Raw genomic sequence first — 57,671 nt, 5'->3', positions numbered from 1 at the left:
ATCCACATATTTACCGCCGAAGTCAAAAACGGCGAATTAGTAGACAACGAGCAAATGCTCACCCTAGACGTTGATCCAGACAACGAACTGAACTGGAACGACAACGCCCTGCAACAGGTTTATCGTAAATTTGACGAATTAGTAGAAAGCTACAACTCAGAAGACTTGACCGAATATAATATGCGCCGCATCGGTTCAGATTTAGAGCACTTTGTGCGAACCCTCTTGCAAACCGGCCAAATAAGCTACAACCTCAATAGCCGAGTCCTAAACTACAGCTTAGGAGTCCCCCAAGTAGTCACAGAGCAAAGCTAAACCTGTAGTTGGCCGGCCTCCCAACCCCAAAACAGGCCGGCTAAACCTGCTTACGCTGCATAAACTGCTTATGAGCAACTTGGCGGTTTGCCATAAACCGGCTCCAAAAACCAGGCAAAAACTCATCCATCGTTTCCGAAAGCACCCAAGTGCTCAACCGCATCATCTCAGAATTCATTTTTCCAGACTGCCTAAGAGCCGCAATCATTTTCGCCATCTCCTCAGTTTCGGCCCACTCCGGCACATCAAAACAATCCCATTCAGAATCTGCCATAACTGCCCCAACTCCTGCTTTTTAAGCTTTCATCCAAAAACTGCTACACATAAAATTATAAAATAACCACTCTATAAGACTTTGAAAAAACCCCATATAAACTATAAAAACTAAAAACTCATCAAATGAGCCCTTTTGCCCAACCAAGTAGCAATCAAAAGTCGCATTAAAATTACAATTAATGGGCTGAGTCCTTGAGACAGCCAGCAAAACCAAGCCGGCTGAGTAGCAAACAACTATATATAGACTAACTTTATTTTTAAAAAAAGCTCAACAAACAACCAGAAATTCAACTCCTCGCTCCCAACAAAGAGATCAAACCCCCATGCAACCACCCGCTGCAACAATATACTGCCCCAACCCCGCTTGTGAGACAGCCAACTCTGAAACGCAAAAATTTTGTCAAAAATGCGGAAACCCCTTACCCAAACGCTACCTGTGGGCAATAGGCTCTCCTATAAACCACATCAAACCAGCCGAATTAATAGCAGATCGCTACCTTTTCAAAACCGAGCAGATTTTACTCGATACCAAACCAGGATTGCTACCAAACATTAGCGAAAACATTCCCCAAGAAATCACACCCTACCTGAGACTATTTCCATACCGGCTCCACATCCCCCAACTCTACGGCCAACTACCCACCAGAGAAAACACAAAAAACCCAATCTGGCTACTCGAACAAGCCCCCATCGACAACAAAAAAATTAATATCATAGCCAGTGAGACGCAGCAACCAACCGGCCACAAACACCCAAAAACAATATTACACCCTCCCCTCAGTCGCGCTTGGAAACACGGCAGCCCCATGCGCCAACTTAACTGGCTGTGGCAAATCGCCCAACTGTGGGAACCCCTGAACAAAGAAGGAGCAGCCTCAAGCTTATTCAACCCACACCTACTAAGAGCCGAAGGGCAACTTGTCCGCTTATTGCAACTCCAACTACAACCAACAACATCGCCCCTATCTCAACTCGGAGAACTATGGTTGCAATGGGTAAGCGAAAGCCAACCCCAAATCGCCCCCTTTTTAGAAAAACTCAGCCATAGCCTCATCCAAGCCGAAATACAAACAAGCAGTCACCTGGTCAACATACTCGACCGCGCCTTACAGCGAGCAGCCATAAGCCAAGAACGCAGCTATCAACTAGCAACCCGCACAGACACCGGCCCCACCCGTAGACGCAACGAAGACGCCTGTTATCCCAACCCCGGACACGATCAAAAATCCCCCACAGACCCCCTGGTGATCGTATGCGATGGAATTGGCGGCCATGAAGGCGGCAACGTCGCCAGCCGGTGCGCCATCGATACCATCCGCCACCGCCTAGCCAGCCTGAAATCAAATTTAGCCTCCCTCAGTGCCCCCAGCCTGATCGGCGAACTTGAAAGAGCCACCTGTATCGCCAACGACGAAATCAGCGACCGCAACAACGACGAACAGCGTCTAGGCCGGCAGCGGATGGGAACCACCCTCGTTATGGCCCTCGCCAAAAACCACGAAGTTTATATCACCCACGTTGGCGACAGTCGCGCCTACTGGATCTCTCCAACCGGCTGCTATCAAGTCACCCTCGACGATGATATGGCAACCCGCGAAGTGCGGCTGGGTTACGCCTTCTACCGTGATGCCGTCGAACAACCCGCCGCCGGCTCATTAGTACAAGCCTTGGGAATGGCCAGTTCAGGACTGCTCCATCCCAGCGTCAGCCGATTTATTATCGACGAAAATGCGATTTTTTTACTTTGCTCTGACGGATTAAGCGATAATGACCGCGTTGATCAATGTTGGGAAAGCGAACTCGCACCGGTTTTAAAAGGCAACACCGATCTCGCCACCGCAGCCTCCCGATTAATTGAAGTTGCCAATAAAGAAAACGGTCACGATAATGTTACCGTTGGCTTGCTTTACTGTCGTGTCAAAGATAATCCCAATGCCGGTGTTTTCTCCAACCTGCTACTTTCCGACTTAGAAACTGCTGTCCAAAACCCAGAAAATCTGTCCCATCCGGCAGGACATCACAGCCAACACACTGCCAACACCGTTTTATCCACAGCCACCACCCAACTTATACCCCGTTCTCCCTCTCCAACGTCGGGCGGAGGCTTTAAAAGTCCCCTTCCTTGGTTATTAGCAATTGCTGCACTGTTGGGGATTCCTGTTTTAGCCTACTTTACCTTGCCCGAATTACAAGAAAAAATTAATCCCTTAATTGGGCGTCCAGCCACTTCTACCACTGCTGCTTCGCCCGTCGCACCAAATACTGAGGTTTCTCCAACATCTTTAGAAGCCGGTGCAATTATCCGAACACAACTGCCTTCCCCAGAGGCCGGTTCTACCCAAACTGAAATTGAGCCAAGTCAAATTGAGCGAAGTCGAAATTTACAAGTATTTGCCAAAGCCGGCGGAACCGAAACTTTAGGAACTCTCTCCACCGGCAGCATTTTAAAAATTCTCGAAAAACAGCCTCTTAATGGCATCAACTGGTTAAACGTACAAGTCTGCTGGCTGCATCCCCATCAAAAAAACTTCAACGCCAAAATTCAACCAACCCCAGAAAACAAACCGGCATCTATAAGTAAAAAACTTTCCCCAACCCGGACAAATGCCCAAATAGCAGCAACCCCTAAACCAGAACTGCCAATACCCTCTCCCGGCTTAAATGTCGGTGAGACAGGATGGGTGCGAGAAGACGAACTTTTACCCCTCGTCGTTAACGACAATCTCAACCCACAAGATTTATCCCCCGAAATTCAAGCTCAATGCGCCACCACACCCTAATCCCCCCAAACCGACATCCCCCTTAAAGCCCCACCAATAAACAAAGCAAAAGCGCTTCTGTCCACTCCACCACAGCCCCATAAGTATCGCCCGTGTGACCGCCTAACTTATAGTTAAACCAAGCGCCGGTGAGAATAGCAATAGCACCCCCCCCTAACGCCATCCCCACCGCCACCAACCACTGACTCGGATAGAAAAAAATTTGTACAGCACTTAAAAGCAAAAGTAATACAAGTCCGGGTAACAAATCAAAAGGACTAGCCCCATCTTTATGAAAAGCCCCTTTACCCGTCGGTTTAAGATAAGGATAACGGTTAATCGCCACCAATTGTCCCCACCGGCCCCACCCAGCCGCCGCCATCAAAGCCAAAACCCGACTGCCATCAAGATCATGCAAAGCCGAAGTTTTCAGCAACAACAAAGCAATTGCAGCCATCGCCCCATAAGCGCCGGTGACACTATCTGCCATCGCTTGTAAACGCTTTTGGGGGTCTGGCACCGCAAGCCCATCGGCGCTATCCATGACACCATCTAAATGTAGCCCCCCGGTGATGGCAATCCAAAGCACCACCACCAAGGCAGACCGAGTCAGCACCGGCATTCCAAGCTGTTGCAAACCCATATCCACTAGCCCTAAAATTCCCCCCAGCAGTATCCCAATCATCGGCGCAAAACGCGCAATACCTCGAAATTCCAAAGTCACTGCGGGCGGCAGCGGTAAACAGGTATAAAATGCTATAGCTGCTGCGAAAATTTGGGTGCAGCGGTGGAAAAATTCAACAACTATGCCAACTGCTCTGTCAATCTCTGCCATATCAAAAAATCCTTTTTTTCCGTAGGAATACGGGGCTCTAATACCTTGACCTGTGCCAGAATTGTACCCATAACACCTGTCCGTTGCCCGTTGCTCTCGTGTGGCAAAAGTGCTTGAACTGTTTCCCCTACTAGGGCGATCATACGAATACCACTGATTACAACGGCTGTTGGATCTGACCCCAGAGGCTTTTTTACCATGAATTGCGATCCATCAAATATAATGATGCCTGCTCCCTGTATTGTCGAAACCGGCATTTTAGTTAACAAACAAGATATCCGCCGCTTGCTTGCTGATTTAGGCCGTGTCCGCTACATCCATATTCAGGATGGAAAATGCCACCGCCAAGGAGAAGGTTTTATCCTTGAGGTATTTGCCGATAGAGACCAATCCACGATCATCGCTAATCACGCTTTGTATCTCAATGTTTACAGTTTTGATTATTTAGAGCTTAAAGTTTCTCCTACCAAGGAGACTTATTTCGATTTAATTCAAGAAAATCGCCAGTTGCGATTAATTCCTTTGTCTAATCCTCTCCAAGAACGCGACAATAACCATTTGAGTGCATCGGCTATTTCAGCGGTTTTGACTGAAGTTCTCACCGCTAAGTTAGATGCGGAAATGGATGATGAAGGCACTTTGCCGTTTTGAGTTTAATACTAAGAATTTTGATAAATTTAGGTTGAAGCACGATGGCGGGAGCCTTTGAATTTGAATGTTTGGCTCAATGCAGTCAAACAAATGCACGCGTCGGTGTTTTTTCGACGCCACACGGGCCAGTTGAAACGCCTTGTTTTATGCCGGTGGGTACACTGGCAACGGTTAAAGCGGTGACTCCTGACCAGCTTGTGGCTGCCGGTGCGGGGATGATTTTAGGCAATACTTATCATTTACACCTCCAACCAGGTGAAAATCTTGTCGCGGCTGCGGGGGGTTTACATCAATTTATGAGTTGGAAGGGCCCGATTTTGACCGATTCGGGGGGCTTTCAGGTGTTTAGTTTAAGCGCATTACGCACAATTACGGAGGAGGGTGTGAAGTTTCGCTCTCCCCGCGATGGTCGTATGATTGACATTACGCCAGAAAAGTCTATCCAAATTCAAAATCAATTGGGCGCGGATGTGATTATGGCCTTTGATGAGTGTCCGCCTTATCCCGCGACGCGAGAACAAGTGGAACTGGCAACGGAACGGACTTACCGCTGGTTAAAGCGATGTATAAGCGCTCACAATCGATCTGATCAAGCATTGTTTGGCATTGTTCAGGGGGGTATATATCCCGATTTGCGGGCAAAAGCTGCTGTTGAACTCACTAAGTTAGATTTGCCTGGCTATGCAATTGGGGGGGTAAGTGTGGGAGAACCGGCAGAGTTTATCCCGCATATTGTTAATGCAACAGCACCGTTATTGCCAAAGTCAAAACCGCGTTATTTGATGGGGGTGGGAACTTATCGGGAAATGGCGCGGGCTGTGGCAGCCGGTGTTGATATGTTTGATTGCGTGATTCCGACTCGTTTAGCCCGTCACGGCGCAGTTATGGTGCAGGGGGAACGCTGGAATATCAAAAACGCCAAATTTCGGGACGATTTTCAACCGCTTGATGAAACTTGCCCTTGCTATACTTGCCAAAATTTTAGTCGGGCATACCTTTCTCATCTTGTGCGAAGTGGAGAAATTTTAGCTCACGTTTTATTATCTATTCATAATCTAACGGAGTTGATACACTTTAACAAGCGGATGCGGAAGGCGATTCAAGAAGACCGGTTTGCCAGCGAATTTTCCCGATGGTTAAGGGATGATGCGATGGTGGAAAGCGAGCGGTGAAGATGAACCGGCAGCCGTCAAGCGGGCAAAACCACACAGAGTATAAAAGGGGAAATCTAAAACAGTAGGCCGGTGCAGAGCGTTTCGGCTCATGTTAAGATCCATGTCGATTATTAATAAAACTGTGTTGGAGAGCAATCAATGCAAGCAGCGATGTTATTGGCAAAATTGCCCGAAGCTTACTCGATTTTTGATCCGCTGGTAGATGTTCTGCCAATTATCCCCGTATTTTTCTTGCTGCTGGCCTTTGTGTGGCAAGCAGCCGTTGGTTTCCGCTAAAAAGCTGTGGGTGGGGGTTGAAAGCGGGGGGTATCTTGAAAGCAGGTACTGCTCGCCCCTAAGACATTTGGGGCACCCAGCAGGGACTCCCATAAAATCTCCCCCCGTCCCCTTGTCCTCAAAGATGCCTACTTACTACGGGCACCGATAGCTTTTTGGAAACCAGGACGCTCAGAGATGCGCTGGATATAATTAACGACAGCCGGATAGGCACTGAGGTCAAGTTTGAGCATCATGGGGATATAAGCCAAAATAGAGCCAACGGCGACATCCGCCACACTAAACTCATTCCCCAACACAAAAGCTTGTTGCTCAAAAAGTTGATTGAGAGGAGTTAAAAGTTGGCGCTGTTCGCGGTCTCGGCTGGCTTCAACAAAAATACCTGGCCCCAGAGTAGCATTAGCAAAAAGTACCCATTGAGTGATTTCAGCCCGTCCTTCTAAAGAGTCGGGCATTTTGCCGTATTTTTCCGCAAGATAAATGAGGATGGCGCCCGATTCCCAGAGTTTAAAATTTTCATCGACAATGGCCGGTACCTTGCCCATAGGATTGATAGCCAAGAATGCCGGTTCAAGATGTTCACCGGCCCCCATATCAAGCAAGACAAATTCGTAAGGGACGGAGATTTCTTCTAAATACCATTGGACAATAGAAGCCCGACTGCGTGCGCCGCCATAAAGTTTTAACACAAATTTAAACCTTCTCCTTAAATACACCGATTATGATGGTAAAGCAATTGGGGCAATACCGCCGAGTGTCAGGAGAGCTTTTGTGCGTGGCGTTCTCAAACTAACAGCGCAATTGAGCGAAAAAATTAAAAACAAAAAATAATCGTAGAGAAAATACTGATGCCCTAGACAACAGAGCCGGTGTAATCTGAATGAAGCCTGTTCTCAGTTGCGCCTGCGGCATAAGTTGCCGGTGTGCCAGTAGACGATAGTCCTCTTGGCATCTTCAACCGAGCCGCGCTTTAAAAAGAGACCAAAGGATTGTTTTTTCAATAAGCTTGACGCTCCTGTTACATATACTACTTGTCATGGGAACTCTTAAAAGGAGAGTAGTTTTGAGACTCAGAGGAAATTGAAAACCTCTATCAGAAAACTATCCTTTGAGCTTCAATGACCGATAAGTTTTGTGGAGCATCGACCTCAAAGCGTTGCGGTTGCCTTTACTAGCTCACGCTTTGCCAAAAAGTCTCTTGCATTCCCGGCAACCGAAAAAAACAAGAGTCCTTGACATAACAAGCCTTTGTTGTTAGAAAGGCAACGCTAATGGCAAACAGAGGTGCTGGGCAAAATGACATTGGATAAACAGCCAATGACACAAGCCTTGACTCCTAGAGCCAGACTACCACCCGATGGAAACCTTGGCTATGCAGGCACATACCGTGCAACTGACGGAGCTACCGACCCCTAATGATAAGCTGGGGCAACAAATTGCTCAGACGATCCAGACCAGTGCTGATCGGTCGAGTTTGCTGAGCGAAATAGCTTGTGCTATTGGGGAAGCATTTGGCTTAGACGGCTGCCTGATTGTAGTGAGAGACAGCCGACTGGTGGAAGATAGCTCAGTTAGCGTCTTAGAGCACTCCTGTGGCAGTCAACTGGGCTTGACGTTTCAAATGCTCGACGGCCACCCCAGCCAACTGATCGGCCTAGTGTCTTCACGGGCGACGCTGAAAGATGAAACAAGGGCGATAGTGACTCTGCTGGAAGAGAACGACTTTGTAGCGATTGACGATCTCGGCGTGAACGGATGCAATGTTGCTCTGAGACATTTTTGGGAAACCTTAGAAGCGCAAGCGGTTTTGGCGATAAAAACAGAAATGCAAGGTTTTGTGAATGGAGGGATTGCGCTGATGCGTCACACGCCTTATTGTTGGACAGATTCAGACAAGGAATTACTTAAAACTGTGTCAGATCAAGTGGCGGTTGCTATCTCTCAAGTGGTCGATAAAAGAGCAATTGGGACATTACAACAACAGGTGGGCGCTTTTACCGAACACCGCAACCTGATCGAACGGTTAACTATGGCCATCCACAACGCCCTCGACCTCAATCAAATCTTGCAATTGGCTATCGACGGGATAGCAGAAACTTTTCGGGTTAATCAAGGTTTGGTGCTGCTTTTAAAATATATCGATCCGCTGTTTGCAACTCGAATGGCCTGCGGTGATGGGAAATTAACGACACCCCAGGCGAAACGTTTGCCAAAAGCAAAGGTGACGGTGGCTTCGGTTTCGCCTGTAGTTCAGCTTAATTCTCAGGGAGAATCGCTTTTAAATCAGTCGTTTTGGGTGTCGGATTGTGCTTTGTGTTCGATGGCGTTTACGGATGGCCCATTACCGCTGGTGATTGCTGACAAAAGGGAGTTGTTAAGCTCTTATTCTGGGGTAGAGGTGGCGTCAATTTTTAGCCCACAGGTTTTTCCGGCGCTTTTGTTGGTGCCGCTGATGGGGATGTCTACCGGCTCTTCTGGTGGGGGTACGGTGTTGGGGTTTTTGGCTTTGCAACATGATTCTCCGCGTTTTTGGGCGCCGGAGGAGTTAGAGTTGGTGGAGTTGATTGCGGCTCAGCTAAGTACGGCGATTATCCAAACTCAAACGATGCAGCACGTTCAAGCTTTGGTGGAGGAACGCACGGCGCAGTTACAGCGTTCTTTGGAGGTGCAGGCAAAACTTTATGAAAAAACTCGTCAGCAAATTGACCAATTACGTCGCTTAAATCAGCTAAAAGATGAGTTCTTGGCGACGATGAGCCATGAGTTGCGAACTCCTCTAACGAGTATGCGGATGGCAATTCAGATGTTGCGTCAGCCTGGTTTGCCGGAAGACCGGCGCGGTAAGTATTTGGATATTCTTGAACAACAGTGCCTTCAGGAAACTTCTCTGATTAATGATTTGCTGACGCTGCAAAAGCTGGAATCTAATTCGGAAAAGCTGCAATTGCAAAAGGTCAACTTGATTGATTTAATTGCGGAGCTTAGCGAGTCTTTTGAGCGAAACTGGGGGTCGAAAAAGTTAAAATTATCGGTCAATTTGCCTAAACGCTCTGTGAAGTTGGAAACTGATCGCGATAGTTTGTATCGCATTCTCGAAGAATTGCTGACCAATGCTGGCAAGTATTCTGATCCGGGGACGACGGTGGTTTTACGGGCTAAGTCTTGTGTCTGTGATGGTAATGCTGTTGTTGTTCTGAGTTTGTCTAATACGGGCCGGGGAATTTCTGCTTCTGAGTTGCCTTATATTTTTGATAAGTTCCGTCGGGGTCAAGGGGTGACTCAGCAGGCTATTGCTGGGACGGGTTTGGGTTTGGCTTTGGTTAAGTCTCTTGTTCAGCATTTGAATGGTTCGATTAATGTGTCTAGTGAACCTTCTGCTGAGGGTGTGGCTTGGGAAACTTGTTTTACTCTGACTTTGCCGCAGGTGTTTGATTGCAGTAAGGTGTAGGATGAGCGGCTTTGTGAATGCCGGTGGTGGTCTGGAGTATGTTTGTTTTTCACTATCGATGAATACAGATAAACACCGATCAAGGTTGATCGTTCTTGCGGGTTAATGTAGTTGGTGCATAGGGATGAGTAGAAATCTGGGAAGAAGGCCGTTACAATTTGTTGCAAGGTTTTTTTTTGGTGATTGGGTAAGCGGCTTTTTCTATGCTTAAAACGAATGCAGCGCCAAAACGGTTACGCTGGCAACGCTCTAAATATTCGCCTCTGGCCCGTCAAAAGGATGTTTTTGTGGCGGCTGGTAGGTTTATGTTTTATTTGTGGTGGGATGGGTTTGTTCAAAATAAGTCGCCGAAGATAAAACGCCGTCGCGCTCGCTGGTTGGTTAAAACGATTTTGGATTTGGGGCCGACTTTTATTAAAATCGGTCAGGCGCTTTCAACTCGTGCTGATATTTTGCCTTTGGAATATGTGGAAGAGTTATCCACTTTACAGGATAGTGTGCCGCCTTTTAGTCCTGATGAAGCAATTCGGTTGATTGAGTTGGAGTTGGGTAAGCCTGTTTATGTTTTATACCGCGATTTTGACCCGATTCCTCTGGCGGCGGCTTCTTTGGGTCAGGTTCATAAGGCTCGTTTGCACACCGGCGAGGATGTGGTGGTGAAGGTTCAGCGTCCGGGTTTGCAACGTTTGTTTGATGTGGATGTTAAGGCGGTTCATAAGGTTTTGCGTTTTGTTGAAGGTTATTTTCCGGGTTCTCGCAAGTATGATTTAGAGGCGATTTATCAGGAGTTTTTTAAGATTTTATATCAAGAAATTGATTATATCCAAGAAGGTAAAAATGCTGATCGTTTTCGGGAAAATTTTAAGGCATATCCGGGGATTGTTGTTCCTAAAGTTTACTGGGAATATACTTCTACAAAAATTTTGACGGTGGAGTATAAACCGGGTATTAAGGTGGATGACCGGCAAAGTTTGCTGGCTTTGGGTTTGGATACTAAGCGGTTAAATCAAATTGGAATTTGTTGTTATTTAAAACAGTTGTTGCTGGATGGTTTTTTTCAGGCTGATCCTCATCCGGGGAATATGGCGGTTTCTGGTGATGGCCGGTTGATTTTTTATGATTTTGGGATGATGGGGGAGGTGAAGTCTCTGGCAAAAGACCAAATGGTGCGGGCTTTTTTTGCGGTTCTTAAAAAGGATACGGATGAGGTTTTGGATACTTTGATGAAAATGGGTTTGCTTGAGCCGGTTACGGATCAAATGCCGGTGCGGCGGTTGATAAGTTTTTTGCTGGATAAGTTTACGGAAAAGCCGATAGATTTTCAGGCGTTTAATGAAATTAAAACTGAGTTATATTTGATGTTTGAACAGCAGCCTTTTCGGTTGCCGGCTCAGATGACTTTTATTTTAAAGTCTTTGACTACTTTGGATGGTATTGCTCGCTCTCTTGATCCTGAATATAATTTAGTGGCTGCGGCTCAACCTTTTGTAAGGAGTATTACGGTTTCTCAAAAAGGACGTGCCGGTGCGGTTGGGGAGTTGGCTCGTCAAGCTAAAGAGTTAATTGTTTATCGTTTAAATAAACCGAGTCGTACGGAGGTTTGGTTAAGGAGTTTTGAGCGCCGGTTGGAGGAGGGAGAGTTAAAGGTGCGGGTGCGTGCTGTGGAAAGTGAACGCACTTTGAAGCGGATTAATTTGGCGATTAAGAGTTTAATTTATGCTTGTTTGGCGGGGTTTGCTTTTTTGGCCGGTGCGGTTTTATTGGTAGGGAAATATAATACTTTGGCGATGGGAGTTTTTGTTTTTGCGGGGGTGGTTTTTGTGATTTTAATTCATTCTTTGTTTGTTTTGAAGGTTAAGGAGAACCTGGATAATTTGGCAGAAAAGTAAGCCTTGGAAAGCTGTAAAAAAAATAGGGCCGGCTATTCGCCAACCCTACTTTTTTGCTGGATATAGCCCAGCCTACTGTTTGAAGTACCCCCAGGGGAATTCGAATCCCCGTCGCATCCGTGAAAGGGATGTGTCCTAGGCCTCTAGACGATGGGGGCTTGTCCCTTGCAGTTTTATTACTATAACAAAGTGGTTCTTAAATTACAAGTAGTTGCTAAAAATTTTTTTGGGAATTTTTTCAGGCTAAAAAAAATTGTAGGGACACAACCATGCTGTATCCCTACAATTTTTTAATACCCCCAGGGGAATTCGAATCCCCGTCGCATCCGTGAAAGGGATGTGTCCTAGGCCTCTAGACGATGGGGGCGCATTTCTTTCACCTTTAATAACTTAACTTTTTTGTTTGGGGATGTCAAGGGTTTTGGAAAAATTTTTTTTATCTTTTTTCGGGCTGTTGGCAGTAGGCTTGGAGGATGTGGGTACAGTTGGCGATGGCTGCGAGATGGGCGATTTCGTAGCCGTGTGTGTTTTGGGTGGGGAAGCTGAGACAGGCGGCGCGGGCGACGTGACCAAATTTCATGGCGATGGAGGCGTCGCTGCCAAAGCCGCTGATGGTGGCAAGTTGCACCGGCACTTGGGCGGTTTTGGCGGCTTGTCGCAGTTCAGCGTTTAAGCCTTCATCATATATTCCGTAGCCGTCTTGGGAAAGTAACACTGGCGAAGTGCCTTCTAAAATCGGGTACTCCGAGGAGAGGGGGCATATTTCGAGGGCGATGAGGGCGTCGAGGGGTTGCCGGTTTGTGAAGTAAAGAGCACCGATGGCACCGACTTCTTCTTTGGCGGAGGCGACAAGGTAAATGTCTTTGGGCGGGTTTTTTACGGTTTCGGCGAGGCTGAGGAGGATGGCGAGGGAGGCTTTATTGTCGAGGGTGTAGCTGGCGATGTAGTCTTTGAGTCGGAAGGGTTTTTTACGGTGTTTGCTGATCACCATGCGTGTGCCTGGGCGGATGCCGGCTGTTTCTAGTTCTTCGGCTGTGCATTTTGTTTCTATCCAGGCATCTTCCCAATGCACCGGCTTGTTTTCTTGTTGGGCTTTTTGGGGCGATTCGTGGGAGATGTGGCGGGAACCAAAGCTGAGGATGCCGGTGATGGTTTGGTTGTCTCCTAAGAGATCGACGGTGCCTTCTCCATAGATCCAGGGAAAGGAACCGCCTAATTTTCGGACTTCAATTTTTCCGTTTTGGCTGATTGTTTTAACGATGGCGCCGATTTCGTCTTTGTGGGCGGTGATGGCGATGGCGCTGTTGCCGGTACCCTTGATTTTGGCGATGATGTTGTCGGCGCTATCTTGCCACACTTCTACGCCTAAATTGGCAAATTTTTGTAGTAATAATTGATTGATTTCTGTTTCGGCTCCACTGGGGGAGTGGTGCAGCACTAATTCTTCTATGGTGTTAAATAATTCGCTATATTTTATTATCATAATTTTGGGGAATTAGCAAGGTTTAAGGATGGTTTTTTGGGCGTTGTTTATGGGTTGATTTCGGGTGGTTGTAATCGGGGGTTGAAGGTGGCGCCGGTGCGACCGGTGATTACCCAGAGAATTGAGCGAAAACAATCACGGATGGTGCGCCAGCGCGACTCTGGTTGTTCTTTATGAATAGAGACGGCAAGGGGTGTGATGATGATAGCGCGACTGCCGAGGACGATGGTTGCAATGACGCGGGAACGGCGGAGATGGGAAGTTGATGTTATTAAATATAGGTGTTTTAGGTGGCGATTTGTCAAGTCATTAATGATGCCGGTGAAGTTGGTAACGGTGTCGGTGGCGTTGCTATAGTAAATTTTGTTTTTGGGGATGCCGGCGCGCTGCAAAATGCCGGTGTTAAACTTAGTAAGTTCGGGATAGTCTGATATCCAAATGTCTAATTTTGGGTCAGAGTACCAAAATTGGGATGCAAATTGGATGCGTCTTGGATCGCCGCCAAGCACTAAGATGGCTTGGGGTTGGGGGACAAGTATTTGGGTGATGGCTATTCGCAAAGAAAGCGTTAAAATGCCGGCGGCGATGAGGGAGGTGATGAGTAATAAGGTTAGTTTGATGAGCTTGAGTTTTGGGCGTTTTCCTTTTCTGTTGGTTTGGGGAATAAACACAAGGGTTTAGATGGAATTAGGGTTTGGGTTTATTATAAATCTGTTTTACAAACCCGGTTTTTTTGAAAAGGTTAATTTTTGAAGTTTTAGTTGTTTGGGGATGGGGTGGGTTTTGGGGTTGTGGTTTCTAATGCGTCTTTGGCGGATAAGCCTTCTCCTTTAATTCCAAAATACCAGAGGGCTGCACCGGCTTCGGCGCGGGTTACGGGTTTTTTGGGTTGGAATAGGGTGGTATAACCAAAGGCGCGGCGAATGTTTGATAAGTCGCCGTTTTGATAGTCTGCTGAGATGGCTTTGAGGGCGTCTGGGTCGATTTTTGGGGTGTCTTGAAAGCCCCAAGTTTTTTGAACGGTATCGATGGAGGTTGTGGGGATCACTTGTCTGGTGTCGAGGGGGACTTTCCATAGGACAAGGGTTTCGCGGGTGAGGGGGGCGTCTGGGCGAAATTGTATGTCGTTGTTGTTGCCGGTTAGGGTACTGGGAATAATGCCGGCTTCTGCGAGTCCTTGAATGATGGTAAAGTCGGGATCTTTTGAGGTGATGTCGGTAAAGATCGGTTGGGAGGTTTCGATGGCGAGGCGAATTTGGCGGGCGGGTTGGTTGGCATATATTTTGTTGTTTGCTGTTAGTAACCAGCGGGCAAATTCGCGTCTGGTGATGGTTTTATTGGGTTCGGTTAAGATGGCGTTTTGGGTTTGTTTGTTTGTGGTATTGAAGATGTTTAAGTTGTTTAAGTCTTCGAGATATTGACGGAGTTCGGCGGGGGCTTTGTTGATATTTTCGTTGTTATTTTTTGGGGGGTTTGGTGTGGTTTGGGGGGTGGGGGATGGGGTGATGGGGGCTGAGATTTTGCCTTCGAGTGTGGGTGAGGTTTGGGTGTTGGGGGTTGGGTTATTTTTGCGATATTCGATTTCAAATGTGGTGATGGCGCTGTTGGTGGTGGGGGGTTCTATGGAGAGTTTTATTTGCAGGTTGTCGCGTTTTGCTTGGAGGATGTTTTGTTGATCGGGGTTGGGTTGGTTGATAATTTGCCAGTTGTTGCTTTGCAGTTTTTGGCGATAGAAGTTTTCGACGGCGTTGCTGGGGTCGGTTGTTGTCCAGCGGGTTGTTATGCCGTCGGGGATGGGGGTTTGTTGTTGCAGTTGGGCGTCCGGATAGGGGGGGATTTCTGGGGGAATTTCTGGGGGAATTTCTGGGGCTTTTTGGGGGGTTTTTGAGGGGGTGGGTGTGCTTGTGAGGGCGGGATCTGGGGCGAAAGTTTCCTCTAGGGTTTTGCTTGTGGGGCTGTTGGCGCAGGCGGTGAGGAGGAGTGCGGTTAGGCTTATGTATAGGGTGCGGTGTTGATAGGAATACACGGTTTATTGATATTTATTTTGTTGCTTTTTATAGCTTAACGGATTTGGGTTTTGGCTTGGCGTTTGCTATTGGGCGCTGGGGGCAGGCTTTTAGCCTGCCGGTTTACAAATTAAAGGGCGTCAGGCTTAAACAAAAACGCGGTGTTGCAAGGAGGGCATTTGTCGGCGTACTTGTTCGAGGCGTCCGGGGTCAATTTCTGCTATGGCGACTCCGGGGCTGTCTCCGGCATCTGCTAAGATTACGCCCCAAGGGTCGATAATCATGGCGTGTCCGTGTGATTGACGCATGGCATAATGGCGGCCAGTTTGAGCCGGTGCTATTACATAACAGGTATTTTCAATAGCTCGCGCTTGCAGCAATATTTGCCAGTGATCTTTGCCGGTGTAGGCGGTAAAGGCTGCGGGGACGAATAATATATCGGAGCCTTTGTAAGATAGATGGCGGTAGAGTTCGGGGAATCGCACATCGTAGCATACCGACAAACCAAGATTACCCAAATGCTCTGAATTGTAAACGGTTGGGAGTGTGACACCGGCTTTTACGGTGCTCGATTCGTGATAGGTGTTGCCATCGGGCAAATTAACGTCGAATAGGTGTACTTTTTCATAGCGGGCAAGTTCTGTGCCGGTGGGGTCTATTAAAACAGCGGTATTGTACACTTTTCCCTCGGCCACCGGCACCGGAAATCCTCCTCCCAAGATTGTGACTTGGAAGCGTTGGGCCATTGTTTTTAGGAATTTTTCGCTAGTTTGGGCTATGTTTTCGGCACCGGCAATTTTGTCCTTTTCTTCTCCTAAAAAGGAAAAGTTTTCGGGCAAGCTTACTAACTCGGCACCGCGACGTACAGCTAAATCGATGAGTTCTTCTGCCTGAGCAAGATTTTTTTCAAGCTCAGGAACGCTTGTCATTTGAATGGCGGCGGCGAGATAAGGTTTCATGGATGCAATAGACAATAATTTAGCAATCGTTCTCTTGTGGGTTTCACTGTTCGGCTCTCCCTCGATCCAACATATCTCGATTCTTCGTTTTTTTTCACTTTTTCGGCATAAATTTTAACGAATCTGATACTCTGGTTGTGGTTTAAATACGTTGACAATAGGAAATTTTTGTGGTATATGTTTTTGTTTTTTGGTAAGGGGAGGATAGAGGAGTAAGAAAGACCTAATAGGATTTTAGATGCAAAAATTTTAGATTGGGTGAAGAAAAGATTTTAAAACCAATTAGACAAGCGCACAAACTGCCTAAAACTTAAAAATGGCATGAGAGTGTGCCTTGCAGAAATGTTAATTTTGTTAAAATAGAAATCCCTTTTGTAAAAACCGACACAATGACAGCAACCACAATCGCCTCTACTCCCGTGCGCCAGTCTCAACTAAGACCGGCTATTGCTGAACTACAACCGCATTTAGTGGAATGGCGCCGGCATTTGCACGCTCAACCTGAGCTTGCTTTTCAAGAGTATCTGACGGCAGAATTTATTAGCCGAAAATTAAAAAAATGGGGAATAGAACATCAAACCGGCATTGCCAAAACCGGCATAGTTGCAATTATTGATAGCGGTGTACCAGGGCCGGTTTTAGGTATTCGGGCTGATATGGATGCTCTCCCTATTCAAGAAGAAAATCAAGCGTCTTATCGTTCGCAAAACCCCGGTAAAATGCACGCTTGCGGCCATGATGGACACACAACAATTGCTCTGGCAACGGCATTTTATTTATCACAAAATAGGCATAGTTTTAAAGGGATTGTCAAAATCATTTTTCAACCGGCAGAAGAAGGCCCAGGCGGTGCAAAACCAATGATTGAAGCGGGGGTTTTAAAAAATCCTGATGTTGATGCGATGATTGGTTTACATCTTTGGAATGTTTTACCTTTGGGAACTGTTGGGGTGCGTAGCGGTGCATTAATGGCGGCAACGGAGGGATTTCGCTGTACAATTTTTGGCAAGGGTGGACATGGGGCGATGCCACATCAAACTGTTGATTCTATTTTGATTGCTTCGCAAATTGTTACAAGTTTACAAACAATTGTTGCTCGCAATGTTAGCCCCTTAGATTCGGCGGTGGTAACGGTGGGAGAATTTCATGCCGGTACAGCGGTGAATGTGATTGCGGATACAGCAAAAATTGGCGGGACGGTGAGATATTTTAATCCTGCTTTGCGGGATATGTTGCCGCAAAGACTTGAGCAAATTATTAGCGGAATTTGCAGCAGTCACGGGGCAAAATATGATTTGAATTATTGGCGACTTTATCCGCCGGTGGTTAATGATGCAAAAATGGCTGATTTGGTGCGTTCTGTGGCAGAGACGGTTGTAGAAACACCGGCAGGAATTGTGCCAGAATGTCAAACAATGGGCGGCGAGGATATGTCGTTTTTCTTGGAAGAGGTGCCTGGTTGTTATTTCTTTTTGGGGTCGGCAAATCTGTCGATGAATTTAGCTTATCCTCACCACCACCCTCGTTTTGATTTTGATGAAACGGCTTTAGGCATGGGTGTTGAAATTTTTGTGCGTTGTGTGGAAAAGTTTTGTATATAATTGTCAATTGTCAATTGTCCTTTATTAGGGATTAGCAGACGCGTTATGCAAACAACAATTAAATTCATAAAACAACCGACATCGGAAAAATGGGTTGAGCAAGCGCTGGCAAATTTGGATACTATTTTGCTGGATCATTCCCATTGTGAACGCAAAGCGGCGGGGGTGGCGCTTAATATGATGTTTCGCTATCCTTCTAATACCCAATTGGTGCGGATGCTGACGGGAATTGCTCAAGAAGAATTAGAGCATTTTGAACAAGTTAATCAGCATTTAGAAAAGCGGGGGATTGCTATGGGCCCGCTTTCTTCGCCGCCTTATGCGGCCGGTTTAAAAGCGCAAATTCGCAAAGATGAACCGGCCCGACTTTTGGATTCTTTGTTGGTTTCGGGATTAATTGAAGCCCGCAGTCACGAACGTTTAGGACTGTTAGGAACCCATTGCCCTGATGTGGAATTGGCGAAATTTTATCGGGGTTTAATGGCTTCGGAGGCGCGACATTATGGGGTGTATTGGGTTTTGGCAATCGAGTATTTTGATAAGGCAGAGGTGAATGAGAGATTGGAAGAATTAGCGATGGTTGAAAGTGACTTATTGGCAAATTTACACCCAGAACCTCGGATTCATAGTTAGGCGATGAAAAGAGAATTTAAAGATTTTATAATTCGGTCTTGGCAGCCAAACGACCGGCAAGAAGCGGCTGAGATTATTGGTTCTGTTTTGGCTGAATATAATTTGAATTGGGAACCGGCCGGTGCGGATCGGGATGTGTTAGAAATTGAGGAATTTTATCATAAAAGTGGCGGTGAGTTTTGGGTTGTGGAAAGGGGGGGAAAGTTGGTAGGAACGGCGGCGTATTATCCGGTAAATCGGGGAAATAACGCGGTGGAAATTCGGAAAATGTATTTGTTAGGAGAAGTTAGAGGAAAAGGGTTAGGTAAGTTTTTATTGGAGGAATTGGAAAAGACGATTAGAAAGCGGAATTTTGCGATGATTTGGGTAGAGACGGCTTCGGTTTTAAAAGAGGCGGTGAAGCTTTATGAAACCAGCGGCTACGAAGCGGAAACGGGGGTAGAAACTCTGCGTTGCGATAGGGTTTATGTGAAGTATTTGGAGCCGGTTTAAAATAATGTCATTACCAAGACTCCTAAGAGCATAACGAGGGTGCCGGTGAGTCTTTCTTTAAGTCCTTTTTCTTTAAAAATAAAGTAGCCTAACATTACTCCCATGACAACGCTGGTGCGTTTTATGGCGATAACTTGGACAACTTGTGTGAGGGTGAGGGCTTCCATGTGAAACAAGACAGATAAGGCGCAAAAAAGTCCCATTGGTAATAAAATAGGTAAGCCTTTGAGGATTTTTTGGCGGGGGTTGGGAGTTTTGTAAAGCAACACCGGCAACAGCAAAATTGTCATGTAACTAAACAGGGCAAATAGCCAAAAAATCGGGGAGGAATTTTGAACGCCAATTTTGTCAAAGTTTGAGGTGATGCTCCAAATTAAGGCGACAATTAGCATTAATTTGGGGCCTTTTTGTTTCAACAAGGCACGGAAGGGTGCAAGGTAGCCTTTTGATTTTTCTTTAATGTTGAGTAAATAGGAGCCGGTGACGAGTAAGAAAATTCCCAGAAAATCAAATATATTTGGCCATTCTCCGACAATTAAAGGGGAGGTGATGAGCATAAACAAGGGGGTTAAAGCTATCATTGGCAGGGTGATAGAAAGATCGGAGACTTTGATAGCTTTGATGTAAAGATAGGAGGTGAATGTGTTTAGAGTGCCCCCAATGATTAAAGCGAACCAAAATTGATTTCCCAGGTGAGGCAAGCCGCTAACGATAACTAAGGGAATGAGAAAAAAGCCGGTTAAAAAAGAAAGCGTCCAAGAAACAACGTATTCATCAACTTGTTTGAGACTTTGTTTGCCGAAAGCATCTTTAACTGCTTCAAAAAAAGCAGTTAAAAAAGATAAAAAAAGCCAGGTCATAGGTGGGGAGGTTGGGGGTAGGAGTTTTAAGAATTAGGGGTTATTTCGCCTAATTGAATCAACAGATGTGTGAGGGAAGTTGATTGTTCCGCATCTCGCTCGTTTGACCGATAATACGATAACAAACTAAAATCTCTTACCGGCAATTCCCAAGCAATTCAGGATATTTACCCGGACGCGATATAACATAACACAGCCGGAATCACTCTGCTGATGTTTCCTCTATAGTTCACCAAAAACTAAATAAAATAACTTAACTAAAGCATAAAGTTTAAAAACCCGGTTCCCAAAAGAAACCGGGTTTTTAGAATCGACTAAAAACAATCAAAATTAGGCAAGTGTGTGGCCGGTGGCTGTTACAGCTTGCTTAATAGATTCTTCGGAAGCTCCAGACTCTACCGTTACGGTTTTACCGGTCACATCAATGCTGATACTCGCATCAGAATCAACGGTTTTGATGGCTTTGCTGATAGTATCTCCGCAGCCTTCGCAGACAATTGAGGGGACATTTAATTTAAGTGCCATAAGAAGCCCTGCTAACGTAATAACACAAACTGTGCAACTTAATTTTATCCCAAATATGCCTGCTTAACTCGCTCATCTTTGAGTAAATCAGAAGCAGCGCCACTAAGGGTAATAGAACCGGCTTCTAAAACATAACCACGATCAGCAGTTTGTAAGGCAAGATTTGCATTTTGCTCTACTAAAAGTATGGTTACTCCGAGGCTGCGAAGGTTGCGAATTATTGAGAAAATTTCACGGACAATGGCCGGTGCGAGACCTAAAGAAGGCTCATCTAAAAGTAATAATTCAGGCCGGCTCATTAAGGCTCTGGCTATTGCTAACATTTGTTGTTCGCCACCGCTGAGAGTTCCTGCTAATTGATGGCGGCGTTCGGCTAAGCGGGGGAAAAGTTGAAATTGTTTGTCTAAATCTTGTTTGATTTCGGCAGAATTTGAGCGAATATAAGCGCCTAATTCTAAGTTATCTAAGACCGTTTGTCTGGCTAATACTCGGCGTCCTTCGGGGCTTTGGGCGATGCCTAAACAAACGATTTCATGGGGGAGTCGGCGGGTGATGTCGCGTCCTTTATAAAAGATTTGGCCGCGTCGGGGTGTGACGATTTTTGAAATTGCTCGCAGGGTGGTTGTTTTACCGGCACCATTGGCTCCAATCAGGCTAACAACTTCGCCGCGATTGATGGTAATATTCACATTTTGTAGGGCTTGTATGCCGGCATAATTGACATACAAATCTTTAATTTCTAACAAAATAAAATTATCTGGTGTTTTAATCATTTGTCATTTGTCATTTGTCATTTGTCATTTGGCTGGGCCGGTAATTGCCGGTGGGGCTGGCATTCCCTGTGGCACAGGCGTCTCGCCTGTGATTGGCACAGAAATCGCAGGCGGGACGCCTGCGCCACTCTGGGCGCTGCTCCTACATTGGGGTGGGGTTTACCTCTTATTCATCACCTAGATAGGCTTCAATAACGGCGGGGTTATTGCGGACGTTGGCGGGGTCACCTAATGCAATTAATTGTCCGAAGTCTAACACAGCAATTCGTTCGCATAAACCCATTACTAAAGGCACATGATGTTCAATTAAAATTATCGTTAAATTGAACTGGGAACGGATATTTTTAACAAATTCACTTAAGCTGTGTTTTTCGTTGGGGTTCATACCGGCTGCCGGTTCATCTAATAATAAAATCTGCGGTTCCATTGCCAAGGCGCGGGCAATTTCTAAGCGTCTTTGATCGCCGTAGGGAAAGTTTTTTGCTTTTTCAAAGGCTCGGTCACTTAATCCTACTAAGTGCAATAATTCAAGGGCTTTTTTTTGGGTTTTTTGTTCTTCTAAAGGTGCCGGTGGTAAACCAAGTAAGCCTATCATACAAGATAAAACAGGATTTTTGACGCCTCGGTTATGTAAATGGCGGGCAACCATGACATTTTCTAAAGCTGAAAGATCGCCAAATAAGCGGATATTTTGAAAGGTGCGAGAAATGCCTTTTGATGCAATTTGATGGGGTTTGCAATGGGAAATATTTTCGCCTTGATAAATTAAGTCGCCGCTGGAGGGGGGGATGAGGCCGGTGATTAAGTTAAAAAGGGTGGTTTTCCCGGCACCATTGGGGCCAATTAAGCCGAATATTTCGTTTTTCTTCACAGAAAAAGAAACATCATTTACTGCAACTAAACCGCCAAATCTCCGCGTTAATTGTTTGGCTTCTAAAATTGTGCCGGTTGCTGAGGTTTCGGGGTGGGAAGTTAAAGCAGAATCTATCATAAAATTGGCTTATCTTGGGGTTGGGTTTTACGTTGCCGGCGGTTCCACAAATTGGGAGTTACTAGACCTTGGGGGAAAAAGATTGTCCCTAATATTAACAATAAACCAAAGATAATTTGCCGGCCATCTCTTCGCAAAAATTGGTCTAACCAAGTTGGTAAACCGCCAATATCTGCGAGGGAGCGCAAAATTTCGGGAAGTGCGGTAAAAACAATTCCGCCTAACACCGGCCCAACAAAGGTTTTTGTACCACCAATTAATACAAAAGTCAGGTAAATAACGCTGGAATCAAATGTGCCTTGTCGGGGGTTCCAAGTATTCAATAAATGAGCGCTCACTGCGCCGACAACGCCGGCTAAAATGGCTCCAAGAGTAAAAGCCAAAACTTTATAATAAGTCGGGTTAATTCCCATTGCACCGGCTGCTAATTCATCTTCTCTAATGGCAGTAAAAGCGCGTCCGACGCGGATACGTTCGAGCCGATAAATTAAAATCATGGTAATTATGAGTAAGGGAATTGCTACCCATAAATACTCAATTGCAGTGCTAAAAGGTTGGGGTATGCCAAAAATACCAACTGCGCCGCCGGTGATTTCTAAATTGAGTGCTAAAACTCGTAAAACTTCACCAAAAGCGATGGTGGCGATGGCTAAATAAATGCCGCGCAATCGCAGGGCCGGTATGCCTACAAATATGCCTAATATGCCACAAATAATAGCGCTTATTAACATTTCTAAAAGTAGCAGAGAAATGGGAAAGGGGCCGGCAGTTGTTGGGAAAACTTTTGTTGCTAAAATGGCGGCAATATAGCCACCCAAGGCATAAAACCCCGGACTAGCAAGAGATAATTGGCCGGTCATTAGGGGTAAATAAAGGGATAACCCCAGCAACGCTCCCAGCAACATTGATACAATCAGAAATCCGTAGGTGTTTAAAAAATCATTCATGGATTAATTCAACGTTTCTGGGGTATTTTATCATTTTTGGTGAGTTAAGGATTAAGGAGTTTTTGAAGTTAGGCGGGTTATGGTAATTCCTAATTGTTTATTCATTGTCTGAATTGTTAGGCTGTTGTTGAGCAATTCTCCTGACTACTTCAATATCTAACTGCAAAGCGCCAGCAATTTGTGCCACTGTTAATCCTAATTGTAATAATCTTGGTACACTTTCTAACTTGCCTTGTTGCACACCTTGTTGCAAACCTTCTCGGCGATATTCTTCCGCAACTTGTTGGAAATACCGAGTATTTTTTAACTCATCTAAACTAAACATCGCTTCTACCTCCTCTCGTGTTAATGGAAGTTTAGTAATCAAAATTGTCTCTATCAATTGTAACACTCGACGTTGGCTTGCTTGATCTTCAATTCTTGCCTGCACTGTTTCATATAGTTGTCTGGCTTTCTCAATAGCATTTTCCTGAGCCTCAACAATCAGTTTTATTAATCCCAAACCCACCGACTGATATGCAGAATCTCCTAACTCATCCAAATACACTCGATAAACATGAGGAGAAGCCGTAATTAACCACTGGTAAGGGCGCGGTATTTCTGGCTCTATACTCCGCTGCGCGTAAATTGCAATTGCTCTCCAATCTTGAGTAGCTTTTTTCTGTCCTATATACAGAAATATCTCTGTAAAAAGTCGGTAATATAAATCCTTATCGCTTTGAAACTGAACTTCGGCAAAATAAATCTGTTTCTCTGCTTCTTCTGGGGGCAGTAAAACTCCATCAATTCTTTTAGCAGTTTCTTTCAATTCCACTGATTGAAATTGATAACCTTCTGCCTCGGATGCCGGCTGGCCGGTTAGTTCAAATAACACCTCCGGCATTGTTTGAAATATTTGGTAAAACAGTGTATCTGTTCGCATTTTCTACACCTTTTGAATAAACCGCCGGCCTAACAAACCTTGCGGTCTAACTAACAGCATAATAAACAAAATTGCAAAGGCAAAAGCATCCTTATAAGCAGAAGCATCCGCCGGCACAAATGCCTCCACCAAACCAATCACCATACCTCCAACAATTGCCCCCGGAATACTTCCTAAACCGCCTAAAACAATCACAGCCAAACCTTTTAAACCAAACGCAATCCCAAAATAAGGGCCGGCAATACTAACACTTGAACCTACCAAAGTGCCGGCAACTCCCGCCAAAAAACTACTGATAAAAAACGTCAAAACAATATAAAAATCCGTATTAATTCCCAACAAACTCGCCGTCACCGGCTCCTCCGCCACCGCTTTCATTGCTTTACCATATTTGGTACCATTAATAAATACTGTTATAACGCTAACAAAAAACAGCGAAACAAAAAAAATCACAATTTGAACTGTCCGAATAGGAATCGGTTTATCGGCACTTCCAAAATTAATCGCAGCCGGCAAATTTCCATAGGTATCAGAAGGAAAAGTATAACTTTCTGCACCCACTAAAAACTGAATCAAATTCACAATAACCAAAGCAACACCTAAACTAGAAACCACCGTTAAAAGCGGATCAGAACCTCGGCGACGCAACGGACGAAAAGCGATACGTTCGATGGCTACTCCTACTAAACCGGCAAGCGCACTTCCTATTAATAAAGCCAACCAAAATGGTAAAGCAATCGGCAGTTTGACATTAGCAAGTAAGCCGTTAAAACCGAAGGAATTTCCCATTAAACTGTAAGTAAAATATGCACCAAGAGTGAATAAAGCACCGTGTGCAAAGTTGATGATTCCTAAAATTGAGAAAATCAGCGTGTAGCCTATGGCAAAAATTGCGTAGACACTGCCAATTGATAATCCGTTGAGAATTTGTTGGAAAAAAAGAGTCAGATCCATCTTGAGGTTTGGTTTTTTTAACTAAAATTGGGTTTATTTGAGGTACATAAATTTGCCGGTGTTGCCGTCGGCTTCCATTTTTATCTGGGCAACATAAAAATCTTTTTGGATAATTTCGCCTTCTGGCGTAAAAGAAATTTCTCCCAGCGGTGTTTCATATTTCCCAGCCAATATTTGCTTATTCAGTTCCGTTCGCAGTTGAGAGAGCGACATTTTTGTGATGTCTTGTTTTTGGCTTAATTGTTGAAGCGCTTCCACAAAAACTTGTACCGCCGTGAAAGCTTGAGCGCTGAATTGTGGCGGGTCTTTTTTGTATTGATTGCTGTAGGTTGTGCGGTAGTATTTGTTAATCTCATTGACGTATTCAGGACTGTAAGCTTGGGCAACTAAAATACCATCACAAAGCTTTTTACAAACCGGATAAACGTTAGGAGTGTTTAAGCCATTTCCGCCAACAATTAAACCTTTATACCCTAATTCTCGCAACTGCCGAACTAAATTACCCCCATCTATTGTCAGGCTAGAAATAATCACCAAATCAGGTTTCGCATTAATAGCGCCGGTAACTTGGGTTTGAAAATCTGTGTCCGTACTTTGGAATTTTTGAACAGTAACAGTATTCAAACCGGCCTCTTTTACTGCTTGCTGAAAAATATCAGTTTCCGACTTGCTATAGGCGTCATCTTGTGCATAAAATACCGCCACATTTTTGAGATTCGGGTTAATTTTTAAAGCCGCTTTAATTGCATTTGGCGCTACAATTGTCACCGGCGCCGAAACACGAGCAACAAAATCCCCAATTTCAGCGATTCCTTTTGCAGTTGTCGAAGGGCCCAACACCGGCACCTTTGCACTATTAGCCACCGGCATCGCCGCAAAGCCTTGTTGAGAACGACTTGGGCCAACAATTCCTACAACTTTATCCTTAGAAATTAAAGTTTGAAAAACATTAATTGCTCCCGATTCATCATTGCCGGTGTCTTGAAAAATCAACTTAATTGGCTTCCCATTTACCCCTCCTTTCTCATTAAAATACTTTTCCGCAATTTTTGCCCCCGCTGCTGATTCTTGCCCCACTAATGCCACATTTCCTGTTTGTCCGACTGCAACACCGATAGGAATGCCGGTGGCAAAATTATTAGCCTCAGATTGACTATTATTCTGCGTACAACTTCCCAACATCAACCCAACCATCAAACACAAAAGCGAATTTTGAAATGCTGTATTTTTCATTTTTTTACCCTCTAAATCAAAAAATACCGGCCAGGAATGCCGGTGAATTATGCCCTATTTTATAAACTCAAACTTACCATTCTTCCCATCCTTATCCACCTTCAACTGTGCTACATAAAAATCTTTCTGCACCACATCCCCCACCGGCGTAAAAGAAATTTCTCCCAGCGGTGTCTCATATTTCCCCGCCAACAATTGTTTATTTAATTCCACCCTCAACTCTTCCAAAGATAAATTCTTGATATCCGTCTTTTTATCCACCTCCTTTAACGCTTCCACATACACTTGAACTGCCGTAAAAGCTTGAGCACTATATTGAGGAGGTTCATTTTTATACTGATTCAAATAAGCCTCCCGAAAAGTCTTATTTACTTCCCCTGGATGTTGCGGACTATACGCCTGCGCCACCAATACCCCATCACAAAGCGCCTTACACACCGCAAAAATATTAGAAGTATTAAACCCATTACCACCCACAATCACACCTTTATAACCCAACTCTCGCAACTGACGCACCAAATTTCCCCCATCAGCCGCCAGTCCCGAAATCACAACTAAATCAGGATTTAAACTCAACGCATTAGACGCTTGTGCTTGAAAATCTGTATCAGTTGTTTGGAATTTCTGCACCGTAACAATATCAAGTCCCTGCGCTTTTAACGTTTCCTGAAAAATCTCCGTTTCCGACTTGCTAAAAACATCATTTTGGGCATAAAAAACCGCAACTTTTTTAATTTTAGGATTAAGTTTCAAAGCAGCCTTAATAGAATTTGGGGCCACAATCACAATCGGTGCAGAAACTCGCGCCACATAATCGCCAATTTCAGGAACATTTTTTGCCGTAGTTGAAGCCCCAATCACCGGCACTTTTGCGCGATCCGCAAGTGGAGATGCGCTAAAAGCTTGTTGCGACAAAGTAGGGCCAACAATTCCCACTACTTTATCTTTTCCTATCAAACTTTGAAACGCATTAATTGCCCCTGCTTCATCACCCGCCGTATCTTGTAAAACTAATCGAATTGGAACCCCATCAACGCCTCCTTTATCATTAAAATATTTCTCAGCAATTTTGACACCATTTAGCCCTTCTTGACCCAACAAAGCCACATTACTTGTTTGCGCCAAAGCAATACCAATCGGAATCCCATTTGTTAAATCAACCTTAGAAGCACCGGTATTAGCTTGTTGAGCACAAGCACCTAGTAATAAAGCTAACAATAATAAACCAGCATTTCGATGGACAGTCTGTTTCTTCATATCAACCAGCACAATAAACTTAGACACTATCTTATACCAACCGGCCTCTTACGATCATCAAATTAAACTTTCTTCAATAAAAAAACGTTGCTTCTTCCAATCTTTTCTTACTTCTCTCTAACATACCACCCTCCAAAACCCCCGCTTTTGCAGCCTTCAGCAAAGCATCCATTGCCGGATAATACAAATCGTGATCAAAACTAACCAAAATCAAATCAACCCCCGCATTCACCGCCTTAACAACCGCACCAGACAACCCATCTTTACTACCATAAACCGCCTGCATCCCAAAATCATCCGTAATCAAAACCCCATCAAAACCCCAATCTTTCCTAATCATTTCTGCAACAACTTTCTGCGAAAACGAAACCGGATACTCAGAATCTACCGCCATTAGCTTTGCGTGTCCCAGCATAACAAAAGCCTTAGAATCTATCATTAACCTCCGAAAAGGCACCCAATCATCCGCAGTTAATTCACTCAGCGAAGCTTGCAATTCTGCCGCTTGTAAATGCGTATCATCCTCCACTTTCCCCAACCCCGGAAAATGCTTAATTGCACATTTAACTTGATATTTCTCTAAAGTATTACAATACCACAAAGCCACCTCAGCCACTATATTTTTATCCCCAGAAATAGCCCTGCGGTAAATTTGTGAATATTTATCATTAGGATTAACAATTCCCTTATTCAAATCCACCACCGGCGCCAAATTCAAATTCACTCCCATCTCAGCTAAACCCTTCCCTTGTAAAGAAGCATACTCAATCACAGCATCTTTTTTCCCCTCCTTATTTCCCCCAACAATTTGTGAAAGCGCAGGTAAATTCACCAAAGGAGGAGACAAACGAGAAACCGGCCCACCTTCCTGATCCGCCGCCACCCACAAAGGCGATAACCCTTGACTGCGCCGCATTGCTTGCAATATTTCAATTTCTTGTTTAATTTCTTCTATGCTTTTCCCCTTCACATTTCTCGTTGTTATAAACACTCCGCCAATCGCTTTTTTCTCAACCAATAATTTCAACTCTTCAAAATTCCTATAACCAATAATAAAATGCCGGCCTAACTTTTCTAGTTTAGCCGGCTCACTATTAAAAACACCTTGTTTAATATAATTAAACCTCCCTTCAATCCCCAGCGCCATCACCAAACCCAACCCAGCAATAGCAACAATTAAAAAGCTAATTATTTTCGTTTTTTTTAAATAACCTCTCCTTAAACTGTCTGCTTCCAACCAAATCAAACCGGCACCCAAAACCACCACACCCAAAAATAAAACTCCTCGAACATCCGCCATAAAAGGCGTTCGCAAATAACCGACAGCAAACACAATCCCAACAGCCAAAAATAACTTCAAAAATAGCAAAAAAACTCTCATAAACCCAACTAAATTTATTAAAAAAGTTAGAAACCGAGTTTTATAAAAAACCCAGTTTCTTTGCCTATTAAAATCAGAGAAGCAGCCAAAACCTAACTACCCAAACAACGAATCGCCTCCAACATTCCCCGCGCCTTATTCAAAGTTTCCTCATACTCTTTCTCAGGATCAGAATCCGCCACCAAACCGGCCCCAGCCTGTACTGATACAATGTGCGAACCATCTTCCTGACTTTTCACTACCATAGTCCGAATCGCAATCGCCGTAATAAGTTGGCCATCAAAATCATAATAGCCATAAGCCCCAGAATACGGCCCTCTGCGGCATCCTTCCAACTCGTGAATAATCTCCATAGCCCGAATTTTGGGCGCACCACTAACCGTCCCCGCCGGGAAACAAGCCTTCAACAACTCCCACGCACTTTTATCAGGTGCCAACTCTCCCACAACATTACTCACAATGTGCATAACGTGCGAATAAAGTTCAATTACCATCAACTCATCCACACTTACCGTCCCATTCACACAAACTCGCCCCAAATCATTGCGCCCCAAATCCACTAACATAACGTGCTCGGCGCATTCCTTCGGGTCTTCCAACAAATCCTTTTCCAATTCCTTATCTTCTTGGGCTGTCTTTCCGCGCCGGCGAGTTCCCGCAATGGGTCTCACATTAGCTATCTTATGTTCCCCAGGGCCGGTTTCTGCCTTCACCATTACTTCAGGACTAGAGCCAATAATTTGCCAATCGCCAAAATTAAAATAAGCCATATAAGGCGAAGGATTAATCAAACGCAACGAACGATATAAAGCAAAAGGATCGCCCGTATATTCAGCAGAAAGACGTTGAGACAAAACAACCTGAAAAATATCGCCAGCCCTAATATATTCCTTAGCCTTTATCACATTTTCGCAAAAATTTTCTTTAGAAATATTACTGCTGTAAGCAATATCTTGTTCAGCCAAAACTCCCTCAAGAGCCGGTTTCCAATCCAGCAAAGTTTCCTGTTTCGAGAGAGGCATTTGCAACTTATTTACCAAACTTTTAATCCGCTCACAAGCCTTATTATAAGCCGCTTGCAAGCCCACCCCATCCCGTAAATCCGCATAAGCAAGCACAAAAATTTTGCGTTTAACCTGATCAAAAATCAGCAAATTATCAACCTGCATCCACAAGCCATCCGGCAGATTTCTGTCATCCGTCTCGTACACCGGCACCCTAGACTCAATCCAGCGAATCAACTCATAACCCCAAAACCCAAATAACCCACCCACCCCAGGCGGAAGCTGGTCTAACTTCACCGGCACAATAGACTCAATACACTTAGCAATTACCGCAAAAGGATCACCCTCATGCACCTCAACATTACCCGTGCGATAAGATTGAGTTGTTTGATTACCCCGCGCCTCCAAAACCCAAAGAGGATCACAACCCAACAAACTATACCGGCCTATTTTCTCCCCACCCTCAACAGACTCCAACAAAAAACTAAAAGGTTGACCAGCACAAACCTTATACCAAGCAGAAACCGGCGTATCCAAATCAGCAGCCAACTCCTGAAAAACCGGCACAAAATTACCCTTATCAGCCAACCCACAAAACCGTTCAAAATCAGGAAAAATCATCGACAAAAAACCTATAACCAAAAACAATAAAAATCACACCATCCAATCATAACCCCAACCAACCCCCAAACCATCAACCCTGTGGAGCAGGCATCCTACCGAGAGCCCATCCGCGTTTATCCGCGTTTATCTGCGGTTAAAAAACTCCCAAAAACCAAAGTAGAGACGCTGAAACCAACGCCTCTACCAAAATCACCAAGCCAAGATCAGGCTACAAAAACAGCCGAGATCCTAAACTTGATAAGTCGTCTTACCGCTGAACTTGATAGTCGCAGGTTCCGGGTTGCTGCCGATATTGCGATCTTTCTTGCCAACATAGGGACGACCCTCGTTAACCTTCTCAGGAAAGACACCATCATTCGGGTGCAGATATTGAATTTCACCGTTGGGATAAATTCGATAGATTTTGTAATCAGTGATTTTGAATTTAGCCCGGAGTTGCTGACCGCCCAAAGCGATGCAGTATTCCTTGCGAGCCAAATAAAGCAAGTTTTCACCCTTGTTCATAATGGCCGCGCCGCCGGTCGGCAATTCAAACACCTGTTCCTTGGGGCTAGTCCAGGTGATTGCATATTTTTCTTCAACATCTGCTTTTGAGAGCAACCCACCGGTGCCGCCCCCAAACTTAGGCGCTTGTCCTTTAAGTTCTGCCATGAATTTGTCTCTCTATAATTTCAGGCGATTTTTAAGGAATAGTATCACTCTCCCCCCCATTGCTGGTCGAGTCAGTTACGAACTGTTACATGAGAGTCATTTGTCCCTTGTTATTTGTCCTTGGCCAAGCTTAATTAGGGTGGGGTTTTGCCCAGACACTTAAAAAGCCGGCCATAAAAAAACCGGCCCCTAGAAGCCGGCCTCTAAAATTTAAGGGTTATAACCGCGAGGAATTTGACTGAGAGCTTCCCAAGTCTTAGGCCCAACAATACCATCAGCTACAACGCCCACACTTTTTTGGAAACTGCGGACAGCGGCATCTGTAACCGTATTAAAATCACCATCAATTACACCCAAATAAATCTGAGTGAGTTGGAGTACCTTTTGCAGAGTTTTCACAGCTTCACCTTTACTACCAACTTTCAAAACCGGCATATCAACCGGGGCGCCGGTGTAAAGTGCCCGCCAAGTTTTCGGCCCCACAATGCCATCCTGGGGAAGAAAAACCCGAAACTGATACAACTTCACCCCATATTCCACATCATCATCAAAAATTCCATCGGCGTTCTGCCGGTAAGCGCCCAAGTTCTTCAGGAGTTTTTGTAGTTCGGCCACATCTGGGCCTTGAGAACCTTTTTTCAGGGTCGGTTTTTTCCCAGAAGTTTTTACCGCTTGGTTTGTACTGTTCATAACCTTTCCCCTCTTTTAATGTTCTATCGGTTCCTACACCTTCTAAAATACTCTTTACGCAAACGCTTCAACGTCACGCTACAGGGGGATTTCAAAGCATGAAACCGGCTCATCCTTTTGGCTCATCCTTTTGGGGGAATTTATTTTTGGTCATTTGTCATTTGTCAAAATAGGGGCAAACAGCGCCGGCCCCCCATATTTAATTACCGCAAAGCTCGCCGCCGGCCTCCAACCTTGCGCCGTCCACGACTTTCCCGTTCTGGCGGTTGCGCCTTTGGCATTTGCTCTCCCTCAAACACCGGCAAGGTAAAGTGGAATTGACTTCCCTGATCTTTCCCCGCCGAAGTTGCCCAAATTTGCCCATTCCAGCCGCTGACAATTTGTCGGCAAATTGCTAAACCTAAACCAGTCCCACCTTGAGTCCGTCGCAGAGCACCTTCTTCTTGATAAAACCGGTCAAATACTATATCCAACCGTTCTGGGATAATCCCACGTCCAGTATCAGCCACAATTACTTCTACTTCTTTGCCGCCGTTATGTTGCGCTTCTATCGTGATTTGCCCTGGAGAATCGGTAAATTTGCAAGCATTATCAAGCAATTTCGCCAACACCTCAACTAACCATTCACCATCTGCTTGCACCAAAGGTAAATCCACCGGCACCTCAGAGGTAATTAAAAGCGGGTTACTGCCAGACCAGCGAGCGCGAACACTACTCAGGGCCAAATCAATACATTCTTGCAAGGGTAATGGTTCGGGATGCCATTCAACTCGTCCACTTTCCAGCCGAGAAAGCGTCAAAAAGTCTTGAACAAGTTTTCGCAATCTTTCCGCATCTGTTAAAGCAGAATTAAGCATAATTTGCCGTAATTCCAGAGGCATATCTGGGTCAGATGACAGACTTTCTAAACATACTTGAATAGTAGATAAAGGCGTTCTCAATTCGTGGCCGGTTATGGCAATTAAATTACTGCGGGTGCGTTCTAAGGCTTCTAATTGTTGGTTTAGGTCTTCTAAATTTGCATAAGCTTCTGCTTGGATTAAGGCTACACCAACTTGAGCAGCAATCGCATCGACAAGCGTTAATTCTTCTTCTTCCCAACTGCGAGGAAAACAACCACAGTGATGCAGTTCAACAATACCTACAAGCTTATTTTGATAAAGCATGGGTACCATTAACCAAGTGCCAATTTCTTGTTTTTGCAGCAATGTTTGGAAGGGAGTATCAATGAATCTTGGATCAGTTGGGGCATATTCTACCAGCACTCTTTCCCGCTTTTCTCGCACTTCTTGAAATAGAGGATTTTCTTTTAAGGGCCATTTTTGCCCCACCAGGGAGGTAACGTTAGTTCCCAGATATTCATGCTGGACAAGGGCAAATTCGTCGCTACTCTTGCATTTATAAATTAAACACCGGCACGCATCAACTGCTTGACCGAGTTCGCGGGCTGCTACTTGAAAAATCTCTGCTGGGTTGAGCGATTGGCGAATGGCGGCTGTGATCACGTTAACCATCCGTTCTCTGCGTTCTTGGTTGGCGAGAGAGGCGTAGGTTTTGAGGAGTTTGTGCTGACCGGCCTGCAAGTATGTTACCAAGCGTTGGGCAAAGGGCCCCGGATCGATGTTCGGAAAAGCGGGCCGGCCTTCTGAATGCAGGAGTTCTCTTGCTTGATTGATTTTGTCGGCAAGTTCGGGCCGGTAGTGGAGGATACGGCGAAAAATTAATTCAGCGGCGGTACAGGTTACGCAGCGGTCAAATGTCCAAATTCCCTCAAACCGGCGCGATTGATCCATTGCCGGTGCTTGGTTTTTCGGTTGTCCGGTAATTGGTTGGTTTTTTTCTTGACAAATCAGACAACTTGTGTATTGCTCGGAAATAACGACTAAATGCCATTCTTCGCTGAGGCGATCTGAGGGGTTAAAGGCGATGGTTTCGTAGACTTGGGAGGCGTTGGCGAAATCGGTTTCTGGTGCGGCTAGGATATAAACTTGATCGGTAAGGTTGGAGATGCGGCGGTAGCGGTGTGCTTCTTGCCGGTAAAAGCGTTCCCGCTGAAAGCTGGCGATGACGAGGGGTTTTTCTGAGCTAGCCAAAACTTGGTCTTCCATTGCGTGCGAAAGTGCAGTCAAAGAAGGCTTGAAATAAATTTGTGATCGCAATTCGGGCATTGCTTGCAGCAAGTCTTCAAGCACAGAGGTTTGGTTGCTCATGCTTATGGGGGGATAGCTTCTTGTTTGGTTGGATGGTTTTGAGCAAGATACTATTCCAAACTATACAGGTTCCTGTCAAGCTTGCGACACGGCGCTGCTGATTTTTATGGTATTGATACTGCTACGGGAGCTTTTTAGGCAGATATACTTAGGCGTTTTCTTATTTCTCGCCGGTGGGCCGGTTTGAGGGAAGGGGCGAGCGTAAGTTTGAGGGAATGATAAACTCAATGTAAGCTTTTTGGAAGTTATGGGGCCGGTTTTATGACCCAAGAATTAACAAATTTAAGACATAGCATCCTCGCCGGAAGATATGATGAGGCGCTGGAAATTATCGATGAGTTAGAGGCGATGAGCAAAAAAGATGTTTTGCTAAAAATTCAGTCTTTTTTAGTGCGCGTATTTATTCCCCTGATTAAAAATTCTGTCGAACAACGCTTGACAAATTCCTGGGCTGTTTCTATTGCAGATTCTCTCCGCAAAATTAAAAATTTGAATCTCAAAGAAAATAAAAGCTTTTATTATGTCAAACAAGATGAATGGCAATCGTTATTAGAAGAATCCCTTGATGATGCTATCGGGCCGGCAAGTACAGAAGTTCGTGAGGGTATTTATTATAACCGGCGTCAACTTGCCCAATTAATTGAGAAAGCGGTTTTAATAGAAACTACTCAAAAATTGCTGGCTTTAATTTACAGTTATTCGGGCGAAACTTTAGAAGATAAAATTGATGAAATTTTGATGGATTTACCGGGCGGTAATTCGTGGGGTGCCGGTGAAATGAAATAAGGATAAATAGAAGCACTTAATTATTTGTAGGATGGTTTTAGCGTAAGCCTTACCCATCAAAGCCTCTGTTGGGTTTCGTTCCTCTACCCAACCTACACACCCAGAGTTTAATTAAGTTGACTTACTTAGGATGTTTTTTGAAGTAAATTTCATAAAATTGAAAAATAGCATCCAGGCCGGCAAAAATGATCAGACGGGGGAAATTTTACACGAATTTGATTTGAAATAGTTGGAGTTTGGCCACACCGACATCACAACAGCCTCCATAACGTCATCCCCCAGACGGATATCACCAGGGAGGCCGGTTCGCTATCTTAACTCTTAGCCTTAACCAGAACCCAAAAACCCACCCCCAACCATCCCAAATCCAAACGGCTATCCGAAAGGTGGCAAACCGGCTAAAATATAACAAGTTAAAAAATAACCAACTAACAGCAATCCGTCGGTGGTGTTAAAAAATGATGGTCGTCTTTGATGATTTTTGGAGCAATATCTCTCGCTATCCCCGCTACTTTGTCACAATTATTTTGGGGATATTCTTTTTCCTGTTTGATAGACTCAAACCTCTGTTAAAACGACCCGTCACCGCCACCGCTCTCATTGGCCTAACAATTTCTGCATTAGTTTTTGTTATCTTAACACTGCGGGCAATGTTAGGTTTAACACCGGCATGATAGGGACTGGCTTGTAAGGGCGGGTTTATAAATATCTGGACGTTATCATCACAAACCAAGGGTAAACCCCTCCAAGGGGACTGGTGATTAGGTAATAGGTAATTCAAAATAAAAAACTTTCCCCACTACCAATCCCCAATCCCCCATCCTCAATCCCTAATTCCAATCCTTAATTAAAACTATGGCTACAGATCGTAGAGTTTCTCGCGTCGCATCTCTCATTAAACGCGAAGTTAGTCTGATGTTACTTAGCGACATCAAAGATGATCGTGTCGGCGCCGGCATGGTCAGTGTTACCGATGTCGATCTCTCAGGCGACCTCCAACACGCTAAAATTTTTGTGTCTATTTATGGCACTGAGTCCGCCCGCGCCGAAACAATGGCCGGCCTTAGAGCAGTCACCGGTTTTGTTCGCAGCGAACTTGGCCAAAGAGTCCGCCTCCGTCGTACCCCAGAAGTTCTTTTTGTCGAAGACCGTTCCCTCGAACGCGGCGACCGAGTATTATCTTTAATTAACCAACTCAGTCACTCTAGCAACACCGATGCTGAGCCGGTTGATGATGATATTTCCGAGCCTTGAGGATTGACAAAATTGGCGAATTGTGATAAGCAGCAAATTATTCCTGACCTCGACAGCCTTAGCTTAGAGGAAAAAGTGGCCCAGATGTTTGTGATTCGAGCATCTGGATATCTATTTGACCATCAAATTCGCTTCCCAGACTGGGAACCCCAAAAAGCAGCCCTCCAACACCTGATCGCGGATCTGGGTGTGGGGGGTGTCTTATTGCCGGTGGGAAATTCTGGCGATATGTTTTTGCGTTCTCAAGAAATACAATCTTGGGCAAAAATTCCGCTTTTAATTGCTTCCGATGTTGAAGAAGGTGTCGGGCAAAGATTCACCGGCGCCACGCATTTTCCCCCACCAATGGCTTTAAATACCATCGCCCAAAAAGATATTAATTTAGCCGAAAAATACGCAGAGGACTTAGGATATCATATTGCTCAAGAATCCCTGGAATTAGGGATAAATTGGGTTTTGGGGCCGGTGGTTGATGTTAACAATAACCCCGACAATCCTGTTATCAATGTTCGCTCTTTTGGCGAAACTCCAGAACTTGTAAATAAACTGGCAACAGCTTTTATCAAAGGTGCTCATAAATGGCCGGTTTTAACCGTTGCTAAACATTTTCCCGGACATGGAGACACAGCAGTAGATTCGCATATAGACTTGCCGGTTTTACCCCACAGCGACAGCAGATTAAACGAAATTGAATTACCACCATTTATTGCAGCCATAAAAGCCGGTGTCGATGCGATAATGAGCGCTCACCTGCTGATAAAATCTTGGGATAGCGAAAAACCGGCCACCCTCTCTCACAAAATCCTCACCGAAAAACTGCGAAACGAATTACAGTTTGAGGGTTTAATTGTCACAGATGCCCTTGTGATGGGGGCAATTGCCAAAAAATACGGCGCAAACGAAGCCCCAATCTTAGCCTTAGAAGCCGGTGCTGATATATTGTTAATGCCGCTAGATCCTGCCGGTGCCATCGCCGCCATTTGCGATGCCGTCCGGGCCGGTCGGATTACTGAAGCACGAATCAACGAATCTGTCAAGAGAATTTGGACAGCAAAACAAAAAATCTTTTCTTCCCCAATCACTCAATCAGCAATTCCCAACATCGCCACACCGGCAGCCATCTCAAGCGTTACTAACATCTTGCGAGACTCAATGAAAGCCGGCGGGCCTCTGCCACTACAACCACAGCCAGGCGGACGTAATTTAATCTTGCTCGATGATATCTTTTTGTGCGAAGTTTTAGGGCACCATACCCCAGCTATCGCCTTTCCCCGTCAACTTGGTTATAAACTGCAACTCGTAGATCGCAACACCAACCTCACGCCAGACTTAGACCCTACCACCGGCATTCCTACCATATTGCAAATCTTTATTCGTGGCAATCCATTTCGGGGAAGCAACGAAGTAATAGAGTCAGCACTCACCTGGTTTAAAAAATTATTACAAACTCAACAATTGCAGGCCATTGTGATCTACGGTAGTCCTTATACCTTAGAACAATTTTTACCGGCTCTACCAACAGAAATACCTTTTGTTTTTTCCTATGGGCAGCAAATAAGCGCCCAAACCCTAGCCTTAGAAACCTTATTTGGTTCTTCTTTTTCTCTGTCTAATTTTGTTTGATGTCTTTAATGTGCTGAATAGGTGAGGGTTCCAGCGCCATCGAGATGTCTGAAACAAACATTCCGACATTTTTAAGGATGACCTCAAACCACCTAAGCGGAACATTACGGCTAAATCACACCACTATTGTCATCTTCCCAAAGGCAGATTTATTTCTCTGAATCCAGCATAAATCGTGCTTTAAACGAATCCAAAAAATCATGGTTTCCTGACTTTTGGCTTTTCTTCCAGCACCGCAATCCTTGCTGTCAGGCTGTTCGGCAGTTTTTCTTAAAAATTCTTAACCTGTTCTTAATACCATCTTGAGGGTGAAAGCGTCAAAATAGAGAATATTCAGTATAGGGAGATACAAATTGTTTCTTCCCGCCAAAAATCTAACAAAAGTTTACCTCTCCTTAGAGGCGTTTAAGGTTTAGCGATTTGTTACTTTGTAAATCAAGCAAGAAAGGGTAATTATGTCTTTGTCTACCATTCAGTATTCCATCGATCTCATTCAAGAAGAAGCCAGAGAACTCGTGCGTAAGGGAGTTGTCAGCCGGCAGCAGCCCATCTATAGCCTTTGCCAATTTATCCCAGCCCGCGAATGGGCTTGTGTCGAACAAGAACTCGAAAAATGCAACTACTTACTGCGGGATCGAATTGGCGATTTAATGGGAAAAGAACAATGGGAGAATGATTAAGAATGAAATATTTGGCGTCGGGCGTTGTTTGAAGTTTCTCCCCACAACAAACAACGCCCATCGCAACCCTGTCAAGCCTGTTGCTCAGGCATTTTCAGGTTATTGAAGTTTTTCTAATTCCGCGCGTAAAGCTGCAAGTTGGGCTGTGAGTTCTTGGACTTGCGCGTTAATATCAGACTGGCTCTCCGCTTCGGATGTAGTGGTTGAGGTTTCGGCAGTTGGAGTTTGTTGGGAAAAGATCGCATCCACATAAGTGCGAGCTTCTTGCTCAGTAAGTGAGCCTTTGGCGGCCCATTCTTCGGTGAGCAAGCCTAAATTTGATTGCATTTTTGTGAGATTTTCTTGCCTTTTTTCTGGGTCTTGCAAGCTTTCTACCAAAGCGGCGGTAGCACCCAAAGTAATGTGAAATCCTTTTTGAATCGTTTCAGTCAAGTTCTCGTTGTTCATAAGTTAACAAAATCCAGATTTTTGAAGTTTCAGCGCAGCAGTTTGAATTTTTGGGACAAGATGCGGTTTTTTTTAAGGAACCGCAGATGCTTAAAGGACTTTTAACAAAAGAGAAATTTAACCCACACTGTCGAGATAGTGGTTAAGATCCTCGATAACGCGGGTAAGTTCTGCTTCGGTTGTGAGGCGAATACGGTCATCTCTGAGCGAGATCAGCAATTTGGCGGCAAAAGGAGTGGGCCAGATGTTGGGGTTGCAGAAAATTTCCAGAAATATGTCGCCGGTGTATTGATATTCCATTGGTTTCTGGGGGGTAGGTTTGGTTCCACCGCCGGCTTTTGTGGCGCTGACTGCTCTGAGTTTCTGCATGAGTTCCGCAAGAGAGGCTTGCAACTCTTTGGCTGCTTGGGGTGTAAAGCTAAAGGAGACAGAGCCTTCTCCTATATTAAGGGTGAGTTGAGTTAAAGACATGAGCAATTAATCTTAATATCGTATTCTTAATGCTAAAAGATGCGGTGTCTCTTAGGACGGTAGCTAACAAATTCTTAACAGGTTTAGCTGTTTTTATTGCAGAATAGTCTCATTAAACGCGCCGGCGTTTTGAAGATGATAATCGCTAAAACCTAAGCATCATAAGAGTTTTAGTTATTTATACCTCAAAAACAAGCTAGACTAAATTACAGGCAAGTTGCTGTAAAACAAAGGAAAGAATTTATGCTCACAGATAACCGAGCAGCAGTTCGCAAAGTCTTACTCATTACTTTGTTTCTTAATTTAGTGGTAATGGTAATTAAAGCAGGGGTGGGATACATTACCGGCAGTCTTAGCTTGCTGGCAGATGCCTTGCACAGTTTTACCGATAGCGGGAATAATGTTTTAGGATTGGTGACAAATCAGTTTGCCTCGCCACAACCAGATCGTACTCATCCCTACGGACATTTAAAATTTGATGGTATTGGTGCTGTCGGTATTGCTGCTTTTCTCGGACTGGCCGGTTTAGAAATTCTCCGCAGTTCGGTTGATAGAATTGTATCAGGCGGTAAGCCGGTGAATATTTCCCCCGCAGAAATTTGGCTCTTGTTGCTGGTTTTGGGTATTAATATTTTCGTAACGTTTTATGAACGCAAGGCCGGCCAGCGTTTGGGGAGCGGTATCTTAATTGCAGATGCCCAACATACGATGAGTGATATTTGGGTAACAATTTTGGTGATTGCCGGTTTGGTGGGTATTTGGCAAGGCAACGTCTGGAATATCCCTCAACTGCAATGGTTAGATGTGTTTTTAGCTTTTCCGGTGGCGATTTTAGTGTTTAAAAGCGGTTGGGATATTTTACAGCAAAATTTACCCTGGTTAGTTGACAGTGTAGCGATTCCACCCGAAACTCTTTATAACCAGGTTATGCAAGTTGCAGGGGTTGTCAACTGCCACGATATCACGTCTCGTGGTGTTGTAGGCCGGCAAGTTTTTATAGAAATGCACATGATAGTTGATGCAGAAGATGTAGAAACCGCACACCAGATCACTGAAGAAGTGGAGACTCTTTTGCAGGCAAAATATCATCCAGCCAGAATTCTGATTCACGTTGAGCCACCGGCCTACCGCTCAGAACAAATTACTTATGAGTCTCCCTCAGAATAACGCTTATTTTGCAAGTTTTATTCTCTCGGATCAAACGGCTATTCGATGTTAAATAGCTAACAATTTTGTTTAGTTTTCCACAGGAAACCAGAGTTTTCCACAGTTTTATGGAAGTTTTCCACAGTGTATGCTGGGGAGTTCCCCGCCTTGTAGAGACGTTCCGGCGGAAAGACGTTCCAGCGGAACGTCTCTACTATCTCCCCGTACTATTCCCACTCAATGGTTCCAGGTGGCTTAGAGGTAATATCGTACACAACACGGTTAACGCCTTTTACCTCATTAACAATGCGCGTCGAAATAACTTCGAGTAAATCATAAGGCACCCGTGCCCAGTCTGCCGTCATACCATCTTCACTGGAAACAAACCGCAACACAACTGGATAAGCATAAGTGCGCTGATCTCCCATGACTCCGACACTGCGGATAGGTAACAAAACAGCGAAAGCTTGCCACAATTGATGATAGAATCCCTGGCGGTTAATTTCTTGACGCACAATTAAATCTGCATCGCGCAAAATATTTAACCGTTCCGCCGTGACTTCGCCTAAAATACGAATTGCTAGACCAGGGCCAGGGAAAGGCTGACGTTGCACGATTTCTTCGGGTAAACCAATTGACCGGCCTACCTTTCGCACTTCATCTTTAAATAACTTCCGCAGCGGTTCGACTAACTTAAAGCGTAAATCTTTTGGTAGTCCGCCGACATTGTGATGGCTTTTAATTTTCACAGCCACCCGTTCGCCGGTTTTGGGGTCTACATTGGTATCTGCGGATTCTATCACATCAGGATAAAGCGTTCCTTGAGCTAAATAATCAAAAGGCCCAAGTCGTTTTGACTCCGATTCAAATACCTGAATAAATTCATGGCCGATGCGTTTGCGTTTTTCTTCGGGGTCTGTGACACCGGCAATTGCTGTCAAAAATCGCTCACGAGCATTCACATACTCTACATGAATATGGAACTGTTCTTGAAATAATTTAACCAAACGTTCTGGTTCATATTTCCGCATAAACCCTTGGTCAATAAACATACAAGTTAATTGATCCCCAATCGCTTTATGCAGCAAAAATGCCAAAGTTGAAGAGTCTACGCCGCCAGACAATGCCAGCAAAACTCTTTTATCCCCTACCTTAGCGCGGATTTCGCGGATTGATTCTTCGACAAAAGCTTCTGTTGTCCAAGTTGGATGACAGCCGCAAATATGGTAAACGAAATTACGAATTAAGGCTAAACCGCCGACGGAGTGAACGACTTCCGGGTGAAACTGAACGCCGTAAAGTTTTTTCTCGTGGTGTGCTACTGCGGCGCAGGAGGTGTTTTCGGTGTGCGCTAATATTTCAAAGCCTTCTGGAAGTTGAGTACAGGAGTCTCCGTGACTCATCCACATTGTAGATTCGTTTTCTACGTTTGTGAGTAAGTCGGTTGGGTCATCTATCAATATAGATGCTTTGCCATATTCGGCGCGTTTGGCACGTTCAACGCCGCCGCCAAGCTGTTGCACCATTAATTGCATTCCGTAGCAAACGCCTAAGACCGGCACACCAAGATTCCAGATTTCCGGGTCACAATGGGGCGCACCTTGATCATAAACTGAGTTGGGGCCACCGGAGAGGATGATGCCTTTGGGGTTTAGCTTTCGCAACTGTTCAGCGGTGGTGCGGTAGGAAAGCACTTCTGAATAAACTTGTGTTTCGCGGATGCGGCGAGCGATCAGTTCGGAATATTGGGAGCCAAAGTCTAATATTAAAATCATTTGCCGGTCGGGGAACGGCTCGTTAGGAGACTCGACAATGGGGAGTTCTTCGGTTTGAGTTTCTACTGTCACGGCGGGGGGTTCCTGATTCTTAGCTGTAGTGGTCGGTGTCTTGTTCTGGGGCAATTTTTGACAGAACAACGGAAAAACAACAGAGGCTACTCGTAAAAAAGGGAGATTTTTCTTTTTTGGGAGTTTAATCTATAGATATTGAAACTAGACTAACAGAAATGGGGGAGTAAAGTGGCAGCATTTTTGCTTTTGACAAAAATTTCTCGTTTGCGGTTAAAGAGTATAGTCCCGACTTGGACGTTTGCTTCTGTTAAGTCGTGGATGTATTGTTGAGAACGGGTGTCTATGGTTTCGGCTAGGGATTGATAAATTAGGTTTAGCCAATTTTGACCGGCTGGTTGTAGGTTTTGCAAATAGTTGAGGATGTCTTCGGCGCTTTGTTGTTGAAAAATAATTTGTAAGTGTTCGCTTGGCATTCCGACTTTGGCTGCGTGGGCTGTGATTATTTCTATTCTGCCGTCTGCTAGGTGATGATGGGTGTGGAAGATTCCACCGGCCAGTTTTATCAGTTTTCCGTGATAGCCAAATAATAATATAGATTTGACTTTACAAGTGCCGGCCATTGCTAACATTGGCCCTAACCAGTTGGCTGTTTTGACAAGTCTTTCTGGGGGGATGCCGGTTTTTTGGGCGAGATCAAGGCCGTTTTCGCCGATACATAGCACAATACTGTCAAATTGACAAGCTTTTTTTTGCAATTCTTCTGAAAAAATGTCTAACTGACCGGGGGCGCTGTGCGGTTGGGAGATGCCGGTGGTACCGAGTAGGGATAGCCCTTCGATGACTCCAAAGGCGCTGTTAGAGGTGCGGGTGGCGAGAAAGCGGCCTTCGGGGAGGATAATGGTGAGGGTGGTTTTTTGTTGGGGTTTGAGGTTTTCTTGGAGAAGGTTTTTTGCGTAGCTGTAGATGGCTGGTTGGTTGTTGAGGTTGAGTTGCCGGCCTATGCCTTCGCCGCCTTTGATGATAAGTTCGGGTGGGGTGTTGGGTTCTATTTCAATTTTTGCCCAAATGGGGGTGTTTCGGGTAAGGTCGAGGTTGTCTCCTGGGTCGCTGCGGGTGATGGCGAGGGCGCTGTTTTCTGATAAACTGGCGACTTGTTCGATGGGAATTTCTGCGAGTTCGTTGGGTTGAATGAGGTTTATTTTGACTGATGGGATGGGTTGATTGGGGTTTTGCAGGTGTTGGAGGGCGGCTTGGGCGGCGGCGGTGGCGAAGACGGGGAGGGTGTAGCCGGCACGAGGTTTAGTGTTATTCATAGAAATTATTGCTTTCAAATTGGCTGCGATTTTGTAGCAAAGGGGGTGGGTTTATTTAGTTTTTCTTTTGGTAGGATAATTTTACTAGAACCCGCCCCTACAAAATTGATATAAAATCGTAATTTGTTGCCGGTTAAGGAGTTGATTTTGGCTAATTTAACGCTGCTAATTTAGCCTTATTCTAACTCTCGTCGGCCTTCCAAAGCTCGCGCTAAGGTAATTTCATCTGCATATTCTAAATCGCCTCCCATTGGCAAACCAAAAGCTATGCGGGTAACTTTGGTAAAAGGTTTGACTAATTGTCCGATGTAAAGCGTTGTTGTTTCACCTTCAACACTGGGCCCAATGGCGAGGATAACTTCTTTTGTTTTTTGTTGGCTAATGCGTCTAATCAATGGTTGAATTGTTAATTGTTCGGGCCCAATTCCTTCCATCGGCGAAATAACGCCTCCTAAAACATGATATTTTCCGCGATATTCTCGCGTTTTTTCTAAGGCAATAACATCGCGGGAATCTGCAACAACGCAAACTGTACTATTATCGCGGTTAGGGTTGCTACAAATTTCGCAAACTGGTTCTGCGGACAAGTGAAAACACTGCTGACAAACTCCTACTTGTTGTTTAGCTTCAAGTAAAGCTTGTGCCAGGGCTTGTACTTCATTTTCGGGACGTTTTAAGATATATAGAGCCAACCGTTGAGCACTTTTTGGCCCTACACCGGGTAAGCGTTGTAATTGCTCGATCAAACGAGCTAAGGGACGAGTATAAACGGCTTCTCTCCTTTTTAATAACTGTTTTTATTTTATCAAAGGTTTGATGATTTAAGAGTAGAGTTTGGTGGACAAAAATCACCCTCCGGTTAAGGTTTGCATTGTTTTACCTCAAACCCTGGATTTTCTTTGACGCTAACGTGACAATTTGTTTCTATGTTGCCGGTGTTGTTGCCGGTGTTATTTTGGATGATATTGTTATTTCCGCCCAAACTACCTTGGGCTAAAATACTGCCATTGACTACATTATTTTCAATCTTCACATTGTCTATCCTGTGCGGGGTTTTATTCGTATCCGCCATGACAAATATTAATGGGGTATTGGTGATATTTGTCAAGAGTTTGTTTTGGGTAATTTCTACATTTTCAATCCCCGGAACTTTGTAAAAGCCAATATAAGAATTACCGGAATTTTTAGAAAGAATTGCGCCTTTGACTTTGGTACCGCCGCAACATTCTTGAATCAAAATTCCTTCGCCATCAACGCTGAGATATTTAGCATCGGCGATTTGGTGCCGGTAAACTTCATAATCGTTGCCTTCTATTTTAACATTCCACCCAGACCAATCAATAGCCCGATTTTCTAAAGTGACAGAATTTTGCGCTTGTTTGGTGCCGGTGGGATCTGTCCACCATTGTTTATTGGCCTGATCTTTAATAATATTGTTTTGTAAAATTAAGCCATCTCCTGATGCTTGAATGGCAACGCGCATCGTGTGATAAACCCAATTATCTCTGATAACAATGCCTTTTCTAAAAAGTCCGGGTTCGCTTTGGGGATCTGCGGCTAAACTAAATCCTTTTGGCTTGGAACGGTTGACAGAAATTCCGTAATGATTGGTATAATTAAAAGGCACATTGAGGGTGAGAATTTGGCTGCCTTTTAAGGGTTGAATTTTGTAGGCCGGTTGGTCGTAGTTGTCGGTAATTTTATCGTTAATTCTGTTATTGGCGACTAAAATATTTTCCAAAGCGTTGATTTTGAGATTGGCTGCAAAACGGTGAGAGTATCGCATCCAAGCTTCTTGAAATTCTGGGTTAGGAACGTTGGGAGAAAAATCAGCAACGTTGTTGTTACGAATCCCAAAAATTAAGATGTTTTTGTTTTTGCCGTTATCAATATCTGCTTCCCAATAAACACCGGCTCTGTTAATGTCTAAATTTACCAAGCCGATGTTACTATCAGTGTTAGGATTGGTGGTGTAGATTTTTTTAAAGGCGGTGTTATTTGGAGTACCGGCCCCTGTTAAATTAGGCTCATATTTGGGAAAAATTAATTGAGATGGGAGATTATAATTTTCTGCTTTTGCTTCTTTAACGTTTGCTGCATCTCCCCGCAAAACTACGCCGTTTTTAAGATAAATGTTGTCAGAAAAATTATAAATGCCGGGGGGAAAATAAACCACACCGCCGCCGTTTTTTTCGGCTGCATCTCTTGCGGCGTTGAAGCTTTCAATAGTTGAACCGGCAGGAAAGTCTTTGATGTTATAAACGCAATTCCATTTAATTTGATTTGTCCAAGCATAGGGGGTGTTTCCATAATAACCGGCAATGGGGTTATCAGTGGGGCCGGCACTTTTACTGCCGCAATTTTGGCTAATTTGATTGGGGTTTGCTTCTTGGGCGCTGAGATAATTGTAGCCTTGCCAGAGGCTATATATGCCAACAATTAAGGTGATAAGGATGGCCGCAATTAAGAGGCGTTTGCGGGAGTTTTTTTTCATTTTTTTTAATGCTAAAGGGGGGGCCGGCCCCCCGCCAACGCCTAGCGGTTAAAATTAATTTGGCTTAAAAGTTGCCGGTGGATATTCTCAAAAAATGAGGGGGAAACATCGATTTTTTTCAAGGCATCTAACGCCGTCGCTGCATCAAAATAACGGTCTTTTGGGTTTGGTTGAATCATCTTTTCTAACCAATTGCGAAACCGTTCACTCAACGAAGGCAACAACGTTTTCAAATCTAACCGGCCATCCGCACGAGTACATTTTTCCACATCCAGAAACTTAACACCGGCCACCAAACAAATCAACGTCATTCCTAAGCTATAAAGATCCGATGATTTTGTTAAATTTCCGCTTAACTTTTCTGGCGGTTGAAATACATCACTTTCCGGACTTGCCGCCTCTTCATTCAACCCTAAATCTATCAAATAAGCATCGTTATTTTCCCCAACTAAAATATTTTGGGGCTTAATATTACCGTGTGTGAGGGTGGGGGTTTGGGTTTGCAAGTAAACAAGAGTTTCCAGCAGAGAAATTGCTATTTTTTTAATTTGTTCTGCGGAATATTGCTGTGGTGAGGCTGCCGGTGAAGCCTTTTTATATTCGCGTACCAAATACAAACCGGCGGGGTTTTTAAAAGCTTCTTGATACCCTGCTATTCCCGGATGATTTAAGCGCCGGTGTAGTTGAATTTCTGTTTTAATCGCATCCCAGGTTTCGCGGTTGCTTTGGAAACCTTTAAACTGTTTAATAACTATTTGCCGCTTTTGTTTAAGATCCGTAGCTAGGTAGGTGATGCGGCGTTGTTTCTGATGAGTTTCAAGGACTCGGTTTACATGATAACCGTACCGGGAAAAATCTGGAAAATTTTTCATGGTCTCACCCCCCCTAGATGAATCTGTAGGTTTTTTGGCGCAAAAGCACTTTCTGCTGCGAACACGGAGTAATTCTATAACCGTGTCTGTTTTTGCCTTCCGTAGCTATTAAAGCACCAAATCGCTTTTGTGTGAATATCTGTAAATTTCTTTATGCCGGTATCCGCATCGGGATCATGCGTTATTGGACAACGGCGAGAACAAAGGGGCCACAGCCAACCGCCGGCCCCTAGAATGAAATAAACCTGAAAAGCGGAAAAACTAAAAATGGCAAAGTTCCCAACCAGCACCGATATTGTGGAGAAGCGGCGAGTTGGGCTCTTGAAATTTAAGAACCTAAAAAACCTATCATGGCTTGAAAACAAACAACTGAAGCGTACTGTCTGGCAAGGCAAGCCTCAAAAGCCTCTTTTTTGCTTGGGGGGAATTTTCGAGCCTCCCAACACAGCAATTTTTTAACAATAGCAGGAGATATCTTCTTTACATTCGTCAGCTAGATAGCAAAGGGCGCGAAAACGAAGTCCCACCACTTCATCATAAAGAGGATTGAGCTTGCACATAGGCGGAATGTGAAACAGGGTATGACCAAACAATTTAACATCACGCTCAAACGGACATTGAGCGGGAATCATTGTACAGAGCCAGTGAGCAAATTTTGCGTCCTTGACTTCGAGATTGTCAAGCAAGCGGCGCAGAGGTTTGAAGATATCAAAAGGTTTTTTCTGGGGATGATTGGCTTTTGGAGCAGCACTAGAGGTGGTGTCTGCTGGGTTCAGCATTACCCAACTTGCAACTACGACTCTCGGTATGGTATAATTAGATACTTTCATTGTTTCGTTTCCTCTGTGAGCGGGGCGTGAGTTACCTAGATGACAGTAATCTACAAAGTTTGAGCGCCGCATACCGGATTTAGCGTCTTTGATTTTTTATCTTGGATAAGGTAGGAATTGAAACGCTGAGTGCGGTAAACTGCTACTTTGGGGTCAATTTCTTTCCCCGAATCTATATTGCCCTTTAATGTGATGAAATTGAAACGATTACCATCACAGTTGTAAATTTTTTTTATCACATCCTGAGAGTGATTTCTATCACAAAGGGATTGACAAAAATTTGCTTGTGTGAAGGGCACTGAAAAATAGAGTGGTTGTCATCCTTAAGGAAAGCTTCCTAAAAAAAATTTATTTTTTGCACCGTTTTCCCCTACCAGCTTTGCTTGGGCCGTAGGGCAAGTGTTGAGCCATGCACAATCAACCATGACTGAAATTCAATTACTTTTTGACCGCATTGCACCAGTTTATGACCGGCTCAACGATTGGCTGAGTCTTGGCCAACATCGGATCTGGAAACAAATGGCCGTTAGCTGGAGTGGGGCCGGTGCAGGAGATACTTGTTTGGATCTGTGTTGTGGGAGTGGTGATTTAGCCGTTTTGCTGTCTCAAAAAAGCGGGCCGCAGGGTCGCGTTTGCGGGGTGGATTTTTCGGCTGAAATGCTCCAAGTTGCCGATAAAAGAGAAAAACCCTGGTTATATCCCGCCTCCCCTATTGAATGGATAAAGGCCGATGCTTTAAATTTACCTTTTCCAGATAATTTTTTTGATGCAGCAACCGCCGGCTATGGGTTGCGAAACGTGACGGATATCCCCCAGTGCTTGAGCGAGTTGCGGCGTGTTCTTAAACCAGGTGCAAAAGCAGCTTTGCTAGACTTTCACCGGCCCGCCAACCCCATGATGCAAAGTTTCCAACAGTGGTATTTGAATGGTTTAGTAGTGCCGGCGGCCAAAAACTTTGGGCTAACAGAAGAGTATGCCTATATTACTCCTAGTTTAGAAAAATTTCCCACCGGCCCCGAACAAGTACGGTTAGCCGAAAAAGCCGGTTACAGCCATGCCACCCATTACCCCCTTGCCGGTGGCATGATGGGAGTATTGGTAGTTACAAAATAATTGTCAATGACAAATGAAGTTTGACAAATGACAAATCTTTGGCTTTATATTACGCCGCCGGTGGCCGGTGCAATTATTGGCTATTTCACGAATGATATAGCCATTAAAATGTTATTTCGTCCTTATCGTGCTTATTATGCTTTTGGCCGGAAATTACCTTTTACGCCTGGGTTAATTCCTGCCAATCAAGAACGTTTGGCTAAAAAAATATCAGATACGATTATGGGGTCACTTTTGACTCCCGATGCCTTACAACAATTGGCGCGTAGGTTGTTGCAAACCGAACGCATTGAATCGGCAATTTTATGGTTATTGCAATTAGCCCTAGAGCAAGTTAGATCGGATACTGAGCAAAAAACAGCAAAAATTATAGCCGGGATTCTTAGAGATTTGCTGGGTCAATCTTTCCCGCGTATCCTGAAAGTTTTGGCGCGCAGGGAAGATTTTTTAGAAAATCAACTTAATCAAGTTTTTGATCAAGTTTTGCTGGAGTTACAATTAACAGAATCTCAGGCCGGTCAGTTATCAGATTGGTTATTGCAAGTTGTGATTCCGCCGGATGTGTTGCGTCAAGCATTGGTGGATTTTTTGACAGATCGCAATATTCAAGTTATTGATGAAGGGTTTAGGGAAAAAGCCAGCGGAACCTATTGGGTAGTGGCAAATTTGTTTGGGCTGCGGAATAGTTTAACGCGGTTGCGGACATTTTGTTTGGATGAAAAAGAAGATGCAAATGCGCGTTTAGCAGAGTTAATGAAATCTTTGAGTTTGCGTTCGCGGCTGAAAGAATGGCTGCAAAATGTGTCTTTGCAAAACTTGCCGGTTTCGACTGTCCGGCAGTTACGGAAGACTTTTAGAGATAGTATCCGCAGTTATATTCAAACTCGTGGCACAGATTTGTTGCAGGGTTTGAGTGAGTCTTTGGATTGGGAAAATATTGCGAAGCTGATTTTAAGCCGCTTGCGTTCTTCGGCGGTGGTAAGTACGTCTTTGCAGTTGGTGAGTGTGGAGTTGGCGTTAATTTTAGAGCGGTATTTAGAGCGAGATTTGGAGAAAATTGTCGCCCAAGCGATCCCGATTTTAAATATTGATGAGGTGATTATTGAACGGGTAAAAGCGACTTCAGCGGCGGATTTAGAGTTAGCTATTCAAGGAATTGTCCAAAGTGAGTTACAAGCTATTGTGAATTTGGGAGGAATTTTAGGAGTAATTGTGGGTTTATTTCAATCTTTATTGCTATTTATCCAACAGTAAAGCCTGGGAAAATACGAAGATTTGACTGTTTAAAAACAGTCAGCTTCAAGTAAGATAAAATAGACCTTTATAAAAATCTCCTTTCCCTTGGCTTACGATAATACCTGTAAATATATCGCAGAAAGATACCCTCAAGATATTGCGCGCTGGTTGCTCTCGGTGGAAACCAGCGAAATTCAGGTTCTTAAGACCGAGTTAATTCAAGAACCGATTCGTGCGGACTCGGTGACTTTTCTGCGAGTTCTTTCTTCAATTCTACACCTAGAATTTCAAACGGTGGCGAGTTCTACCCCTCCGCTTCCATTCCGAATGCTCGATTATTGGGTAAGGCTAAAACGTCAATATAATTGTGATGTTCAACAGGTGGTTATTTTTTTAAAAGAAACAACCTCTGAGGTGGCTTTTACGGAAATTTATCGGGAGGGTAGCACAACTCATCAATATAGAGTTATTCGCCTTTGGGAACAAGATCCTGCACCGTTTTTAGCAAATCCTGCACTGCTGCCCTTTGCCACTTTAGCACGAAGTAATGATCCCGAAACATTGCTTTCTCAAGTGGCCCAACAAGTCGCTAGAATTGAGTCAGTGTCGGAACGCCAGAATATTGCAACTTGTGCCGGAGTTTTGGCCGGTTTGCGGTTTGAAAAAAGATTGCTTCAACAACTATTCAGGAGTGAACTTATGCGCGAATCTGTTTTCTATCAAAGCATTCTCGAAGAAGGACTCCAAGAAGGGCTCCAACAAGGACTCGAACGAGGGCTCCAACGAGGGCTTGAACGAGGACTTGAACAAGGACTTGAACAAGGACTGCAACGAGGACAACAACAGGAAGCAGCATCACTTATTATCCGGCAGCTTGGACGCCGGTTCGGTGCTGTGGATGAGCAATTGCAAAAGCAAATTCAGGGGTTATCTTTAACGAAATTAGAAGACTTAGCAGAAGCTCTTTTAGATTTTTCGCAAGGATCAGATTTAATTACTTGGTTTGAGCAAAACTCCTAAATATCTCCTAGAAAGGATAGCATCCATTGAACAGAAACCCGGTTTCTTTATTGAAATCGGGTTTCTAATTTTTTAGTAATCATTTAAAATAACCCTATAACTTTTTGGGCAAAAAAACTAAACAACAATGGAAAAACACGAAGAAATGACCATCGCCGAATACCAGTTAACCGCTGAACAATATCGCACCGGCACTCTCGATCACGATGTATCTCAAAACCGCAACGCCTTAATCAACGCCATGCCCAAAAATCCTGGGAAAATTCTTGATGTTGGCTGTGGGCCAGGCAGAGATTTATTAGCCTTTAAAAAAGCCGGTCATACTGTTATCGGATTAGACGCTACCCCCGCCTTTGTAGCGATGGCAAAAGAATATTCGGGCTGCGAAGTTTGGCACCAATCTTTTTTTAATTTAAACTTACCTCCAGCCACCTTTGACGGCATTTTTGCCAATGCTTCCTTAATTCACGTTCCCCGTTTTTCTATGATAAAAGTCTTGCAAGATTTACGCGCCTCATTAGTAGATAAAGGCATCATTGTAATGTCAATGTGTCGGGGAAATGGAGAAGGTTACAGCGTCCGCCCCACCGGCTACCGTTACGTCGCCGGTTGGGAATACGAAACCCTCGCCTCTTGTGTCGAACAAGCAGGGCTTAAAATATTAGAACATTATTACCGGCCTTCCGGCCTGCCCCGTGAATCACAAAATTGGCTAGTCATGGTGGCTTGTAAAGTTTCATAAATAAAATTGCCCTAAAAAATACCTAATCCGTCTTAAATTTTGGCTGGAGAAAAAAAAGCCGAAAAAACCGGGCTTTTCGCTTAGGTCGTTTCTAAGTCTTAAGTTATAACTTTCGGCCAAAACACTTTTCAAATCAGTTAAGGTTGTGTTAATAAAAAAGAGATTATCTTCTAAAAACCACAAATGACCACCACAACTCATATTTTTTTAGCCGGCGCCAGTCGCGGTGTTGGGGCGCAACTCGCCTACACCCTCAGCCAACACAACCAAAAAATCACCGCCCTCCTCCGAAGCGAAACCACCAAAGCCCAATTAGAATCAATGGGGCTAAATACTGTTTTGGGGGATGCTTTAGATGCTAAAGCGATGGAAAACATTATGCAAGAATGCCAGCCTATTGATGTCGTTATTAGCACCATTGGCGGCTTACCCAAAGAGGGACAACGGGCAGATTATTTAGGCAATAAAAACTTGGTTGACGCGGCGGTGAAAGCTGGAGTCAAAAAATTTATTTTAGTTTCTTCAATTGGGGCTGGTAATAGCAAAATTGCCCTATCTCCGCAAGTGTTAGAAACTTTGGGCGCTGTATTAATTGAAAAAGAAAAAGCCGAACAACATCTCATTAATAGCGGGTTAACTTATACCATTATTCGACCAGGCGGCTTAAAATCTGAACCGGCCACCGGCAACGGAATTCTCACAGAAGATGAGCGAATTGCCGGCACCATTCATCGGCCTGATGTCGCTCATTTGGTGTGGAAATGTTTATGTTCCGAACAATCCCATAACAAAATTTTCTCCGCTATTGACCGCAACATGGCTTACGGACAATTAGAAATCAAAGAATTTACATTTTAAGACGAAACCCCGCCGACTTTCTCAAGCAAATTGGGGGTTTGTTCAAAAAAATAACCTAGTCAGTTGCGGTTTTTAAAATAACATTAAACCCCCAAATTACTGCAAAAACTCTAATGGCGAATAACCAGTTAAACGTCAAAAATTATAAAAGCCTATGTACGCCCTTGATCATCAAGAATTGTTCCAAAATTTTTTAGGAAATTTGCCGGCCCCTGTAGCGATGTTAGATTGTCAAATGCGCTACTTGGCAGTATCTCGCCGCTGGTTGAGTGCCCACCACCTCGAAGAACAAAACCTGCTGGGTTGTTTTCACAGCGAAATTTTCCCCCAACTTCCTCTGAATTGGAAAGAAAAATTCACAAAAGCATTAACCGGCATTCCCCAAACTTGTGAAAACTGGCAAATGCAGCCTTGGCAACAATTAGATGGTCAAATTGGCGGCATCATGCTGTTAAGCACAGACCTTAATAACAATCAGTCAAAAACAGTCTTAAATACGCCAAAATACCAGCATAAGCCTAGCCGATTTTTAAATAAAAGATATAACAACCAACCCAAAAGACGGCCAAGAATTGAAAGCATACCAAACGCATCCTCCGCGAAAAGTTTAGGCGAAACCAAAGTCTTAGAAATGATAGCCACCGGCACAGCAGTCCCTGACATTCTCCACGCTATCAGCAACATGATCGAAGCGCAATTTCAGCCAATGCGCTGTTCTATATTGCTGCTGGATGCCGGTGGAAAAAACCTACATCGGGGAGCCGCCCCAAACCTCCCAGAAGCTTATAATCAAGCCATAGAAGGAATGCCAATAGGCCCAAGCGTAGGTTCTTGCGGCACCGCAGCCTATTTTGGCAAAAGCGTCATCGTTTCCGACATCGCCACTGACCCCTTGTGGGCAAACTATCGGGATTTTGCCCTCAGTTTTGGACTGCGATCTTGTTGGTCATTTCCCATATTTTCCATCACCGGCAAAGTATTAGGAACATTTGGCATTTATGACACGAAACCCCATACTCCCACAGAGCAACAAATTCGAGTATTAGAAACTGCTGCCCACCTAGCCGGTATTGCCATAGATCGAGACCGCCGAGAAAGAGAATTACACGCAAGCGAACAACGCTATCAAAGATTAAGCGCCAACATTCCGGGGATGCTTTATCAATATCGCCTGCAAAAAAATGGCACTAATTCATTCACTTATGTAAGTGCCGGTTGCCGCGAACTATTTGAAATGGAACCCGAAGTTTTCTTAAAAATTACTCCTCAAGAACTTACCCATCCAGACGATTTAACCGGTTTAATGGAATCGATCAGCGAATCTGCACAAAACTTACAAGACTGGAAATGGGAAGGACGACTTTTTACCGCCACCGGCAAAATTAAATGGGTGCGAGCCGCTTCTCGCCCCGAACTTTATCCAAATGGTGATATCGTTTGGGATGGTTTACTCACAGAAATTAGTGACCAAAAACTTGCAGAATTTGCCCTTCGCAAAAGTGAAGCCAACCTTGCCGAAGCACAAAAACTTGCTCATGTTGGCAGTTGGGAATTTGATGCTATCACTCAACAACTTACCTGGAGTGATGAACTTTATCGCATTTATGGATTTTCACTTGGTGAAATTAACCCATCTTTTGAAGAAGTTTTGCGGCGCGTTCATCCTGATGATTTGCCAATGTGGCAAACCACCGTTACAGAGGCTATGAATGCCGGGAAATGCGCCGAATTTGAACACCGAATTATCCGCCCCGATAATTCTGTACGCCATTTATATGTCATTGGTCAAACAGCTTTTAACCAACAAAATCAAGTGATTAAAGTCTTTGCCACTTGTCTCGATATCACCGAGCGCAAAAACATCGAAGCCGCCTTACGACAATATCAAGAACACCTCGAAGAATTGGTGCAAACTCGTACAGCAGCACTCGAAGCCGCCAATCAGCAACTCTGCCAAGAAATTGTCGAGCGAGTCCAAGCAGAACAAGCTTTAAAAGACAGTGAAGAGCAGTTACGTTTAGCCATTAATGCAGCGCGAATGGGGCTTTGGAAGTGGGATAAAAAGACCAATACAACCCATTATTTTCATGGCATTGAATCGTTGTTTGGCGTTGATGCTGACCAGTTAAATAACCTAGAAAATTTTATTTCTTGTGTTCACCCCGAAGACCGGCAGCTTGTGATCGATGTCATGGAAATTGCCATTGCTCAACAAGTAGAATATAGCGTAGATTATCGAATTGTTTGGCCTGATAGCAGTATTCACTGGATTAGTTGTCAAGCGGGTATATTGCGAAATGAAAACGGCGCGTTTGTCGGGATGGCCGGCACCGTCATGGATGTGACAGAACGCAAAGGAGCCGAACTCGCATTGCAGCGTTCTGAACATCAATTTCGAGCGCTTTATGAAGCCACTAGCCTTGCAGTTTTGATTGGCAATGAAAACGGCTTTTTTGATGGAAATAGTGCGGCTGTTGAATTATATGGTTGTCAGAACAGGCAACAATTCTCAGGGCTTCATCCCGCCCATCTTTCCCCGCCTTATCAACCCAATGGTCAAGATTCTTTCAGTACAGTTAATCAATTTATTGCCCAAGCTTTTGAAAAAGGAAACCACCGTTTTGAGTGGATTCATCGCCGTTTTGATGGCAGCGAATTTCCTGCCGAAGTTTGGTTAACGGCTCTGGAATTACAAGAAGGGGAATTGTTTTTTCAAGCCGTTGTTCAAGATTTAACAGAACGCAAACAAGCGGAAATTGCTATTCGTGAAAGTGAGGCAAAAGAACGCGAAAAAGCCCAACAGCTTCAACTAACTGTGCAAGAGTTAAAACGCACCCAAGCCCAATTAATTCAAAGCGAAAAAATGTCATCTCTGGGTCAACTTGTGGCTGGAGTTGCCCATGAAATTAATAATCCTGTCAATTTTATTTATGGCAATTTGGTTTATGCCAGCCAGTATGTCGAACAATTGCTTTATTTGCTACACTTATATAAGCGCCATTATCCAGAACCACCAGTGCCAATTCTTGCCGCTCTCGAACTGGCAGAAATTGACTTTTTAGTTGAAGATTTACCGAAGATTATGGAATCAATGAAAATCGGCGCGGAACGAATTCGAGAAATTGTTTTATCTTTGCGAAATTTTTCACGCCTTGACCAATCAGACAGAAAGTTAGCTGATATTCACTCTGGCATTGATAGCGCTTTAATGATTTTGCAACATCGTTTGGTCGCCCAACGTTCTGCCGACAGCCTTACACAAAAACGCCCCCGAATTAAAGTGATTAAAGACTATGCCGATTTACCCTTGGTGGATTGTTTTCCAGGGGCAATGAATCAGGTTTTTATGAATATTTTATCCAATGCAATTGATGCTTTTGAAGATTATTACAGGGAAGTCAAGGAAGAGGAAAATACCTCTCCCTGGGTTCCGACTATTTCAATTAAAACCGAACAAATTTCACCCCAACGGCTGGCTATCAAAATTATTGATAACGGCATCGGCATGAATGAAGCTGTTAAAAATAAGCTTTTTGATCCCTTTTTTACTACAAAGCCGGTGGGGAAAGGCACCGGCTTAGGCTTATCTATTAGTTATCAAATTGTCGTCGAAAAACATGGCGGTAGTTTATCCTGTTCTTCTCAGCGGGGTGTCGGTACTGAATTTATCATTGAAATACCTTTCAAGCGTTAGTTAATCGTGATTTGTCTACAGCTATTTAACTCAGTTCCGATTATTTATCTCTGCTTTTTTAGCCGCGATAAAATTTAACCCACCCCCAATGCAAAGCAATATCAAGAACCAACCGGCCCACCGCAAACAACAGCAAACTTTCTCCCCCCAACACCACCAAAGGCCAAAAATCGGTTTTAAATAGCAGGCCGGTGTCGAGTTGGGCCAAACCTCGCACCAAACCAAAAGCTAATACCGCACCTTCTTGGAGATGAGAATTTTTATCATCACGAATAACATAGCGGTAGGTAATCCCAAACACAAACCCGCTCACGATAACAACAGCAACGCTGATTACTAAACTAAAATTGATATCAATTATCAATAAGCTTGCCAGAGGTTGAAATTGCCTTGCTAAAAAAAACTGGTTGAGGCCGGTGGTGGCGACAAACGCAGCAAATAACGCCAAAGCAGCAATCATACCGGCTTTGAGAGATTCAATTCTTTCGGCGTTGAGATCCAGTTCGGGAGAATTTTGTACAGTCATTTCGATCTTCAAGTATCAAGTTTCAAGAATAACGCCCCATTTAATATGAGGATGCCCTAAAAGGCTCCCATTGGCTTAAAATAAGCATTGGAGTTATTTTGTTTGGTTTTTCTTAAGGCAAAGCTATGGATATTCTCACATTGGGTTGGACTGGATTATTAGCCGTGTTCACTTTTTCAATTGCGATGGTAGTTTGGGGCCGTAACGGGCTGTAGACAAAATATCGCCTTTTGTCTGGGTGGGGTTGGCGAATTGCGCCGGCCCCCTTTTTATTTTCCCTGTACCCGCAGAGCCTCAAAACTCAGATTATTTACAATATCAAAAAACGCTCATTTCTGCTGTCAAAATTTTAACATTTTTCCAAAAAGCCGGCCTTTGCATAAAACCTAAATAAATAAATCACGCTTCCTTTAATTACTTCGCAGCTTTCTCTCTTCCTTCAAGCCGATTTGGCAGGGCTTAAAAATTCCCGATGATGTACCGAGCGATAGATTTACTTTCCGCCCCAGAGTGTTAATTTAAACTCAGGCTAAGTTGAGGAATATATCTCTATATCCTATCATCGAACTGCCGCCACAAAGCCAAAACCAATTGTTTTAAAGCAACCCTTAATATACTTGACCCTTACAAAAAAATGACCAGTCCAGCCACTAAAAACTTGTGGGAAATGCTGACCAACTCTAGCTTAGTGCGCTTTTTGCTTTTGTTTGCATCAGGGTGGGCACTACTCCAGCTATTATCCTATTTTGAAACAGTTATCGTTGTTTTTACAATAGCCGCTATAATTGCCTTTTTGTTAAATTATCCGGTTCGCTGGTTGAAGCGATTTATGCCGCGAAATGTAGCCGCTGTTGCAGTTTTCTTAGTGAGTTTAGTTTTCATAGGAGGACTAACTTTAACAGTAGGAGTTTCCTTGCTTTCTCAAGGACAGCAACTCATAGATAGCGTAACCGAAT

The 57,671-nt window shown here is 44.3% G+C and carries 53 protein-coding genes, 2 tRNA genes and 1 pseudogene (2 of these 56 cut by a window edge); 24 read left to right on the top strand and 32 right to left on the bottom strand.

Going from position 1 to position 57,671, the window contains the following annotated elements:
• Nucleotides 1–315, top strand: the 3' portion of a protein-coding gene (locus NG798_RS04710) for an NAD(P)H-quinone oxidoreductase subunit M (RefSeq protein ID WP_261220656.1). 27 nt of this gene lie to the left of the window's left edge; 315 of the gene's 342 nt are visible here — the last part of the coding sequence; its start codon lies off the left edge, out of view; the stop codon is at nt 313–315.
• 40 nt (nt 316–355) lie between these two features.
• Here NG798_RS04710 and NG798_RS04705 read toward each other — a convergent pair whose 3' ends face one another.
• Entirely contained in the window at nt 356–589 is a 234-nt protein-coding gene (locus NG798_RS04705; RefSeq protein ID WP_261220655.1) for a hypothetical protein, read from the bottom strand.
• A gap of 325 nt (nt 590–914) precedes the next feature.
• Between NG798_RS04705 and NG798_RS04700 the strand changes: the two genes are divergently transcribed.
• Entirely contained in the window at nt 915–3,371 is a 2,457-nt protein-coding gene (locus NG798_RS04700; protein WP_261220654.1) for a zinc ribbon domain-containing protein, read from the top strand.
• A gap of 22 nt (nt 3,372–3,393) precedes the next feature.
• Here NG798_RS04700 and cobS read toward each other — a convergent pair whose 3' ends face one another.
• The gene (cobS, locus tag NG798_RS04695) at nt 3,394–4,185 is read right to left on the bottom strand and encodes an adenosylcobinamide-GDP ribazoletransferase (RefSeq protein WP_261220653.1); all 792 of its coding nucleotides are present in this window, start codon (nt 4,183–4,185) and stop codon (nt 3,394–3,396) included.
• Nucleotides 4,186–4,383: 198 nt separating this feature from the next.
• Here cobS and NG798_RS04690 point away from each other — a divergent pair, with 198 nt between their 5' ends.
• The 3 genes from NG798_RS04690 to NG798_RS04680 all read left to right on the top strand — a co-directional run bounded on the left by NG798_RS04690 (nt 4,384) and on the right by NG798_RS04680 (nt 6,287).
• A complete protein-coding gene (locus NG798_RS04690; RefSeq protein WP_261220652.1) occupies nt 4,384–4,836 on the top strand; it encodes an RNA-binding protein in 453 nt (150 codons plus the stop codon).
• Between the two features lie 41 nt (nt 4,837–4,877).
• Nucleotides 4,878–6,008 carry a tRNA guanosine(34) transglycosylase Tgt gene (gene tgt / locus NG798_RS04685; protein ID WP_261220651.1) on the top strand — a complete coding sequence of 377 codons (1,131 nt, stop codon included), beginning with the start codon at nt 4,878–4,880 and terminating at the stop codon, nt 6,006–6,008.
• 141 nt (nt 6,009–6,149) lie between these two features.
• On the top strand, nt 6,150–6,287 hold the full coding sequence (locus NG798_RS04680) for a photosystem II reaction center protein K (RefSeq protein WP_261220650.1): 138 nt from the start codon (nt 6,150–6,152) through the stop codon (nt 6,285–6,287).
• A 128-nt stretch (nt 6,288–6,415) separates the two neighbouring features.
• Here the strand turns inward: NG798_RS04680 and NG798_RS04675 are convergent, their stop codons facing one another.
• On the bottom strand, nt 6,416–6,976 hold the full coding sequence (locus NG798_RS04675) for a glutathione S-transferase family protein (RefSeq protein ID WP_261220649.1): 561 nt from the start codon (nt 6,974–6,976) through the stop codon (nt 6,416–6,418).
• Nucleotides 6,977–7,659: 683 nt separating this feature from the next.
• Between NG798_RS04675 and NG798_RS04670 the strand changes: the two genes are divergently transcribed.
• Nucleotides 7,660–9,735: an ATP-binding protein gene (locus NG798_RS04670; protein ID WP_261220648.1), complete on the top strand. Its 2,076-nt coding sequence runs from the start codon at nt 7,660–7,662 to the stop codon at nt 9,733–9,735.
• A 203-nt stretch (nt 9,736–9,938) separates the two neighbouring features.
• Nucleotides 9,939–11,624: an AarF/ABC1/UbiB kinase family protein gene (locus NG798_RS04665; RefSeq protein WP_261220647.1), complete on the top strand. Its 1,686-nt coding sequence runs from the start codon at nt 9,939–9,941 to the stop codon at nt 11,622–11,624.
• Nucleotides 11,625–11,709: 85 nt separating this feature from the next.
• On the opposite strand, the gene NG798_RS04660 is transcribed toward NG798_RS04665, so the two are convergent.
• The 6 genes from NG798_RS04660 to NG798_RS04635 form a co-directional block, all read right to left on the bottom strand.
• Nucleotides 11,710–11,782, bottom strand: a tRNA-Glu gene (locus tag NG798_RS04660).
• 136 nt (nt 11,783–11,918) lie between these two features.
• A tRNA-Glu gene (locus tag NG798_RS04655) sits at nt 11,919–11,991 on the bottom strand.
• Between the two features lie 69 nt (nt 11,992–12,060).
• Entirely contained in the window at nt 12,061–13,107 is a 1,047-nt protein-coding gene (locus tag NG798_RS04650) for a M42 family metallopeptidase (RefSeq protein WP_261220646.1), read from the bottom strand.
• 47 nt (nt 13,108–13,154) lie between these two features.
• Entirely contained in the window at nt 13,155–13,778 is a 624-nt protein-coding gene (locus NG798_RS04645) for a YdcF family protein (RefSeq protein WP_261220645.1), read from the bottom strand.
• A gap of 86 nt (nt 13,779–13,864) precedes the next feature.
• Nucleotides 13,865–15,133 carry an S-layer homology domain-containing protein gene (locus NG798_RS04640; protein ID WP_261220644.1) on the bottom strand — a complete coding sequence of 423 codons (1,269 nt, stop codon included), beginning with the start codon at nt 15,131–15,133 and terminating at the stop codon, nt 13,865–13,867.
• Nucleotides 15,134–15,259: 126 nt separating this feature from the next.
• Nucleotides 15,260–16,072, bottom strand: coding sequence for a carbon-nitrogen hydrolase family protein (locus NG798_RS04635; protein ID WP_261221521.1), 813 nt, complete (start codon nt 16,070–16,072; stop codon nt 15,260–15,262).
• Between the two features lie 389 nt (nt 16,073–16,461).
• Here NG798_RS04635 and NG798_RS04630 point away from each other — a divergent pair, with 389 nt between their 5' ends.
• From NG798_RS04630 to NG798_RS04620, 3 genes are read left to right on the top strand one after another with little or no spacing between them, the layout of a single operon-like run.
• The gene (locus NG798_RS04630) at nt 16,462–17,673 is read left to right on the top strand and encodes a M20 family metallopeptidase (RefSeq protein ID WP_261220643.1); all 1,212 of its coding nucleotides are present in this window, start codon (nt 16,462–16,464) and stop codon (nt 17,671–17,673) included.
• A gap of 45 nt (nt 17,674–17,718) precedes the next feature.
• The gene (locus tag NG798_RS04625) at nt 17,719–18,306 is read left to right on the top strand and encodes a tRNA-(ms[2]io[6]A)-hydroxylase (RefSeq protein ID WP_261220642.1); all 588 of its coding nucleotides are present in this window, start codon (nt 17,719–17,721) and stop codon (nt 18,304–18,306) included.
• A 3-nt stretch (nt 18,307–18,309) separates the two neighbouring features.
• Nucleotides 18,310–18,798, top strand: coding sequence for a GNAT family N-acetyltransferase (locus NG798_RS04620; RefSeq protein ID WP_261220641.1), 489 nt, complete (start codon nt 18,310–18,312; stop codon nt 18,796–18,798).
• On the opposite strand, the gene NG798_RS04615 is transcribed toward NG798_RS04620, so the two are convergent.
• The 14 genes from NG798_RS04615 to NG798_RS04550 form a co-directional block, all read right to left on the bottom strand.
• Complete coding sequence (locus tag NG798_RS04615; protein ID WP_261220640.1) at nt 18,795–19,658, bottom strand: EamA family transporter; 864 nt, start codon at nt 19,656–19,658, stop codon at nt 18,795–18,797. The two genes, NG798_RS04620 and NG798_RS04615, sit on opposite strands and share 4 nt — an antisense overlap.
• 330 nt (nt 19,659–19,988) lie before the next feature.
• Nucleotides 19,989–20,183, bottom strand: coding sequence for a heavy-metal-associated domain-containing protein (locus NG798_RS04610; protein WP_261220639.1), 195 nt, complete (start codon nt 20,181–20,183; stop codon nt 19,989–19,991).
• Nucleotides 20,184–20,227: 44 nt separating this feature from the next.
• Nucleotides 20,228–20,956 (bottom strand): ABC transporter ATP-binding protein, encoded by a 729-nt coding sequence (locus NG798_RS04605; protein ID WP_261220638.1) that lies wholly within the window; start codon nt 20,954–20,956, stop codon nt 20,228–20,230.
• Nucleotides 20,957–21,122: 166 nt separating this feature from the next.
• Nucleotides 21,123–21,947: an ABC transporter ATP-binding protein gene (locus tag NG798_RS04600; RefSeq protein ID WP_261220637.1), complete on the bottom strand. Its 825-nt coding sequence runs from the start codon at nt 21,945–21,947 to the stop codon at nt 21,123–21,125.
• The gene (locus NG798_RS04595; protein WP_261220636.1) at nt 21,944–22,894 is read right to left on the bottom strand and encodes a branched-chain amino acid ABC transporter permease; all 951 of its coding nucleotides are present in this window, start codon (nt 22,892–22,894) and stop codon (nt 21,944–21,946) included. Before NG798_RS04595 ends, NG798_RS04600 begins: the two co-directional genes overlap by 4 nt.
• Before the next feature lie 97 nt (nt 22,895–22,991).
• Nucleotides 22,992–23,816: an Rpn family recombination-promoting nuclease/putative transposase gene (locus tag NG798_RS04590; RefSeq protein ID WP_261220635.1), complete on the bottom strand. Its 825-nt coding sequence runs from the start codon at nt 23,814–23,816 to the stop codon at nt 22,992–22,994.
• Nucleotides 23,817–23,819: 3 nt separating this feature from the next.
• The gene (locus NG798_RS04585; RefSeq protein ID WP_261220634.1) at nt 23,820–24,770 is read right to left on the bottom strand and encodes a branched-chain amino acid ABC transporter permease; all 951 of its coding nucleotides are present in this window, start codon (nt 24,768–24,770) and stop codon (nt 23,820–23,822) included.
• A 33-nt stretch (nt 24,771–24,803) separates the two neighbouring features.
• The gene (locus NG798_RS04580) at nt 24,804–26,003 is read right to left on the bottom strand and encodes an ABC transporter substrate-binding protein (RefSeq protein WP_261220633.1); all 1,200 of its coding nucleotides are present in this window, start codon (nt 26,001–26,003) and stop codon (nt 24,804–24,806) included.
• Nucleotides 26,004–26,057: 54 nt separating this feature from the next.
• Nucleotides 26,058–27,287, bottom strand: a complete 1,230-nt coding sequence (locus NG798_RS04575; protein ID WP_317619558.1) for an ABC transporter substrate-binding protein — start codon at nt 27,285–27,287, stop codon at nt 26,058–26,060.
• A 46-nt stretch (nt 27,288–27,333) separates the two neighbouring features.
• Nucleotides 27,334–28,641, bottom strand: coding sequence for a glycoside hydrolase family 3 N-terminal domain-containing protein (locus NG798_RS04570; protein ID WP_261220632.1), 1,308 nt, complete (start codon nt 28,639–28,641; stop codon nt 27,334–27,336).
• A 92-nt stretch (nt 28,642–28,733) separates the two neighbouring features.
• Nucleotides 28,734–30,266 (bottom strand): anthranilate synthase component I, encoded by a 1,533-nt coding sequence (gene trpE, locus NG798_RS04565; RefSeq protein WP_261220631.1) that lies wholly within the window; start codon nt 30,264–30,266, stop codon nt 28,734–28,736.
• Between the two features lie 231 nt (nt 30,267–30,497).
• Nucleotides 30,498–30,920 carry a photosystem I reaction center subunit II PsaD gene (locus NG798_RS04560; protein ID WP_261220630.1) on the bottom strand — a complete coding sequence of 141 codons (423 nt, stop codon included), beginning with the start codon at nt 30,918–30,920 and terminating at the stop codon, nt 30,498–30,500.
• A 210-nt stretch (nt 30,921–31,130) separates the two neighbouring features.
• Complete coding sequence (locus tag NG798_RS04555) at nt 31,131–31,610, bottom strand: peptidoglycan-binding protein (protein WP_261220629.1); 480 nt, start codon at nt 31,608–31,610, stop codon at nt 31,131–31,133.
• 203 nt (nt 31,611–31,813) lie between these two features.
• Nucleotides 31,814–33,820 (bottom strand): DICT sensory domain-containing protein, encoded by a 2,007-nt coding sequence (locus NG798_RS04550; protein WP_261220628.1) that lies wholly within the window; start codon nt 33,818–33,820, stop codon nt 31,814–31,816.
• Nucleotides 33,821–34,081: 261 nt separating this feature from the next.
• Here NG798_RS04550 and NG798_RS04545 point away from each other — a divergent pair, with 261 nt between their 5' ends.
• The 5 genes from NG798_RS04545 (at nt 34,082) to NG798_RS04525 (ending at nt 38,163) form a co-directional block, all read left to right on the top strand.
• Nucleotides 34,082–34,606: a hypothetical protein gene (locus NG798_RS04545; protein WP_261220627.1), complete on the top strand. Its 525-nt coding sequence runs from the start codon at nt 34,082–34,084 to the stop codon at nt 34,604–34,606.
• Between the two features lie 458 nt (nt 34,607–35,064).
• Nucleotides 35,065–35,280, top strand: a complete 216-nt coding sequence (locus NG798_RS04540; protein WP_261220626.1) for a DUF751 family protein — start codon at nt 35,065–35,067, stop codon at nt 35,278–35,280.
• A 181-nt stretch (nt 35,281–35,461) separates the two neighbouring features.
• A complete protein-coding gene (gene rbfA / locus NG798_RS04535; protein WP_261220625.1) occupies nt 35,462–35,860 on the top strand; it encodes a 30S ribosome-binding factor RbfA in 399 nt (132 codons plus the stop codon).
• A 12-nt stretch (nt 35,861–35,872) separates the two neighbouring features.
• On the top strand, nt 35,873–37,483 hold the full coding sequence (locus NG798_RS04530; RefSeq protein WP_261220624.1) for a glycoside hydrolase family 3 N-terminal domain-containing protein: 1,611 nt from the start codon (nt 35,873–35,875) through the stop codon (nt 37,481–37,483).
• Nucleotides 37,484–37,938: 455 nt separating this feature from the next.
• Nucleotides 37,939–38,163 carry a DUF4327 family protein gene (locus NG798_RS04525; protein ID WP_261220623.1) on the top strand — a complete coding sequence of 75 codons (225 nt, stop codon included), beginning with the start codon at nt 37,939–37,941 and terminating at the stop codon, nt 38,161–38,163.
• Nucleotides 38,164–38,262: 99 nt separating this feature from the next.
• On the opposite strand, the gene NG798_RS04520 is transcribed toward NG798_RS04525, so the two are convergent.
• Both NG798_RS04520 and NG798_RS04515 read right to left on the bottom strand, forming a co-directional pair.
• Nucleotides 38,263–38,610 carry a hypothetical protein gene (locus NG798_RS04520; protein WP_261220622.1) on the bottom strand — a complete coding sequence of 116 codons (348 nt, stop codon included), beginning with the start codon at nt 38,608–38,610 and terminating at the stop codon, nt 38,263–38,265.
• 117 nt (nt 38,611–38,727) lie between these two features.
• Nucleotides 38,728–39,081: a hypothetical protein gene (locus tag NG798_RS04515; RefSeq protein WP_261220621.1), complete on the bottom strand. Its 354-nt coding sequence runs from the start codon at nt 39,079–39,081 to the stop codon at nt 38,728–38,730.
• A 243-nt stretch (nt 39,082–39,324) separates the two neighbouring features.
• On the opposite strand from NG798_RS04515, the gene NG798_RS04510 reads away from it, so the two are divergent.
• Nucleotides 39,325–40,248: a cation diffusion facilitator family transporter gene (locus NG798_RS04510; RefSeq protein WP_261220620.1), complete on the top strand. Its 924-nt coding sequence runs from the start codon at nt 39,325–39,327 to the stop codon at nt 40,246–40,248.
• A gap of 206 nt (nt 40,249–40,454) precedes the next feature.
• Here the strand turns inward: NG798_RS04510 and guaA are convergent, their stop codons facing one another.
• From guaA to NG798_RS04480, 6 genes and pseudogenes are all read right to left on the bottom strand, one after another.
• Complete coding sequence (gene guaA / locus NG798_RS04505) at nt 40,455–42,074, bottom strand: glutamine-hydrolyzing GMP synthase (RefSeq protein ID WP_375338945.1); 1,620 nt, start codon at nt 42,072–42,074, stop codon at nt 40,455–40,457.
• A 149-nt stretch (nt 42,075–42,223) separates the two neighbouring features.
• Nucleotides 42,224–43,330, bottom strand: a complete 1,107-nt coding sequence (gene cbiD, locus NG798_RS04500; protein WP_261220619.1) for a cobalt-precorrin-5B (C(1))-methyltransferase CbiD — start codon at nt 43,328–43,330, stop codon at nt 42,224–42,226.
• Between the two features lie 176 nt (nt 43,331–43,506).
• Nucleotides 43,507–44,088: pseudogene (gene recR, locus NG798_RS04495) on the bottom strand (recombination mediator RecR); the annotation flags it as partial.
• Between the two features lie 101 nt (nt 44,089–44,189).
• Nucleotides 44,190–45,824: a glycoside hydrolase family 55 protein gene (locus NG798_RS04490; protein WP_261220618.1), complete on the bottom strand. Its 1,635-nt coding sequence runs from the start codon at nt 45,822–45,824 to the stop codon at nt 44,190–44,192.
• A gap of 41 nt (nt 45,825–45,865) precedes the next feature.
• Nucleotides 45,866–46,696 (bottom strand): protein kinase, encoded by an 831-nt coding sequence (locus NG798_RS04485; RefSeq protein WP_261220617.1) that lies wholly within the window; start codon nt 46,694–46,696, stop codon nt 45,866–45,868.
• 455 nt (nt 46,697–47,151) lie between these two features.
• On the bottom strand, nt 47,152–47,526 hold the full coding sequence (locus NG798_RS04480) for a Mo-dependent nitrogenase C-terminal domain-containing protein (RefSeq protein WP_261220616.1): 375 nt from the start codon (nt 47,524–47,526) through the stop codon (nt 47,152–47,154).
• A 423-nt stretch (nt 47,527–47,949) separates the two neighbouring features.
• On the opposite strand from NG798_RS04480, the gene ubiE reads away from it, so the two are divergent.
• The 6 genes from ubiE to NG798_RS04450 all read left to right on the top strand — a co-directional run bounded on the left by ubiE (nt 47,950) and on the right by NG798_RS04450 (nt 56,189).
• On the top strand, nt 47,950–48,639 hold the full coding sequence (ubiE, locus tag NG798_RS04475; protein WP_261220615.1) for a bifunctional demethylmenaquinone methyltransferase/2-methoxy-6-polyprenyl-1,4-benzoquinol methylase UbiE: 690 nt from the start codon (nt 47,950–47,952) through the stop codon (nt 48,637–48,639).
• A gap of 27 nt (nt 48,640–48,666) precedes the next feature.
• A complete protein-coding gene (locus tag NG798_RS04470; protein ID WP_261220614.1) occupies nt 48,667–49,893 on the top strand; it encodes a DUF445 domain-containing protein in 1,227 nt (408 codons plus the stop codon).
• An 87-nt stretch (nt 49,894–49,980) separates the two neighbouring features.
• A complete protein-coding gene (locus NG798_RS04465; protein WP_261220613.1) occupies nt 49,981–50,895 on the top strand; it encodes an Rpn family recombination-promoting nuclease/putative transposase in 915 nt (304 codons plus the stop codon).
• 127 nt (nt 50,896–51,022) lie between these two features.
• Nucleotides 51,023–51,637: a bifunctional 2-polyprenyl-6-hydroxyphenol methylase/3-demethylubiquinol 3-O-methyltransferase UbiG gene (locus NG798_RS04460; protein WP_261220612.1), complete on the top strand. Its 615-nt coding sequence runs from the start codon at nt 51,023–51,025 to the stop codon at nt 51,635–51,637.
• Nucleotides 51,638–51,820: 183 nt separating this feature from the next.
• The gene (locus NG798_RS04455) at nt 51,821–52,495 is read left to right on the top strand and encodes an SDR family oxidoreductase (RefSeq protein WP_261220611.1); all 675 of its coding nucleotides are present in this window, start codon (nt 51,821–51,823) and stop codon (nt 52,493–52,495) included.
• A 154-nt stretch (nt 52,496–52,649) separates the two neighbouring features.
• The gene (locus NG798_RS04450) at nt 52,650–56,189 is read left to right on the top strand and encodes a PAS domain-containing protein (protein ID WP_261220610.1); all 3,540 of its coding nucleotides are present in this window, start codon (nt 52,650–52,652) and stop codon (nt 56,187–56,189) included.
• A gap of 58 nt (nt 56,190–56,247) precedes the next feature.
• Here NG798_RS04450 and NG798_RS04445 read toward each other — a convergent pair whose 3' ends face one another.
• A complete protein-coding gene (locus NG798_RS04445) occupies nt 56,248–56,715 on the bottom strand; it encodes a hypothetical protein (protein WP_261220609.1) in 468 nt (155 codons plus the stop codon).
• Nucleotides 56,716–56,840: 125 nt separating this feature from the next.
• Between NG798_RS04445 and petN the strand changes: the two genes are divergently transcribed.
• Together petN and NG798_RS04435 are read left to right on the top strand one after the other, a co-directional pair.
• Nucleotides 56,841–56,930 carry a cytochrome b6-f complex subunit PetN gene (gene petN / locus NG798_RS04440; protein WP_261220608.1) on the top strand — a complete coding sequence of 30 codons (90 nt, stop codon included), beginning with the start codon at nt 56,841–56,843 and terminating at the stop codon, nt 56,928–56,930.
• A 419-nt stretch (nt 56,931–57,349) separates the two neighbouring features.
• Nucleotides 57,350–57,671 carry the 5' portion of an AI-2E family transporter gene (locus tag NG798_RS04435; RefSeq protein ID WP_261220607.1) on the top strand. 716 nt of this gene lie beyond the right edge of the window, so only the first 322 of its 1,038 coding nucleotides appear in the window; the start codon lies at nt 57,350–57,352; the stop codon falls past the right edge of the window.

Origin of the sequence: Ancylothrix sp. D3o (assembly GCF_025370775.1) — a bacterium.
Classification (GTDB): Bacteria; Cyanobacteriota; Cyanobacteriia; order Cyanobacteriales; family Oscillatoriaceae; genus Ancylothrix.
This window is presented reverse-complemented; position numbering and strand designations above follow the sequence as displayed.

What these genes read in the sequence shown, in the direction of transcription:
- NG798_RS04700 (WP_261220654.1), top strand. Translation starts at nt 915, where the DNA reads ATGCAACCACCCGCTGCAACAATATACTGCCCCAACCCCGCTTGTGAG.
- NG798_RS04555 (WP_261220629.1), bottom strand. Translation starts at nt 31,610, where the DNA reads ATGAACAGTACAAACCAAGCGGTAAAAACTTCTGGGAAAAAACCGACC.
- NG798_RS04490 (WP_261220618.1), bottom strand. Translation starts at nt 45,824, where the DNA reads ATGAAAAAAAACTCCCGCAAACGCCTCTTAATTGCGGCCATCCTTATC.
- cbiD (WP_261220619.1), bottom strand. Translation starts at nt 43,330, where the DNA reads ATGAATAACACTAAACCTCGTGCCGGCTACACCCTCCCCGTCTTCGCC.
- NG798_RS04470 (WP_261220614.1), top strand. Translation starts at nt 48,667, where the DNA reads ATGACAAATCTTTGGCTTTATATTACGCCGCCGGTGGCCGGTGCAATT.
- NG798_RS04600 (WP_261220637.1), bottom strand. Translation starts at nt 21,947, where the DNA reads ATGATAGATTCTGCTTTAACTTCCCACCCCGAAACCTCAGCAACCGGC.
- NG798_RS04665 (WP_261220647.1), top strand. Translation starts at nt 9,939, where the DNA reads ATGCTTAAAACGAATGCAGCGCCAAAACGGTTACGCTGGCAACGCTCT.
- NG798_RS04455 (WP_261220611.1), top strand. Translation starts at nt 51,821, where the DNA reads ATGACCACCACAACTCATATTTTTTTAGCCGGCGCCAGTCGCGGTGTT.
- NG798_RS04585 (WP_261220634.1), bottom strand. Translation starts at nt 24,770, where the DNA reads ATGGATCTGACTCTTTTTTTCCAACAAATTCTCAACGGATTATCAATT.
- NG798_RS04605 (WP_261220638.1), bottom strand. Translation starts at nt 20,956, where the DNA reads ATGATTAAAACACCAGATAATTTTATTTTGTTAGAAATTAAAGATTTG.
- NG798_RS04625 (WP_261220642.1), top strand. Translation starts at nt 17,719, where the DNA reads ATGCAAACAACAATTAAATTCATAAAACAACCGACATCGGAAAAATGG.
- NG798_RS04445 (WP_261220609.1), bottom strand. Translation starts at nt 56,715, where the DNA reads ATGACTGTACAAAATTCTCCCGAACTGGATCTCAACGCCGAAAGAATT.
- NG798_RS04550 (WP_261220628.1), bottom strand. Translation starts at nt 33,820, where the DNA reads ATGAGCAACCAAACCTCTGTGCTTGAAGACTTGCTGCAAGCAATGCCC.
- NG798_RS04635 (WP_261221521.1), bottom strand. Translation starts at nt 16,072, where the DNA reads ATGAAACCTTATCTCGCCGCCGCCATTCAAATGACAAGCGTTCCTGAG.
- trpE (WP_261220631.1), bottom strand. Translation starts at nt 30,266, where the DNA reads ATGATTTTTCCTGATTTTGAACGGTTTTGTGGGTTGGCTGATAAGGGT.
- NG798_RS04570 (WP_261220632.1), bottom strand. Translation starts at nt 28,641, where the DNA reads ATGAGAGTTTTTTTGCTATTTTTGAAGTTATTTTTGGCTGTTGGGATT.
- NG798_RS04520 (WP_261220622.1), bottom strand. Translation starts at nt 38,610, where the DNA reads ATGAACAACGAGAACTTGACTGAAACGATTCAAAAAGGATTTCACATT.
- NG798_RS04620 (WP_261220641.1), top strand. Translation starts at nt 18,310, where the DNA reads ATGAAAAGAGAATTTAAAGATTTTATAATTCGGTCTTGGCAGCCAAAC.
- NG798_RS04515 (WP_261220621.1), bottom strand. Translation starts at nt 39,081, where the DNA reads ATGTCTTTAACTCAACTCACCCTTAATATAGGAGAAGGCTCTGTCTCC.
- NG798_RS04705 (WP_261220655.1), bottom strand. Translation starts at nt 589, where the DNA reads ATGGCAGATTCTGAATGGGATTGTTTTGATGTGCCGGAGTGGGCCGAA.
- NG798_RS04485 (WP_261220617.1), bottom strand. Translation starts at nt 46,696, where the DNA reads ATGAAAAATTTTCCAGATTTTTCCCGGTACGGTTATCATGTAAACCGA.
- NG798_RS04670 (WP_261220648.1), top strand. Translation starts at nt 7,660, where the DNA reads ATGCAGGCACATACCGTGCAACTGACGGAGCTACCGACCCCTAATGAT.
- NG798_RS04510 (WP_261220620.1), top strand. Translation starts at nt 39,325, where the DNA reads ATGCTCACAGATAACCGAGCAGCAGTTCGCAAAGTCTTACTCATTACT.
- NG798_RS04480 (WP_261220616.1), bottom strand. Translation starts at nt 47,526, where the DNA reads ATGAAAGTATCTAATTATACCATACCGAGAGTCGTAGTTGCAAGTTGG.
- rbfA (WP_261220625.1), top strand. Translation starts at nt 35,462, where the DNA reads ATGGCTACAGATCGTAGAGTTTCTCGCGTCGCATCTCTCATTAAACGC.
- ubiE (WP_261220615.1), top strand. Translation starts at nt 47,950, where the DNA reads ATGACTGAAATTCAATTACTTTTTGACCGCATTGCACCAGTTTATGAC.
- NG798_RS04450 (WP_261220610.1), top strand. Translation starts at nt 52,650, where the DNA reads ATGTACGCCCTTGATCATCAAGAATTGTTCCAAAATTTTTTAGGAAAT.
- NG798_RS04560 (WP_261220630.1), bottom strand. Translation starts at nt 30,920, where the DNA reads ATGGCAGAACTTAAAGGACAAGCGCCTAAGTTTGGGGGCGGCACCGGT.
- NG798_RS04595 (WP_261220636.1), bottom strand. Translation starts at nt 22,894, where the DNA reads ATGAATGATTTTTTAAACACCTACGGATTTCTGATTGTATCAATGTTG.
- tgt (WP_261220651.1), top strand. Translation starts at nt 4,878, where the DNA reads ATGGCGGGAGCCTTTGAATTTGAATGTTTGGCTCAATGCAGTCAAACA.
- NG798_RS04690 (WP_261220652.1), top strand. Translation starts at nt 4,384, where the DNA reads ATGAATTGCGATCCATCAAATATAATGATGCCTGCTCCCTGTATTGTC.
- NG798_RS04590 (WP_261220635.1), bottom strand. Translation starts at nt 23,816, where the DNA reads ATGCGAACAGATACACTGTTTTACCAAATATTTCAAACAATGCCGGAG.
- NG798_RS04580 (WP_261220633.1), bottom strand. Translation starts at nt 26,003, where the DNA reads ATGAAAAATACAGCATTTCAAAATTCGCTTTTGTGTTTGATGGTTGGG.
- NG798_RS04525 (WP_261220623.1), top strand. Translation starts at nt 37,939, where the DNA reads ATGTCTTTGTCTACCATTCAGTATTCCATCGATCTCATTCAAGAAGAA.
- NG798_RS04545 (WP_261220627.1), top strand. Translation starts at nt 34,082, where the DNA reads ATGACCCAAGAATTAACAAATTTAAGACATAGCATCCTCGCCGGAAGA.
- NG798_RS04615 (WP_261220640.1), bottom strand. Translation starts at nt 19,658, where the DNA reads ATGACCTGGCTTTTTTTATCTTTTTTAACTGCTTTTTTTGAAGCAGTT.
- cobS (WP_261220653.1), bottom strand. Translation starts at nt 4,185, where the DNA reads ATGGCAGAGATTGACAGAGCAGTTGGCATAGTTGTTGAATTTTTCCAC.
- NG798_RS04540 (WP_261220626.1), top strand. Translation starts at nt 35,065, where the DNA reads ATGATGGTCGTCTTTGATGATTTTTGGAGCAATATCTCTCGCTATCCC.
- NG798_RS04460 (WP_261220612.1), top strand. Translation starts at nt 51,023, where the DNA reads ATGGAAAAACACGAAGAAATGACCATCGCCGAATACCAGTTAACCGCT.
- NG798_RS04650 (WP_261220646.1), bottom strand. Translation starts at nt 13,107, where the DNA reads ATGATAATAAAATATAGCGAATTATTTAACACCATAGAAGAATTAGTG.
- petN (WP_261220608.1), top strand. Translation starts at nt 56,841, where the DNA reads ATGGATATTCTCACATTGGGTTGGACTGGATTATTAGCCGTGTTCACT.
- NG798_RS04610 (WP_261220639.1), bottom strand. Translation starts at nt 20,183, where the DNA reads ATGGCACTTAAATTAAATGTCCCCTCAATTGTCTGCGAAGGCTGCGGA.
- NG798_RS04680 (WP_261220650.1), top strand. Translation starts at nt 6,150, where the DNA reads ATGCAAGCAGCGATGTTATTGGCAAAATTGCCCGAAGCTTACTCGATT.
- NG798_RS04630 (WP_261220643.1), top strand. Translation starts at nt 16,462, where the DNA reads ATGACAGCAACCACAATCGCCTCTACTCCCGTGCGCCAGTCTCAACTA.